52 protein-coding genes and 1 pseudogene (2 of these 53 only partly in view) are annotated in these 57,671 nt (G+C 70.3%); 19 read left to right on the forward strand and 34 right to left on the reverse strand.

All coding sequences use genetic code 11. The features are described from left to right. The 5 genes from H4281_RS09235 to H4281_RS09255 all read left to right on the forward strand — a co-directional run. On the forward strand, positions 1–364 hold the final stretch of the coding sequence (locus H4281_RS09235; RefSeq protein WP_182890458.1) for a GntR family transcriptional regulator. The gene continues 434 nt to the left of window position 1, outside the view; only the last 364 of its 798 coding nucleotides appear in the window; its start codon lies off the left edge, out of view; the stop codon is at positions 362–364. Continuing rightward, complete coding sequence (locus H4281_RS09240; protein WP_182890459.1) at positions 361–1,599, forward strand: PTS transporter subunit EIIC; 1,239 nt, start codon at positions 361–363, stop codon at positions 1,597–1,599. The genes H4281_RS09235 and H4281_RS09240 overlap by 4 nt, the downstream gene beginning before the upstream one ends. Positions 1,600–1,627: 28 nt before the next feature. After that, positions 1,628–1,897 (forward strand): HPr family phosphocarrier protein, encoded by a 270-nt coding sequence (locus H4281_RS09245; RefSeq protein ID WP_033291653.1) that lies wholly within the window; start codon positions 1,628–1,630, stop codon positions 1,895–1,897. 125 nt (positions 1,898–2,022) lie between these two features. After that, on the forward strand, positions 2,023–2,838 hold the full coding sequence (locus H4281_RS09250; protein ID WP_182890460.1) for a serine hydrolase domain-containing protein: 816 nt from the start codon (positions 2,023–2,025) through the stop codon (positions 2,836–2,838). Continuing rightward, on the forward strand, positions 2,835–4,331 hold the full coding sequence (locus H4281_RS09255) for an alpha/beta fold hydrolase (protein WP_182890461.1): 1,497 nt from the start codon (positions 2,835–2,837) through the stop codon (positions 4,329–4,331). Before H4281_RS09250 ends, H4281_RS09255 begins: the two co-directional genes overlap by 4 nt. On the opposite strand, the gene H4281_RS09260 is transcribed toward H4281_RS09255, so the two are convergent. The 8 genes and pseudogenes from H4281_RS09260 to H4281_RS09295 all read right to left on the reverse strand — a co-directional run bounded on the left by H4281_RS09260 (position 4,328) and on the right by H4281_RS09295 (position 13,086). Then, on the reverse strand, positions 4,328–5,269 hold the full coding sequence (locus tag H4281_RS09260; RefSeq protein WP_182890462.1) for a D-2-hydroxyacid dehydrogenase family protein: 942 nt from the start codon (positions 5,267–5,269) through the stop codon (positions 4,328–4,330). The two genes, H4281_RS09255 and H4281_RS09260, sit on opposite strands and share 4 nt — an antisense overlap. Before the next feature lie 25 nt (positions 5,270–5,294). After that, positions 5,295–5,858, reverse strand: a pseudogene (locus H4281_RS09265) (GrpB family protein); the annotation flags it as partial. Between the two features lie 44 nt (positions 5,859–5,902). Continuing rightward, positions 5,903–6,769, reverse strand: a complete 867-nt coding sequence (locus tag H4281_RS09270) for a shikimate dehydrogenase (protein WP_182890464.1) — start codon at positions 6,767–6,769, stop codon at positions 5,903–5,905. After that, entirely contained in the window at positions 6,753–9,152 is a 2,400-nt protein-coding gene (gene mltG / locus H4281_RS09275; RefSeq protein WP_246411619.1) for an endolytic transglycosylase MltG, read from the reverse strand. Before mltG ends, H4281_RS09270 begins: the two co-directional genes overlap by 17 nt. Next, positions 9,149–9,649: a Holliday junction resolvase RuvX gene (gene ruvX, locus H4281_RS09280; RefSeq protein WP_182890465.1), complete on the reverse strand. Its 501-nt coding sequence runs from the start codon at positions 9,647–9,649 to the stop codon at positions 9,149–9,151. The genes mltG and ruvX overlap by 4 nt, the downstream gene beginning before the upstream one ends. Then, positions 9,639–12,302 (reverse strand): alanine--tRNA ligase, encoded by a 2,664-nt coding sequence (gene alaS / locus H4281_RS09285; protein ID WP_182890466.1) that lies wholly within the window; start codon positions 12,300–12,302, stop codon positions 9,639–9,641. The genes ruvX and alaS overlap by 11 nt, the downstream gene beginning before the upstream one ends. A gap of 80 nt (positions 12,303–12,382) precedes the next feature. Beyond that, positions 12,383–12,685: a hypothetical protein gene (locus H4281_RS09290; protein WP_182890467.1), complete on the reverse strand. Its 303-nt coding sequence runs from the start codon at positions 12,683–12,685 to the stop codon at positions 12,383–12,385. Then, a complete protein-coding gene (locus H4281_RS09295) occupies positions 12,682–13,086 on the reverse strand; it encodes a DUF948 domain-containing protein (RefSeq protein WP_067579318.1) in 405 nt (134 codons plus the stop codon). The genes H4281_RS09290 and H4281_RS09295 overlap by 4 nt, the downstream gene beginning before the upstream one ends. A 154-nt stretch (positions 13,087–13,240) precedes the next feature. On the opposite strand from H4281_RS09295, the gene H4281_RS09300 reads away from it, so the two are divergent. Then, the gene (locus H4281_RS09300) at positions 13,241–14,146 is read left to right on the forward strand and encodes a hypothetical protein (RefSeq protein ID WP_182890468.1); all 906 of its coding nucleotides are present in this window, start codon (positions 13,241–13,243) and stop codon (positions 14,144–14,146) included. On the opposite strand, the gene H4281_RS09305 is transcribed toward H4281_RS09300, so the two are convergent. The 3 genes from H4281_RS09305 to H4281_RS09315 form a co-directional block, all read right to left on the reverse strand. Then, complete coding sequence (locus H4281_RS09305; RefSeq protein WP_182890469.1) at positions 14,136–14,987, reverse strand: NAD(P)-dependent oxidoreductase; 852 nt, start codon at positions 14,985–14,987, stop codon at positions 14,136–14,138. The two genes, H4281_RS09300 and H4281_RS09305, sit on opposite strands and share 11 nt — an antisense overlap. Positions 14,988–15,094: 107 nt before the next feature. Continuing rightward, complete coding sequence (locus H4281_RS09310; RefSeq protein ID WP_182890470.1) at positions 15,095–15,625, reverse strand: cupin; 531 nt, start codon at positions 15,623–15,625, stop codon at positions 15,095–15,097. Between the two features lie 104 nt (positions 15,626–15,729). After that, positions 15,730–17,112, reverse strand: coding sequence for a replication-associated recombination protein A (locus H4281_RS09315; protein ID WP_182890471.1), 1,383 nt, complete (start codon positions 17,110–17,112; stop codon positions 15,730–15,732). Between the two features lie 78 nt (positions 17,113–17,190). Here H4281_RS09315 and H4281_RS09320 point away from each other — a divergent pair, with 78 nt between their 5' ends. After that, a complete protein-coding gene (locus tag H4281_RS09320; protein ID WP_182890472.1) occupies positions 17,191–17,946 on the forward strand; it encodes a metallophosphoesterase family protein in 756 nt (251 codons plus the stop codon). On the opposite strand, the gene H4281_RS09325 is transcribed toward H4281_RS09320, so the two are convergent. The 12 genes from H4281_RS09325 to H4281_RS09380 form a co-directional block, all read right to left on the reverse strand. Further along, positions 17,912–18,763 (reverse strand): SGNH/GDSL hydrolase family protein, encoded by an 852-nt coding sequence (locus H4281_RS09325; protein ID WP_182890473.1) that lies wholly within the window; start codon positions 18,761–18,763, stop codon positions 17,912–17,914. The genes H4281_RS09320 and H4281_RS09325 overlap by 35 nt on opposite strands. 456 nt (positions 18,764–19,219) lie before the next feature. Further along, positions 19,220–20,407: a phosphotransferase gene (locus H4281_RS09330; protein ID WP_182890474.1), complete on the reverse strand. Its 1,188-nt coding sequence runs from the start codon at positions 20,405–20,407 to the stop codon at positions 19,220–19,222. A 69-nt stretch (positions 20,408–20,476) separates the two neighbouring features. Continuing rightward, on the reverse strand, positions 20,477–21,418 hold the full coding sequence (locus H4281_RS09335) for a DUF389 domain-containing protein (protein WP_182890475.1): 942 nt from the start codon (positions 21,416–21,418) through the stop codon (positions 20,477–20,479). A 42-nt stretch (positions 21,419–21,460) separates the two neighbouring features. Then, complete coding sequence (aspS, locus tag H4281_RS09340) at positions 21,461–23,257, reverse strand: aspartate--tRNA ligase (protein WP_182890476.1); 1,797 nt, start codon at positions 23,255–23,257, stop codon at positions 21,461–21,463. A gap of 1,013 nt (positions 23,258–24,270) precedes the next feature. Beyond that, positions 24,271–26,205, reverse strand: a complete 1,935-nt coding sequence (locus H4281_RS09345; protein ID WP_182890477.1) for an intein-containing Rv2578c family radical SAM protein — start codon at positions 26,203–26,205, stop codon at positions 24,271–24,273. A 75-nt stretch (positions 26,206–26,280) separates the two neighbouring features. After that, on the reverse strand, positions 26,281–27,711 hold the full coding sequence (gene sthA, locus H4281_RS09350; protein ID WP_182890478.1) for a Si-specific NAD(P)(+) transhydrogenase: 1,431 nt from the start codon (positions 27,709–27,711) through the stop codon (positions 26,281–26,283). 22 nt (positions 27,712–27,733) lie between these two features. Beyond that, positions 27,734–29,038, reverse strand: coding sequence for a type I glutamate--ammonia ligase (locus H4281_RS09355; RefSeq protein ID WP_182890479.1), 1,305 nt, complete (start codon positions 29,036–29,038; stop codon positions 27,734–27,736). Next, the gene (locus H4281_RS09360; protein ID WP_182890480.1) at positions 29,035–30,828 is read right to left on the reverse strand and encodes an IucA/IucC family protein; all 1,794 of its coding nucleotides are present in this window, start codon (positions 30,826–30,828) and stop codon (positions 29,035–29,037) included. Before H4281_RS09360 ends, H4281_RS09355 begins: the two co-directional genes overlap by 4 nt. Further along, entirely contained in the window at positions 30,825–32,117 is a 1,293-nt protein-coding gene (locus H4281_RS09365) for a lysine N(6)-hydroxylase/L-ornithine N(5)-oxygenase family protein (protein WP_182890481.1), read from the reverse strand. Before H4281_RS09365 ends, H4281_RS09360 begins: the two co-directional genes overlap by 4 nt. Beyond that, a complete protein-coding gene (locus H4281_RS09370) occupies positions 32,114–33,607 on the reverse strand; it encodes a pyridoxal phosphate-dependent decarboxylase family protein (protein ID WP_182890482.1) in 1,494 nt (497 codons plus the stop codon). Before H4281_RS09370 ends, H4281_RS09365 begins: the two co-directional genes overlap by 4 nt. Before the next feature lie 288 nt (positions 33,608–33,895). Beyond that, entirely contained in the window at positions 33,896–35,998 is a 2,103-nt protein-coding gene (locus H4281_RS09375) for a S9 family peptidase (RefSeq protein WP_182890483.1), read from the reverse strand. 21 nt (positions 35,999–36,019) lie between these two features. Further along, a complete protein-coding gene (locus H4281_RS09380) occupies positions 36,020–36,874 on the reverse strand; it encodes a PPK2 family polyphosphate kinase (protein ID WP_182890484.1) in 855 nt (284 codons plus the stop codon). Positions 36,875–37,058: 184 nt separating this feature from the next. Between H4281_RS09380 and rocD the strand changes: the two genes are divergently transcribed. Further along, on the forward strand, positions 37,059–38,297 hold the full coding sequence (rocD, locus tag H4281_RS09385) for an ornithine--oxo-acid transaminase (RefSeq protein WP_220506952.1): 1,239 nt from the start codon (positions 37,059–37,061) through the stop codon (positions 38,295–38,297). A gap of 33 nt (positions 38,298–38,330) precedes the next feature. Here rocD and H4281_RS09390 read toward each other — a convergent pair whose 3' ends face one another. The 3 genes from H4281_RS09390 to H4281_RS09400 form a co-directional block, all read right to left on the reverse strand. After that, complete coding sequence (locus tag H4281_RS09390) at positions 38,331–39,809, reverse strand: hypothetical protein (RefSeq protein WP_182890485.1); 1,479 nt, start codon at positions 39,807–39,809, stop codon at positions 38,331–38,333. Between the two features lie 62 nt (positions 39,810–39,871). Continuing rightward, complete coding sequence (locus H4281_RS09395) at positions 39,872–40,222, reverse strand: hypothetical protein (RefSeq protein WP_182890486.1); 351 nt, start codon at positions 40,220–40,222, stop codon at positions 39,872–39,874. Between the two features lie 35 nt (positions 40,223–40,257). Beyond that, entirely contained in the window at positions 40,258–41,391 is a 1,134-nt protein-coding gene (locus H4281_RS09400; RefSeq protein WP_182890487.1) for a serine hydrolase domain-containing protein, read from the reverse strand. A 77-nt stretch (positions 41,392–41,468) separates the two neighbouring features. Here H4281_RS09400 and H4281_RS09405 point away from each other — a divergent pair, with 77 nt between their 5' ends. After that, the gene (locus H4281_RS09405) at positions 41,469–42,050 is read left to right on the forward strand and encodes a phosphatase PAP2 family protein (protein ID WP_312872084.1); all 582 of its coding nucleotides are present in this window, start codon (positions 41,469–41,471) and stop codon (positions 42,048–42,050) included. On the opposite strand, the gene zapE is transcribed toward H4281_RS09405, so the two are convergent. Then, positions 41,992–43,035 carry a cell division protein ZapE gene (gene zapE / locus H4281_RS09410; protein ID WP_182890488.1) on the reverse strand — a complete coding sequence of 348 codons (1,044 nt, stop codon included), beginning with the start codon at positions 43,033–43,035 and terminating at the stop codon, positions 41,992–41,994. The genes H4281_RS09405 and zapE overlap by 59 nt on opposite strands. A gap of 670 nt (positions 43,036–43,705) precedes the next feature. Here zapE and H4281_RS09415 point away from each other — a divergent pair. The 7 genes from H4281_RS09415 to H4281_RS09445 all read left to right on the forward strand — a co-directional run bounded on the left by H4281_RS09415 (position 43,706) and on the right by H4281_RS09445 (position 48,854). Further along, positions 43,706–44,161 (forward strand): Asp23/Gls24 family envelope stress response protein, encoded by a 456-nt coding sequence (locus tag H4281_RS09415; RefSeq protein WP_182890489.1) that lies wholly within the window; start codon positions 43,706–43,708, stop codon positions 44,159–44,161. Positions 44,162–44,400: 239 nt separating this feature from the next. Next, complete coding sequence (locus H4281_RS09420; protein WP_009075692.1) at positions 44,401–44,577, forward strand: hypothetical protein; 177 nt, start codon at positions 44,401–44,403, stop codon at positions 44,575–44,577. After that, positions 44,574–44,960, forward strand: coding sequence for an Asp23/Gls24 family envelope stress response protein (locus H4281_RS09425; protein ID WP_182890490.1), 387 nt, complete (start codon positions 44,574–44,576; stop codon positions 44,958–44,960). The genes H4281_RS09420 and H4281_RS09425 overlap by 4 nt, the downstream gene beginning before the upstream one ends. After that, positions 44,960–45,493, forward strand: coding sequence for a DUF6286 domain-containing protein (locus tag H4281_RS09430; protein WP_182890491.1), 534 nt, complete (start codon positions 44,960–44,962; stop codon positions 45,491–45,493). The genes H4281_RS09425 and H4281_RS09430 overlap by 1 nt, the downstream gene beginning before the upstream one ends. Beyond that, positions 45,493–46,092, forward strand: a complete 600-nt coding sequence (locus H4281_RS09435; protein WP_182890492.1) for an Asp23/Gls24 family envelope stress response protein — start codon at positions 45,493–45,495, stop codon at positions 46,090–46,092. Before H4281_RS09430 ends, H4281_RS09435 begins: the two co-directional genes overlap by 1 nt. A gap of 26 nt (positions 46,093–46,118) precedes the next feature. Continuing rightward, positions 46,119–47,192 (forward strand): ATP-dependent DNA ligase, encoded by a 1,074-nt coding sequence (locus H4281_RS09440; protein WP_182890493.1) that lies wholly within the window; start codon positions 46,119–46,121, stop codon positions 47,190–47,192. A 93-nt stretch (positions 47,193–47,285) separates the two neighbouring features. Further along, positions 47,286–48,854, forward strand: a complete 1,569-nt coding sequence (locus H4281_RS09445; protein WP_182890494.1) for an alpha/beta fold hydrolase — start codon at positions 47,286–47,288, stop codon at positions 48,852–48,854. Between the two features lie 353 nt (positions 48,855–49,207). Here the strand turns inward: H4281_RS09445 and H4281_RS09450 are convergent, their stop codons facing one another. Both H4281_RS09450 and H4281_RS09455 read right to left on the reverse strand, forming a co-directional pair. After that, positions 49,208–49,795: a TetR/AcrR family transcriptional regulator gene (locus H4281_RS09450; protein WP_182890495.1), complete on the reverse strand. Its 588-nt coding sequence runs from the start codon at positions 49,793–49,795 to the stop codon at positions 49,208–49,210. Positions 49,796–49,869: 74 nt separating this feature from the next. Beyond that, positions 49,870–50,109, reverse strand: coding sequence for a DUF2630 family protein (locus tag H4281_RS09455; protein WP_182890496.1), 240 nt, complete (start codon positions 50,107–50,109; stop codon positions 49,870–49,872). 87 nt (positions 50,110–50,196) lie between these two features. On the opposite strand from H4281_RS09455, the gene trxA reads away from it, so the two are divergent. Then, a complete protein-coding gene (trxA, locus tag H4281_RS09460) occupies positions 50,197–50,568 on the forward strand; it encodes a thioredoxin (RefSeq protein ID WP_134666387.1) in 372 nt (123 codons plus the stop codon). Positions 50,569–50,643: 75 nt separating this feature from the next. Here the strand turns inward: trxA and H4281_RS09465 are convergent, their stop codons facing one another. Together H4281_RS09465 and pruA are read right to left on the reverse strand one after the other, a co-directional pair. Next, positions 50,644–51,573 carry a proline dehydrogenase family protein gene (locus H4281_RS09465; RefSeq protein WP_182890497.1) on the reverse strand — a complete coding sequence of 310 codons (930 nt, stop codon included), beginning with the start codon at positions 51,571–51,573 and terminating at the stop codon, positions 50,644–50,646. Positions 51,574–51,588: 15 nt separating this feature from the next. Then, positions 51,589–53,217 carry an L-glutamate gamma-semialdehyde dehydrogenase gene (pruA, locus tag H4281_RS09470; protein WP_182890498.1) on the reverse strand — a complete coding sequence of 543 codons (1,629 nt, stop codon included), beginning with the start codon at positions 53,215–53,217 and terminating at the stop codon, positions 51,589–51,591. Between the two features lie 117 nt (positions 53,218–53,334). Between pruA and H4281_RS09475 the strand changes: the two genes are divergently transcribed. Together H4281_RS09475 and H4281_RS09480 are read left to right on the forward strand one after the other, a co-directional pair. Continuing rightward, positions 53,335–54,927, forward strand: coding sequence for a PucR family transcriptional regulator (locus tag H4281_RS09475; RefSeq protein WP_182890499.1), 1,593 nt, complete (start codon positions 53,335–53,337; stop codon positions 54,925–54,927). Positions 54,928–54,967: 40 nt separating this feature from the next. Beyond that, positions 54,968–55,624, forward strand: a complete 657-nt coding sequence (locus H4281_RS09480; protein ID WP_182890500.1) for a maleylpyruvate isomerase N-terminal domain-containing protein — start codon at positions 54,968–54,970, stop codon at positions 55,622–55,624. Here the strand turns inward: H4281_RS09480 and H4281_RS09485 are convergent. From H4281_RS09485 to H4281_RS09495, 3 genes are all read right to left on the reverse strand, one after another. Further along, positions 55,621–56,616 carry an LLM class flavin-dependent oxidoreductase gene (locus tag H4281_RS09485; protein ID WP_182890501.1) on the reverse strand — a complete coding sequence of 332 codons (996 nt, stop codon included), beginning with the start codon at positions 56,614–56,616 and terminating at the stop codon, positions 55,621–55,623. The genes H4281_RS09480 and H4281_RS09485 overlap by 4 nt on opposite strands. Positions 56,617–56,730: 114 nt before the next feature. Beyond that, a complete protein-coding gene (locus H4281_RS09490; RefSeq protein ID WP_037713305.1) occupies positions 56,731–57,123 on the reverse strand; it encodes a DUF6221 family protein in 393 nt (130 codons plus the stop codon). 192 nt (positions 57,124–57,315) lie between these two features. After that, positions 57,316–57,671 carry the final stretch of a DNA polymerase domain-containing protein gene (locus H4281_RS09495; protein ID WP_182890502.1) on the reverse strand. 667 nt of this gene lie beyond the right edge of the window, so only the last 356 of its 1,023 coding nucleotides appear in the window; its start codon lies off the right edge, out of view; it ends in the stop codon at positions 57,316–57,318.

Below are 57,671 nucleotides of genomic sequence, written 5' to 3' on the forward strand. Positions count from 1 at the left end.
GCGCGCCGACGGCGTTCCGCTGGCCGTGGAACGCGGCTGGTACCACGCGGGCCGGACCCCCGGCCTGCTCGACCTCGACCTGACCCGTTCGCTCTACGCCCAGCTGGCCGAAGCGTTTTCGCGCCGGCCGGACCAGGCGTACCAGACGGTCTGGGCCGAATCCGCGGACCGCGAGACGGCGCGCCTGCTCGGCATGCGCACCGGCAGTCCGCTCCTGGTGTTCCGCCGGGTCTCCAGCTCCGGCGGCGAACCGGTCGAGGACATGACGTCCTGGTACCGGGGCGACCACTACCAGGTGACCATGCAGCTGGACCGGAACTCCCCGGGTTCCGGCGACCAACCCCACAATGGAGGTATCCGATGAGCGCCACCACCGCGGCTGGGGCCGGCGGGAAGAAGAAGGGCGGCGGCCTCGCCGGGCTGCAGCGCTTCGGCCGCAGCCTCATGCTGCCGATCGCGACCCTGCCCGCGGCCGGTCTGCTGAACCGGCTCGGCCAGGACGACGTCCTCGGCAAGGACGGGCTGAACTGGGGCAAAGCGGCCGACGTGATCGGCGCGGCAGGCGGCGGCATCTTCGACTGGCTGCCGCTGATCTTCGCGATCGGCATCGCGGTCGGCTTCGCCCGCAAGGGCGACGGCTCGACCGCGGTCGCGGCCGTCATCGGCTGGGTCGTGTTCAACAAGGTGATCCAGGCGATCGCCCCGATCAAGAGCCAGCAGGGCTACAAGCCTGGCTGGGACCTCGCGCCGATCCACTGGCCCTACAGCGTGCTGACCGGCATCGTGTCCGGCATCGTGGCGGCTCTGCTGTGGCAGCGCTACCACCGGATCAAGCTGCCGTCCTGGCTCGCCTTCTTCGGCGGCCGCCGGTTCGTGCCGATCATCACCGCGCTGGCGATGATCGTGCTCGGCGTGATCTTCGGCCTGCTGTTCAAGTACGTCGACGAGGGAATCACCGCGGCGGGCAAGGCGGTCGTCGGTTCGCCGGTCCTCGGCGGCGGGATCTACGGCCTGCTCAACCGCCTGCTCATCCCGGTCGGCCTGCACCAGCTGCTGAACGTGCCGGTGTGGTTCATCTTCGGCGGCGGCGACCTCACCAACTTCTTCAACCACGTGCAGGGTTCCGGCTCGTTCATGACCGGGTTCTTCCCGATCATGATGTTCGCCCTCCCGGCCGCGGCGTTCGCGATCGTGCACACCGCGCGTCCCGGCCAGCGCAAGCTCGTCGGCAGCATCATGATCTCGGCCGCGCTCACCGCCTTCGTCACCGGCGTCACCGAGCCGATCGAGTTCGCGTTCATGTTCGTCGCGTGGCCGCTGTACATCTTCCACGCGGTGATGACCGGCATCTCGCTCGCGGTCTGCAACGCACTCGGCATCCACCTCGGCTTCTCGTTCTCCGGCGGCGCGATCGACTTCGCGCTGAACTCGTCGCTGGACACCGCGCAGAAAGCGTGGCTGCTGATCCCGATCGGGCTCGTGTTCGCCGTGATCTACTACGTGGTGTTCCGCGTCGTGATCACCAAGTTCAACCTGCGCACGCCGGGCCGCGAGGACGACTCGATCGAGGGCGACCTCGAGCGCACGGCCGCGAAGTAACACCCGAAAACAGCAAGAGAGGTACACCATGCCGGAGAAACGCGTCACCGTGGCCAGCAAGGTGGGGCTGCACGCCCGCCCGGCCGCACTGGTCGCCAAGGCGGCCGCGGCCCAGCCCGTGGCGGTGCAGATCGCCAAGGACGGCGGCGAACCGGTGGCCGCCGGCAGCGTCCTCAACCTGATGACCCTCGCCGCCGCGTACGGCGACGAGGTCGTCATCAGCGCCGAAGGAGACGGTGCCGAGGCGGCGGTCGAGGCCGTCGCCGAGCTGGTCGCCACCGATCTCGACGCTCAGTAGCGATACCGCTCCACGGGGAAAACACGAACCGTGCGGGGCTCCCGGACTTCCGGGGCCCCGCACGGTTCGTTCGCGTCCGGGCACTGCGGAACGGCGCCGGGGCGGGCCCTATTACGCTGGCGGGCATGGAGAGTCTGCGCCTGATCGACGAATGGCCAGTGGACAACGCCGCGGCCGGGGCGGTCTCCGCTTCCGGCGAGGTGCGCGGACGCCACGGCGACCCGGCCCGCCCGTTCCGGCTCGCGTCGGTCACCAAACTGCTCACCGCCTACGCCGCGCACATCGCGATCGAAGAGGGCGTCGTCGAACTGGACACGCCTGCCGGGCCGAAAGGCTCCACCGTCGCGCACCTGCTCGCGCACACCTCCGGGCTCGCCTTCGACGCGCACAAGGCGATGGCCGAGCCGGGCACGCGCAGGCTGTACTCCAACGCCGGGTTCGAGGAACTCGCCGACGCGCTGGCCGAGCATTCCGGCATCGCGTTCGCCGAGTACCAGCGGGAGGCGCTTTTCGAACCGCTGGGCATGACGTCGACCCGGCTGGAGGGCTCCCCCGCCGCGGGCGCGGTGTCCACATTGGACGACCTGCTCCGGTTCGCCGCGGAACTGCAGGCTCCCAAGCTGCTCGCGCCGGAAACCCTCAGCGCGGCCACGGAAATCGCGTTCCCGGGGCTGAACGGCGTGCTGCCCGGCTTCGGGCACCAGAAGCCGAACGACTGGGGCCTCGGCTTCGAACTGCGCGACCACAAGAGCCCGCACTGGACGGGCGCGAACAGCTCGCCGCGCACGTTCGGCCACTTCGGGCAGTCCGGTACTTTCCTGTGGGTGGACCCGGAAGCGGGACACGCCTGCGTCGCGCTCGCCGACCGTTCGTTCGGACCGTGGGCGGCGCAAGTCTGGCCGCCGTTCACCGACGCCGTGCTGGCGGAACTCTCCGCGTGAGACGCTGGTGGGCGCTGGCCGCTCTGCTGCTCGTGGCGAGTTGTTCCGCCCCGGCCGCGCAAACCCAAGCACCGCAACCGTTGCCCGCGCCGGACGCTCCGCTTCCGTTGGGCACCAACGGTGCCGCGGCGCCCAAACTCGACTGGGCGCCGTGCCACGGCGGTTTCCAATGCGCGACCGCGCCGGTTCCGCTGAGCTACCGCGAACCCGGCGGCGCGAAGCTGAATCTTTCGGTGATCCGCATGCCGGCCACCGATCCCGCGCACCGCGTCGGGTCGCTGATGATCAATTTCGGCGGTCCGGGCACCGACGGCGTCGGCGAGCTGATGCGGTTCGGCCCGCGGTATCCGGACGAGCTGCGGGCCAAATTCGACCTGGTGAGCTTCGATCCACGTGGCATCGGCGGCAGTGCCCCGGTGCAATGCCCAGGAACGCCGCCCGCCGCCGGTTCGCCGTTGCGGGACAGCGCGGCGTTCTGGGCCGCCAGCGCGGCCGTCGGCAAGGCGTGCGCGGCTGGCACCGGCGCCGAGCTGTCGCATCTGTCGACCGCGAATGTCGCGCGGGACATGGATGTGCTCCGACAGGCGCTGGGCGAGCAGCAGCTGAACTTCTACGGCTATTCCTACGGCACCTATCTCGGCGGCACCTACGCGAACCTGTTCCCCGGCAAGCTGCGCGCGATGGTCCTCGACGGGACGCTCGACCTCGTGGCGAACTCGACCGGACAGCCGGGTCAGCAGCACAAACCGGTCGACGTGCGCGCCGATGTCGCGACGGCCCAGCAGCAGGAACTCGAAGCGTTCTTCGCTGCCTGCGCCGCGGCTGGACCGGGCAAATGCGCGTTCGCCGGCGGTGACTTGAAACAGAAATTCGCCGCGGTGTTCGCCCGGCTGACGCACGGTCCGGTCGGCGGCATGACGGTGGCGTCGCTGATGGAAACGATCGATCGGGCGCTGTATCAATCATCCCGGTGGCCGCGGCTGGCGAAGACGCTCGCCGGGCTCGTGCCGTCGTCGCCGGTGTCCCCCGCGCCGGTGCTGGATCCGCGCGTGCCGACGCATTCGCCCGGGTTCCTGGCGGTGCAGTGCCTGGACAGCGAACTCCCCCAGGACACCGCCAAGTACGCCGAACTCGCTGCCGCTGAAGAAAAACGCCAGCCGTATTTCGGGATCGCACCGGTGTTTTCGATGGCGCAGTGCGTCGGCTGGCCCGCCCGGGACGAGGACCGGTACCTCGGACCGTGGAACCGGCCGCGGCAGCATCCGATCCTGATCCTGGCCAACCGGAACGATCCGGTCACCCCGCTCGCCAACGCCCAGGCCACCGCACGGGAACTCGGCGACGGCCACGTAATCGTGGTCGACGGTGCCGGACACACGACGCTCGACGTGCCCAGCACAGCCGCTTCCGGGGCGACGGCACGGTATTTCGTTGATCTGACCGTGCCGCCGGAAGGAACGGTTTACCCGCCGGAGGTCCGGCCGTTCCCCTAGTTCAGCACGTTGATCGGCTCGCCCGCCCGGAAGGCGGCGATGTCCTCCACCGCGCCGCCATAGAAAATCTCGTACGTTTCCCGGCTCACGTAGCCGATGTGCGGCGTCAGGATCGCGTTGTCCAACGTCCGCAGCGGGTGATCCGCGGGCAGCGGCTCCACGTCGTAGACATCCAGCGCGGCCGCCGCGATCTTCTTGCCGCGCAACGCGTCCACGAGTGCCGATTCGTCGACGATCGGCCCGCGCGAAGTGTTCACCAGCAACGCGGCCGGCTTCATCGCGGCGAGTTCGGCAGCACCGACCAACCCGCGAGTGCGCTCGGACAGGACCAAGTGGACCGACAACACATCGGACCGCGCGAACAAGTCCTCTTTGGACACTGCTGTGACGCCATGCTCGGCCGCCCGCTCCGGCGTGAGATTCTGGCTCCACGCAATCGGTTTCATCCCGAACGCCTGGCCGATCCGCGCGACCTCGGCCCCCAGCCTGCCGAGCCCGAGCAGGCCCAGTGTCTTGTCCCGCAACGCCATCCCGAGACCGACCTGCCAGCCGCCCTCGCGCATCGAACGGAACTCGAGCGGCAGATTGCGCGCACCGGCCAGGATGAGCGCCCACGCGTGTTCGACCGTCGGCGCGGCGAGAGCCCCGGTCGCGGACACCACGACGCCACAGCGCTTCGCCGCGTCCAGATCGATCGCCGCGTTCCGCCTGCCGGTGCTGACCAGCAGTTTCAGCTCCGGCAGCCGGTCGAACACCGCGGCCGGGAACGGCGTGCGCTCGCGCATCGCGACCACGACGTCGAACCCGGCCAGCCGCGTCACTGTCTCGTCCGGCCCGGCGAACGGCTCGTCGAACACCTCGATCTCCGCGCCGAGCGAGCCCCAGTCCGCACACTGGAGAGCCACGTTCTGGTAGTCGTCGAGGATCGCGATCTTCATGCCGCCCACCGTAACCCGCGGGTCAGGCCTTGCGCGCCCGCTCGATGATCTCGTCGATCACATCGTTCTTCGCGTCGGCGTAGTTCTGCACGTATTCCCAGACCTGCGCGGCGAGTTCGCGTTTCTTCGCCAGGTACAGCGCCAGTTCCTCCGGATGGCTGCGCAGCCGGTCGCGGAACAGCCGGTACCGCTCGGTCTGGCCGTTGCCGGGCGAATGGACGTGCAGGTTGATGTTCGTGTCCGGCCCCTTGAACAGACGGTGTTTCTCCCAGTCCGGCTCGCGGATCACCAGCCGGTAGCCCGCCGCTTCGAGATCGGGGACATATGCCGCTTCGTCGTCCGAATCGGGCACTTCGAGCAGAATGTCGACGACCGGTTTGGCGGCGAGCCCCGGCACCGAGGTGGACCCGACGTGTTCGAGCAGCAGCACGCGATCCCCGAGCACGCCGCGAATCCGCGCCGCCTCGCGTTCGTAGAGCCGCGGCCATTCCGGGTCGTACTCGGCGAGGGTGATGGTGGTGCGGTGTTTCGGAGCCTCGCCGACCCACGCCGCTTGGATTTCTTCCTCGCCGAACTGTTGCCTGGTCACAGTGATTCCCCCTGTTGCTGGCTGAAAAGCAGCCCGCCAGGATATCAGGAAATCGGCAGCGGCAGGATGTTTCCGCTCGCCTCGCGCAGCGCCGCCCGCATTTCCTCGCGCGGCGCCGGTCGCCCGGTGAAGTGCTCCGCTTGCCCGAATGCCTGGTGCAGCAACATGTCGAGCCCGGTCGCGAGCCGTCCGCCGCGCCGCTCGACCGCCTCGGCCAGCGGCGTCGGCCACGGGTGGTAGATCACGTCGAGCACACTGCCGATGCGGGACAGCTCCGCGAGGTGCGGCACGACCGCGTCCGGCGGCACTGTGTTGACCAGCACCGCTGTGGCGTCCGGCAGCTCCGCGAAGTCCGCTTCGGACCAGCGCAGCACGTCCACGTCCAGGCCCGCGCGCTTGGCCGCGTCCACGGTTTCCGAAGCTCGCGCCGGTTCTCGCACCACCAGACGCACCGTCGTGACGCCCAGCTCGGCCAACCCGACGACTGCGGCGGCAGCGGTGCCGCCCGCGCCGAGCACCACGGCCTGGTCGCCCGCGGAAGGCGAGTAACCGCCGGCGCACCGCAGGGCTCCGGTCACTCCCTCGACATCGGTGCAGTCGGCGAGCCAGCCGTCCGGACGGCGCACGAGCGTGTTCGCCGCGCCGACCGCGGCCGCGCGCGGGGCGACCTCGGCGGCGTAGTCGAGTGCGGCGCGTTTGCCGGGCATGGTGACCGAGAGCCCGACCCACTCCGGGCCGAGACCGTCGACGAAACCAGGCAGCTCGGCGGCGTCCGTTTCGACGCGGTCGTAAGTCCAGCCGTCCAGGCCCAGCGCCGCGAACGCCGCGCGGTGCAGCACCGGCGACAGCGAATGCGCCACCGGCTTGCCCAGCACCGCCGCGCGGCGCGGCCGGTCACTTGATGACGCCACGCTGCTCCGCCAGAGCCCTGTTCGCGTTGTGCTGGTCGTTCGTGACCGCGAAGCAGGAATGCCCGTCCATCTCGCATTTCACGAAGTACACCCAGTCGCCGGGAGTCGGGCTGACCGCTGCCTTGATCGCGTCCATGCTGGGCACCGCGATCGGCGTCGGCGGGAGACCGTAGTTGGCGTAGGTGTTGTACGGACCCGCTTTCGCCCGGTCCTCGGGTTTCGTGAGCAGCGTCGGGCGGTCCAGCACGTAGTTGACCGTGGAGTCCAGCTGCAACCGGATGCGCTGCGCGAGCCGGTTGTAGATCACCCGCGAGATCTTGCCGAAGTCCGGCTTGATCGCCTCGCGCTCGATGAGCGACGCGATGATCAGCGTCTGGTACGGCGACATGCCCGGCCCGGTGTTCTGCGCGGTGAGCCCGGCCGCCTGGATCGAATCGGCCGACTGCTTCACCAGGTCGGTGATCAGCTCGGTCGCGCTCCAGCCGGGTTTCACGTCGTAGACGCCGGGCGCGATCAGGCCTTCCAGGCGTTTGTCCTTGCTCAGCGCCTTGCCCGCGTCGGCCAGCGCCCATTCGGGCGCGCCGAGCGCCTTGAGGTCGGCGTCGGCGACGGTCTTGCGCAGCTGATCGACCGGAATGCAGGTGCTCTTGCCGCCCAAGGTCGCACACGACGCCTTCGACATCAGGCTGTACACGCCCGGCGTGACCTTGCCGTTGGGCTGGGTGATGTCGTCGAACTGCGTGTACGGCCGGATTTCCAGCCGTCCGACGCGCGCGGTCGGCGACGTGATGAGGTCGACCGCTTCTTCGCCGGACATGTGCTGGCGCATCAGGTAGTAGCCCTGCTGGATCTTGCTGAGCGCGGTGTTCTCCGCGCCCGCCTTCACGAACGCCCGGGAACTCGCGACCACGCCCGCGTCGGTGAGCTTCGCGCCGATCGCGGACGTCGTGTCGCCCTGTTCGACCTGCACGAGCGCGTCGCCTTCGCCGGAACCGTCGAAGTCCGCGTAGCCGAAGATCTTCTGGTACCCGAAATAGGCGCCGCCGCTGAGCAGGACGAGCACGAGCACCGCGGCGATCCAGCCGATCGCGCGCTTGCGCTTCTTCTTGCGCGGCTTCTTCGCGGGCGGCTCCTCGACCGGCGGCTCGGCCGCGTCTTCGGGGTAGCCGTCCTCGTCGTAGCCGTCGTACTCGTCGTCGTAGTCCTCGTACTCGCCGTAGTCGTCGTACTCGTCCTCGAAGAGGCCGTCGATCGGCTGCTCGTCCGGGTGCTCCGGTTCGTGCGCCGCGGCGGGCACGGCGGGGATCACTTCGGTGGGCTGCTCGACCGGCTGCCGTCGCGGCGGCTGGTTGCGCGGATCGCGCGGCATCGAAGCGTCCGCGAAACGCGGATCGCGCGGCATGGAAGCGTCGGCGAACCGGGGATCCGGCGGCATCGACGCCTCGGCGAACCGGGGATCGCGCGGCATCGAAGCGTCGGCGAAGCGCGGGTCCGGCGGCATCGACGCGTCCGCGAACCGGGGATCGCGCGGCATCGAGGCCTCGGCGAACCGGGGATCCGGCGGCATGGAGCCGTCCGGCGGCGGAGCGGGAGCGCGCCGGGCCGGAGGAGGCGGCGGCATCTCCGGCGCCCGGCGACGGCCAGGTGCGGCGGCTTCCACCGGCACGTCGGCATCGTCCCGGCGACGGCGGCCGGACGGCGGCTCGACGTCGACGGGCGGCGGAACGTCCTCGCGCCGACGGCGACGGCCGGCTGGCGGCTCGGCAGGCGACGGCGCGTCCTCGAACCGGCGACGGCCTGCCAGAGGTTCAGCCTCGACCGGCGGCGGAACGTCCTCGCGCCGACGGCGTCGACCGGCTGGCGGCTCGGCCTCCGCGGACGGAATGTCGTTCCCGGCCACCGGTGCTTCGCCCGGAGTTATGCGGCGCGGCCGCGCTCGGGGAAGGTCGTCGGCCGCGTGCGGCGGCAAGTCCCAGTTCTCCGTCGACCGCTTCGGCCGGTCCTGCGGCGCGACCGGACGGCGGCGCCGGGCCGGCGGAGCCTCAGCGGCCGGGCGGCGCGGCGGTTCGGCCGGAGGCATCGCGTCCGGTGCGACGCGGCGGGTCGGTTCGCCGGCCGGGCGAGGGGTTCCCTCGGGCGCGCGTCGGCGGCCTTCCGCTGCCGGAAGCCGCTGAGGCACGTCACCTCGCGGACGTCGTCGTTCGCCAGGCGGCGTGCCTTCCGGCGCCGCGCGGCGGGGAGGGGGTTCGTCTTCGGGCTCGCGTCGCCTGCGCCGTCCGCCCGGGGCGCCGGAACCCGCCGCGGGGTCCGGCACGTCCGGGTTGTCGGGGTTGCGCAGCCGACGGCGGCCACCCGGGTCGCCGGGGCCGCGGGGGTCGGTCATGAGTCGCCTTTCCGGGCGCGGTGCGCGGCGGCGGCGTCGAGCCAGGCTTGCAGGATCTCGACTGCCGCTGCCTGGTCCACCACGGCGCGCTGCTTGCGTCCCTTGACCCCCCGCTGGGACAGCATTCGCGACGCGGTGACCGTCGTCAACCGCTCGTCTGCCAGCCGCACGGGCACGTCCCCCACGCGCCCGGCGAGCTTCTCCGCATACGCGAGCGCGATGTCCGCGGCCGCGCCCTGCCGGTTCGCCAGCGTCCTCGGCAAGCCCACGATCACCTCGACCACCTCGTGTTCGGTGACGAGATCGGCAAGCCGGTCCAGATCGCTGTCGTCCTTCGCATCACGGGAGAGGGTAACGAGCGGGCTCGCGAGCACGGGGGCGGGATCGCTCAGCGCGACCCCCACCCGGACAGACCCGACATCGACCGCGAGCCGCCTGCCCCGTCCCGGATCGGACTCGCCGGGCCGATCCGGGCCTCTCCTGCGGTTAGCGGCCAAGGTCCGCGACCGCCGCGCGCAGCGCCGTCACGGCCTGCTCCGCGCCCGCCGGGTTGCTGCCGCCGCCTTGGGCCATGTCCGGCTTGCCGCCGCCGCGTCCGCCGATCGCCCCGGCGAACGACGGCACGAGCTTGCCCGCCGCGATTCCCTTGTCGCGCGCCGCCGAGGTCGTGGCGACCACGAAGGCCACCTTCTCCCCCGAGGGCGCGAACAGCGCGACCACACCGGCGCGGTCGCCCAGGCGGCCGCGGATGTCGGACGCGAGCGCGCGCAGGCCGTTGCCGTCGACGTCCGGCACGACCTCGGCGACCACCGAGACGCCGGAGACGTCCTGCGCCTTGTCCAGCAGCGCGCCCGCCGAGCCGAGCACCTGCTGCGTGCGCAGCTGCTCGATCTCCTTCTCCGCGTTCTTCAGCCGGGACAGGACGTCCTCGATCCGGCCGGGCAGTTCCTCGGACGGCACCTTGAACGTGTTCGCCAGCTGCGACACGAGCAGCTGCTCCTTGCGGACGTGCTTCAGCGCGTCCGGTCCGACCAGCGCCTCGACGCGGTGCACGCCGGAACCGACCGACGCGTCCGACACCAGCTTGACCAGGCCCAGCTGGCCGATCCGGCCGACGTGCGTGCCGCCACACAGCTCGCGCGAGTACTCGCCCATGTCGACGACGCGGACGTCGTTGCCGTACTTCTCGCCGAACAGCGCGACCGCGCCCAGCTCGAGCGCCTTGTCCTTGGTCGTGGTGTAGCTCTGCACCTCGACGTCGGTCTGCAGGTAGTCGTTCACTTCCTGCTCGACCTCGGTGAGGATGTCGGCCGACACCGCACCCGGCGTGGTGAAGTCGAACCGCATCCGGCCCGGCGCGTTGAGCGAACCGGCCTGCGCCGCGCGCTTGCCGTACGCGCCGCGGACGGCCGCGTGCACGAGGTGCGTCGCCGAGTGCGAGCGCTCGATCGAGAGCCTGCGGTTCGCGTCCACCGATCCGGTGAGCCGGGTGTCGATCCCGACCTCGCCCTGGGTGACCTCGACGCGGTGCACGAACAGGCCCGGCACGATCTTCTGCACGTCGAGCACCTTCAGCTCGACGCCGTCGCCGACCAGGACGCCGGTGTCGGCGATCTGCCCGCCGCTCTCGGCGTAGAACGGAGTGCGGTCGAGCACCAGCTCGGCCTTGCGGCCCGCGGCGACGCTGCGCACCGGCAGGCCGTCCTCGAGCAGGCCGACGACCTTCGCGTCCGCCTGCAGTTCGGTGTAGCCGAGGAACTCGGTTTCGCCGTGCTGCTCCAGCACCTTGCGGTACTCGGACAGGTCGCCGTGGCCGCTCTTGCGCGACGCCGCGTCCGCCTTCGCGCGCTTGCGCTGCTCCTCCATGAGCGTGCGGAACCCGGCCTCGTCGACGGTCAGGCCCTGTTCGGCCGCCATCTCCAGCGTCAGGTCGATCGGGAAGCCGTAGGTGTCGTGCAGCTGGAAGGCCTTGTCGCCGGCGAGCACGTCGCCGCCGCCCTTCTTCGTCTCGGCCGCGGCCAGGTCGAAGATGCGCGAACCGCTGGTGAGGGTGGCGAGGAACGCCTCCTCCTCGACGCGCACGACCTCGGAGATCCGGTCGAAGCCGCTGACCAGCTCGGGGTAGGTCGGGCCCATGGTCTGGCTGACGACCTTCGCGAACTCCTGCAGCACCGGCTCCTGCACGCCCAGCAGACGCGTGGAGCGCACGATGCGGCGCAGCAGGCGGCGCAGCACGTAGCCGCGGCCGTCGTTGCCGGGGGTGACGCCGTCGCCGATCAGCAGCACGCCGGTGCGCGCGTGGTCGGCGATGACGCGGAAGCGAACGTCGTCGGCGTGGTTGGCACCGTAGCGGCGGCCGGAGAACTCCTCGGCGCGGCCGATCACCGGGCGCACCAGGTCGGTCTCGTACACGTTCTCGACGCCCTGCAAGATCGTCGCGACGCGCTCGACGCCCATGCCGGTGTCGATGTTCTTCTTCGGCAGCTCGCCGATCGGCGGGTGGCCCAGCTTCGGGCTCAGGTCGCCGCGGACGTCCTGCATGAAGACGAGGTTCCAGATCTCGATGTAGCGGTCTTCGTCGGCGACCGGGCCGCCCTCGCGGCCGTACGCGGGGCCCCGGTCGTAGTAGATCTCCGAGCACGGGCCGCCGGGACCGGGCACGCCCATGTCCCAGTAGTTGTCCTTGCCGTCGCGGACCTGGATCCGCTCGCTGGGCAGGCCGGTGAGCTTGCGCCACAGCCCGGCCGCCTCGCTGTCCTTCTCGTAGACCGTCGCCCAGATCCGGTCCGGGTCGAGGCCGAAGCCGCCGTCGTCCTGGGACTTGGTGATCAGCTCCCAGGCGTTCTCGATCGCGCCTTCCTTGAAGTAGTCGCCGAACGAGAAGTTGCCCGCCATCTGGAAGAACGTGTTGTGCCGGGTGGTCTTGCCGACCTCGTCGATGTCCGGCGTGCGCACGCACTTCTGCACCGAGGTCGCGCGCGGGTAGGGCGGCGGGGCCTCGCCGAGGAAGTACGGCTTGAACTGGACCATGCCCGCGTTGACGAACAGCAGGTTCGGGTCGTCGAGGATCAGCGGGGCGCTCGGCACGCGCGTGTGGCCCCGGCTCTCGAAATGGCGCAGGAAACGGTCGGTGATCTCGTGTGTGTCCACGGGTACGTCCTTGTGCTGAAGACCCGGCTTCGGCCGGGGAAAGGAAACGGGGGTCGGAGGCGGCGGAAGGCGCGCGGAGATCAGCCCTCCGCCCGGCGAGCTCGCCGGGCGGGGCGACGTGCGGCGTGCCTGCCCGCGCCCGAAGGCGGCGCGAGCACGGCGGTCCGCTCCTCGACCATGTCGTGCAGCTCCTGTTCCCGTTCGTTCATCCCGGCGCGCACCTCGGCGCCGAACGAACCGACGGCGCCCGCGAGTTCCCGCACGGCGTCGCCCAAGTTCGATGCTAACCCGGCGGGCGTGGCCTGACGAGCGGTTTCGCTCGCCTTGCGGCTCAGCGCGACTCCGGCGACGACCCCGACCCCGAGCCAGAACAGCCGCTTCACTTCTTCCCCCGGCGGGCCGGGCGCTGCGCCTTGGCGGCCTTCGCTTCCTGCTTCTTGCGGCGCGCGCGGATGGCTTTGCTGATCCCGTACGACAGCGCGGCCGTCTTCACCAGCGGACCGCCGAGCGTCGCGGTGAACACCGACGAGAGCGCGGACACGTTGCCGCTCACCGCCTGCGCGTTCGAGGTGATCCCGTCGACCCGCTCGAGCTGCGTGTTGACGTGCGTGATCGTCTCGTTGGCCCCGATCAGGATCGGGTCGCTGTTCTCGTGCGCCTTGCGGATCGCGATCGTCGCCTCGTCCAGCGTGCGGCCGAGCTTGAGCAGCGGGATCGCCAGCAGCAAGACCAGCAGTACGAAAGCTCCTGCGGCGATCAGCGCGGCGATCTGCCCTGCCGACACGGGCCCTCCTCGGGTGGTGCGGGGTCTTAGGTGGTGTGAGGTTACCGCCTGCGGCGCTTCTCGGCGGGGACCCCCCGCCGCAGTGGTCACCCAGCGCAGTCGCCGTCACGGAAAACAGTTCGCGCAGACGCGCTCCGGCTGGTCTGCTCGCCTCATGGACTCCTCGAACGGACGCGGCCCGCTCCCCCGCGTGCTGGCCGGGCCGGGCGGTCCCGCCGCCGACGTGCTCGCCGGCCTTCCCGGCGCGGACCTGACCACGCTGCAACTGGAAGTAGCCCGCCGCCGAGCCGCGAAACTGCGCGGACCGGACGTCCTGCGCCGCTACCGCGAGGACCGCTTCACCACGCCCGCGCCCTTGCCGTTCGAGGTTCTGCGGCGGGTCGAAGATTCCCTGCTTTCCGCCGCGCCACCGGAATTCGAACGAGTGACGCTCTCCCCGGTCGTCCCGCTCGGCGCGCATTCCGCAGTGGCCGGACTGGCCCAGCACCGGGTCGTCCCCACTGGGCGCGGCACGGAAGTCGCCGCGGACCCGACGAACGGCCTCGCGCTGGAAGCCGCAGTCCGCCGCACCGGTGCCGCGCCGGTGCGCCTCGCCACCGTGCAACGCATCGTCCGAGCCCAGCTTCCGGCCCCCGGGTTCTTCGCCCACTTCTCGCTGTTCGCCGCCGTTACCGCCGGTCGCGACCGAGGCAGCCGGTCCTTCGAACGCGAACACCTGATTGAGCACGCGCGACTGCTCACCACCGCCGTGCGTGCGGCCGGCGCCCGCGCCGCAGGCTTCCAAGTGACCACTTTGGACACTCGCTTCGCCGATTTCGCCGCCTCAGTGCAGGAATCGTTGCCCGGCGTAACCGTCTCCGAGGCCCCGGACCGCGCAGCAGGCCGCGATTACTACTCCGGCCTTTGCTTCACCGTCACCGCGGACTTCGGCACCGGACTAGCCCCCGTCGGCGACGGGGGATTCACCCCATGGACCGCGCGGCTGCTCGGCAACGCGAAGGAACGCCTGCTCGTCTCCGGCATCGGCGTCGACCGCGTCGCGTCACTGCTCAACGCTTGACGATCCCCTCGTACACCGCCGCCATGTCGTCCTCGCCATGCCCCGCCTCGACCGCGGTTTCCAGATGCGCCAACGCAGCCGCCGCCCCACCGACGTCGATCGCGTCCCCCGCGGCCTCGACGACAAGCCGCGCGTCCTTCGCCGCGAGCGACGCCGGGAAACTGGTCGGGTACTCGCCGGAGAGCATCATGGGTCCTTTCGCTCGCGCGTAAGGCACGTCGAACCCGGTGCCGCTCATCACGTCGAAGAACAACTGCGGATCCACCCCGAGCACTTTCGCGAGGGCGAGGCTTTCCCCGGCGCCGTTGGTGAGCGCGAGAATCCAGGCGTTCATCACGAGCTTGAGCCGTGTCGCCGTCCCAGGTTCGGTGCCGAGCCAGCGAGTCCGGGAACCAATCGCGTCGAACACTTCCGCCGCCCCGTCGTGCACGTTGTCCGGCCCGGCCGCGAGCACCTGAAGCTGCCCCTGTTCGGCAGGACCCTTCGTCCCCATCACCGGACAATCAACGAACGGCACTCCCGCCGCGACGGACGCCTCCGCAAGCCGATCAGCCCACTCGATCCCGACGGTGCTGGTCTGCAGCCAAATAGTCCCCGGTTCGAGCGAAAGCCCCCGAAACACCTCAGCAACCGCCGGCCCGTCCGAGAGCATGGTGACCAGGAAGTCGGCCCCCTTCACCGCTTCACCAGGCGACTCGACGACGGTGACGCCCTCCGCGGCAAGCGGCTCAGCTTTGGCCCGAGTCCGGTTCCAAGCTCGCACGGTCACCCCAGCGCGAGCAAGATTGGCGGCCATCGGACGTCCCATGATCCCGGTACCGAGAAACGCGACTGTGGTCATCCGGCCATCGTGCCGCCAGACACGCAGATCGGCAGGATCAGCGGCGCGACAGCCCGGAACATGCCGCGATCAATACTGCGCAGTCCGGGAGGGGAACCCTGAACCCATCACCCACGCAACGCAGGCGACCCACCGGCCCGCTCCGCAACCAGTTCCTGAATCCCAGGGAACTCCCCCGGCGACACAACTCGCCCCGCCCCGCCAGAAGTCCCAGCACCAGCACGCCGAACCCGAACAGTCACATAGCCTGCCCGCCCGTCGTGCCAATGCCGAACCCCAGCCGGAACCGTCAGCACATCCCCCGGCTCGCACAACACCGCATGCACCTCCCGCCCGGCGTGCAAGTACCACACCGCGGCCCCGCGCACGAAAAACCGGTCCTCGACCTGGCCCAAACTGCGCTCCACCAGCGAAGGCTCCCCGGCGACCACATCCGCCGAGCAATCCCCGCCGCCCAGAGCCTCGATCAACCCCCGGTACCGGTCCAGCAAACCCTCATCGGAGCCGCTCTCGGCCACGGGCCACCGGGCAAACCCAGCCCCCACCCGTCCCAGCTCGGCGACGATCGCCCCCGTGTCCTCAGTCCGCAGCAGCACATGCCCGGGCTGATCATCAGGCCAGACGGTCAACAACGTCATCGCCGCCCCCTCTCCTTGCAGAGGAGCAACCGACGACACCGCCGGATGTTCCCGGCCCACCCCGAAGAGTGGCGACCTTCACTAGCCCCCGCTGACCGGCACACTCACCCCTGTCGCTCCCCTCGAATCGTCCGCCGCAACCGAGGCACCCGCTCGGCCAGCGTCCGCTCCCCGCCACGCTGCGTAGGCTCGTAGTAGTCCCGCCCCACCAGCTCATCCGGCGGATACTGCTGAGCCAGCACGCCCTCCGGCACGTTGTGCGGATACCGATATCCCTGGGCATTGCCCAGCTGCTTCGCCCCCGCGTAGTGCCCGTCACGCAGATGCGGCGGCACGGTCCCGATCGCCCCGGACCGAACGTCGCTCAACGCCGTATCGATCGCCGTGACCACAGCGTTCGACTTAGGCGCGGTAGCCAGATGGATCGTCGCCTGCGCCAACGCGAGCCGCCCCTCCGGCATCCCGATGAACTGCACCGCGTGCGCCGCCGCGACCGCCGCCTGCAACGCCGTCGGATCCGCCAGCCCGACGTCCTCGCTCGCGTGCACCACCAACCGCCGCGCGAGGAACCGCGGATCCTCCCCCGCCTCGATCATCCGAGCCAGATAGTGCAACGCCGCGTCGACATCCGACCCGCGGATCGACTTGATGAACGCGCTGATCACGTCGTAGTGCTGATCGCCGTCACGGTCATAGCGCACCGCCGCCTTGTCCACAGTGGACTCGACAACGGCGAGATCGATCGTCTTGTTCTCCGTGGCGGACGCGGCATCCGCGGCCGCCTCCAATGCCGTGAGCGCCCGACGCGCATCACCGCCGGCAAGCCGCACGAGGTGTGCCCGCGCGTCGTCAGTCAGCGTGAGCTCGCCGCCAAGCCCGCGCTCGTCGGCGAGCGCGCGCTCCAGCACCGCGACGATGTCGTCGTCGGTGAGCGGCCGCAGCTGCAGCACCAAGGACCGCGACAACAGCGGCGACACGACCGAGAACGACGGGTTCTCCGTGGTCGCCGCCACCAGCAGCACCGTGCGGTCCTCGACCGCGCCGAGCAGCGCGTCCTGCTGGGTCTTGGAGAACCGGTGCACCTCGTCGATGAACAGGACCGTGTTCTCGGTGTTGTACTGCCTGCGCCGCCGCGCCTCCTCGATGACGCCGCGCACCTCCTTGACGCCCGCCGACAGCGCGGACATCGCGACGAACCGGCGTCCGGTGGCGATCGACACCAGGTTCGCCAGCGTGGTCTTGCCGGTGCCGGGCGGGCCGTAGAGCAGCACGGACGCCGGGGCGGCCCCCTCGACCAGCCGGCGCAGCGGAGCCCCTTCGCGCAGCAGGTGCTGCTGCCCGACCACCTCGTCGAGCGTGCGCGGCCGCATCCGGACCGCGAGCGGCGACGTCGCCGGGTCGGCCTGCGGTTCGGCCTGGTTCGCTCCGGAGGGTTCCGGCGGCGGCCCCACGTCGGGGTTCACCGTGAAGAGTTCGTCCTGTGCCACGCCGACGACGGTATCCGACCACCCCGACAATCCCGCTCGCCCGGCCCCGCAGCGCCGCCGGAGGGGCAGACTGGGGCGATGGTCTCCTCGGTCGCGGTGTTGTCCGATATCCACGGCGTGCTGCCCGCGCTCGACGCGGTCCTCGCCGAACCCGACGTCCACGCCGCCGACCTGGTGGTCCTGTGCGGCGACCTCGCGGCCGGACCGCTGCCCCGGCAGACGCTCGACCGGCTGGTCTCGCTCGGCGACCGCGCGGTGTGGGTGCGCGGCAACGCCGATCGCGAACTGGTCACGCTCGCGGGCGGCGGCCCCGCCAAGATCCCCGATCCGATCGGCCCGTGGGCGGCGACGCAGCTGCGGCCGGATCAGGTCGCGCTGCTCGCCGGCTTGCCGCTGACGGTCACGCTCGAAATCGACGGGCTAGGCGAAGTGCTGTTCTGCCACGCCACTCCGCGCGACGACGAAGAAGTCGCGCTCGTGGACAGCCCATTGTCGCGCTGGGCGGAGGTCTTGGACGGCGTCACGGCGGAGACGGTGGTGTGCGGGCATACCCACATGCCGTTCCTGCGACTGGCCGACCGGTGCCGGATCGTGAACCCGGGCAGCGTCGGAATGCCTTATGGCACAACGGGAGCACATTGGGCGCGGCTCGGTCCCGGCGTCGAACTGCGGCGCACTGCTTACGACGCGGAGACCGTGTGCCGGGAGTTGGCGGAGACGTCGGAATATCCCGGAATTCAGGACTGGAACGACTATTTCGTACGGAATCCGGCGTCGGACGCGGAGGCGTTGCGGGTTTTCAGCCCACGCGCTCGCGGAACGAGCGCCACATGATGACCGCGGCGTAGGGCAGGAACTCGCGGCCACGCCGCCAAAGCCACGGCACGCCCTTGGCTACGAGCCAGCCGAAGTGCGCGGCAGCGCTTGGTTCGACGCCGCCGGAGCAGGTGAGGCTCACTGGCTGCGGCACCTCGAAACCGGCTGCTGCGGCCAGGTTCGCGAACCCTTCGGCGAGCATGCGGTGGCCCAGTTCGGAAGGGTGCAGGCGGTCGACGCTCCAGACGGTGAGGTCGTAGGCGCCGGGGAGGGTGTCCAGGTTCAGGCAGGCGATGCCTTCTGTTTCCACCACTCGGTCGATCGCCTCGTTCAGTTCCGTGACGCGGGCGCTGAGGGCTCGCTTCAGGGACGGCGGGAGGCGAAAGACCTTGCTGTGGTCGTGGAAACGCACCGGGAAGACGGTGGTGCCGATCGCGGTGAGTTCTCGGACGATCGCGGTGAGGTCCGCGGCGATGGCGTCCGCGTCGAAGTCGGGCCGGAGGGTGTCGTTCATGCCGACTACGACCAGCGCGATGTCTGGGCGGTGCGCGATCGTTTGCGGCAGTTGGCCGGTGCGGACGCAGGACATGCGGGCACCGGTGAAGGACGGGTTCAGGTAGCCGTCTTCGGCGATGCCCAGTGCTTCCGCGACCAACGGGCCCACGCCACGCCAGCCGCCGCGGTTGGGGAGGGGGTCGCCTAGGCCTACTGCCGTCGAGTCGCCTAGGACTGCCAGGCGGGTTGCTCGCCGGGGCTGGGTTTGCGGTCGGGGGGCGGGGGCCGGCTGTGCGGGTGGGGTGACTCCGACGCTGATCACGGTCACGACCAAGACCATCCGGTATCGAGGCTCACCGCTGGTGATGGGGAGGTAACGCGGTATGGACGGAGGTGGGAACTTCCGGTACTGGGGGTCTGGTTTGGGGTGGTTCGGCTCGTCGCCTGGCGGCGACATCGGCCGTCTTGGGTTCCGTGGGGCACCCCGAAGGGGCTGGGTGCCTCGCTCGTTGGGTGCAGCGGCTGCGGTGTCGTAGGTGGTGGGGGCTAGCGCCCCAATGTGGCATTGGGTGCGTCAGACGCACCCAATGTGGCGTTCGGTGCGTGGGATGCACCCAACGCCACATTGGGGCGCATCCGGCAGGCGGGCGCGACGGTCTGTGAAGGGCTCCTTGAGGGAATCCACGTCCGTGAAGGAGCCCTTCACGGACCAGCGGCAGGTCGTAAGGGGAACCCTGAGCGAAGCAGAGTCAATGAGGGTGGCCCTCACGGACAGCGGCGGCGGGTGTGCTGCGGGTCAGCGGAAGGCTGGGTAGAAGGCCAGGTCGGCGTGCGGGCCCAGGCGGGCGGCCAGGGCGGCGGCGACTCTGGTGGAGTGTTCGGCGACCTCGGTCAGGCGCGAGTAACCGGCGTGCCGGGCCAGTTCGCGCCACCACGTGACCAGGGCGGCCTCGCGGCTGACGGGGGTGGCGTGCCTGCTCAGGTTCAGGTGCGGGAGCAGTTCGCGGGTGATTTGCCAGACTTGCAGCATTTCGCTGATCGTGAGTTGCCTCGCCAGCTCGACGTCGTCGGCGAAGGAAGGCCATACGTCGACGATTTCGGCTCGCCAGGCGGCGATCATCGCCTCGCTCATGCCTGCGGGGAGCGCCATCGCGCGCGGGTCCGACACGAACGGCAGCCGCAGGCAGGAGGCGTCGACCAGGGCTGTCCGGACCCGGCCGCGTTCGAAGTCCAGGAAGCGCACTCCGGAGCCGGTGACCAGGTTGTTTTCCGGGGCCAGTTCTACGGGGCTGAACGCGCGGAAGGCGGCCGACCGGGCTTGGGCGACGGCTTCGGCGATGCGTTCGCGCACTGCCTCGGGGACGGGCACGTCCAGCAGCTCGGAGAGAAGTTCTTCGACGTCGTCGGCCAGGCCGGCCAAGCCGTCGTTGTCGGTGCGCACTGGGCCGCCAAGACGGCGCAGCAGGGCGTTGAAATCGGCTTCGCGGCTGGCGGTGCTCGCGTGCAGGCGGCCCAGCGAGCGCGCCCAGGACAGGAGTGCGCGCTCCGCTGCCCGGGAGTCGCGGGCGGCCAATTTGTCCTGCAGCGTCGGTGCGCGGCCCAAATCCTCGATCACCAGCACGCGGTCGCCGCCGTCGTGGGCCAGGAGTTCCGGGCACATTCGCTCGTCCGGGGCCAGTGCGGTGAACAGCTGGTAGCTCACGGCTTCCTGGGCGAACGGATCGACCCGGCCGGGTTCCGGCGGGTCCGGATAGTGCTTGACCACCAGGGTGCGCGGCAGTGCGAAGGAGGAAGACACGACCCGTGCCCGGACGACGATCGCCGGGCCGCTTCCGGAGAGGTGTTCGGGCGAGACCAGCGTGATCGCGCTCCCGAACCGGCGCGTGAGCACCGCCTCGCCCGCCGCGACGGCCGCGGCGACTGCGAGTTCCCCGGCTTCCGCCCGGACTCCAGCGTCGCCGGCGGAGGAGGTGTCGACTGTCATTGTCACCGACCCTACTCGTGACTGAGCAACCATGACCACAACGTTCCGGGCGCCGGGACACGCCCGGAATCACCCACGGGAAAGCGGACGCAGCAACGCGGCGGAACGTTGCTTGCGTCGGCGAACTATCAGCACAATGGCCGCAGCAAGAACGATTCCGAAGAGGTTGACCAGCAGCTGCAGCACCGAAAAACCGGCCCGGTCCCAGCGTCCGGCGACGGCCGCGACCATCGCGTAACCGGCCGCGGGCACCGTCGTCACCGAAATGAACACGCCGACGAGCGCGGCCGATTTCGCCGACGTCATCGCGAGCATTCCGGCCGCCCCGGCGAGCAATGCCACCACGAACGACGCGGGTCCGACCTGGTACACGAAATCGACCTGATGGTTATTGACTATCGCGTGCGGATCGAACAGATCGGCCGAACTGCCGAGCAGCACGCCGAGCAGCGTGATCGCCATCGAGACCGGGAACCCGACGGCCAGCGCGACCCCGGCCCGGCGCACCAGGTCCCAGCGGCGCAGCACCATGCCGACCGCGATCGCGGCGAGCGGGCCGAACTCCGGACCGACCACCATCGCGCCGACGATCGTCACCGACGAGTCGGTCAGCACGCCGACCGCGGCGAGCAGGCACGCGATGGCGAGGAATGCCTGGAACGTCGCGTTCCACCGCGATTCCTCGCCGGTGCGGCCGAGCAGCTCCTGCCACACGACCGCGTCCGCGCCTTCGCCGGGAGCGGCTTCCTCGGCCGCGTCGGCGGCATCGGAAAGCGCTGTGTCCAGCGATTCCATGGTGATGCCGCCGCTGCGGTCGAGACCGAGCGTGCACAACGCGTCGACGATGTCGTCGGCCGCCTCCCGCGCGATGTCCGCCTCGATGAGGTCGCCCTCAGGCGAGACGGACGCCCCGCGGTGCACGATCAGGTGCGCCGCGCCCGGATGGGTGCGCAGCAGCTCCAGCGTCTCGCCAGTGCGCTCCGGCGGGCAGATAGCCCTGAGGTGCAGCACTAGACCGCCCCGCCCCTCCAGCCGTTCTCGACGGACACGCCGCTACTTCTCCGGTGCGGCAGCCGGTTTGCTCTGCGGGACCGCCGGTTTCGCGTCGATGCCGGCTTCCTTGCGCTGCTGCGCGGTGATCGGCGCGGGCGCGGCGGTGAGCGGGTCGTAGCCGCCGCCGGTCTTCGGGAACGCGATCACGTCGCGCAGCGAATCGGCCTTGGCCAGCAGCATCACGATGCGGTCCCAGCCGAACGCGATCCCGCCGTGCGGGGGCGCGCCGAACTGGAACGCCTCGAGCAGGAAGCCGAACTTCTCCTGCGCTTCCTCCTCGCCGAGGCCCATCAGCGCGAACACGCGCTTCTGGACGTCCTCGCGGTGGATACGGATCGAGCCGCCGCCGATCTCGTTGCCGTTGCAGACGAGGTCGTAGGCGTAGGCGAGCGCGTTGCCCGGGTCCTGCTCGAACTTGTCGATCCACTCCGGGGTCGGCGAGGTGAACGCGTGGTGCACGGCGGTCCACTTGCCGGAGCCGACCGCGACGTCGTCGCCGATGTCCTCGACCGGCGCGAACAGCGGCGCGTCCACGACCCACACGAACGACCAGGCGTCCTCGTCGATCAGGCCGAGCTTGCGGCCGATCTCGTCGCGCGCGGCGCCGAGCAGCGGCTGAGCGGCGGAAACCTTGCCCGCGGCGAAGAAAATGCAGTCGCCGGGCTTCGCGCCCGCGGCTTCCGCGACGTTCGCGCGCTCGGTCTCGGACAGGTTCTTGGCGACCGGGCCGCCGAGCGTGCCGTCCTCGTTGACCAGGACGTACGCCAGGCCCTTCGCGCCGCGCTGCTTCGCCCACTCCTGCCAGGCGTCGAGCTGACGACGCGGCTGCGAGGCGCCGCCCGCCATGACGACCGAGCCGACGTACGGGGCCTGGAACACGCGGAACGGCGTGTCCGAGAAGAAGTCGGTGAGCTCGGTGATCTCGAGGTCGAAGCGCAGGTCCGGCTTGTCGGAGCCGTACTTCGCCATCGACTCGCGGTAGGTGATCCGCGGGATCGGGGTGGCGATCTCGTGGCCGATCAGCTTCCACAGCGCCTTGACGATCGCTTCGCCGACCGCGATGACGTCGTCCTGCTCGACGAAGCTCATCTCGATGTCGAGCTGCGTGAACTCGGGCTGGCGGTCCGCGCGGAAGTCCTCGTCGCGGTAGCAGCGGGCGATCTGGAAGTAGCGTTCCATGCCGCCGACCATCAGCAGCTGCTTGAACAGCTGCGGCGACTGCGGGAGCGCGTACCAGGAGCCGGGCTTGAGCCGCGCGGGCACCAGGAAGTCGCGGGCGCCTTCCGGGGTGGAGCGGGTCATCGTCGGCGTCTCGATCTCGACGAAGTCCTGCGCGTGCAGCACCTCGCGCGCCGTGCGGCTGACCTCGCTGCGCAGCCGGATCGCGGCCGCCGGACCGCTGCGGCGCAGGTCGAGGTAGCGGTACTTGAGCCGGACCTCCTCGCCCACGTCGACCCGGTCGTCGATCGGGAAGGGCAGCGGAGCGGCCTCGGACAGCACTTCCAGCTCGGTGGCCAGCACCTCGATCTCGCCGGTGGCGATGTCCGGGTTCGCGTTGCCCTCGGGCCGCTTCGACACCTCGCCGACGACCTTCACGCAGAACTCCGACCGCAGCGCGTGCGCGCGCTCGGCCATCTCGCCCTCGCGGAACACGACCTGCGCGACGCCGCTGGCGTCCCGGAGATCGATGAAGATGACTCCGCCGTGATCGCGCCGCCGCGCCACCCAGCCGGTGAGGGTGACGGTCTGACCGGCCTGCCCGGCACGCAGAGTGCCGGCTTGATGAGTGCGGAGCACTGCGACTGCTCTCCCTAGGTCCACGAGATTTCGGGTGCGGCGGGTGTACGGGGTTGAGCCGAACACGCATTTCGCCGGATACAGAGGCTAACGAACTCGGTGTCCGGGGGTGCGGGCAGGTTTGGGTCGGGCCGGTGGGGCGGATGACGGGGGCGGGGTTCGGGGCGGTCGGGCCGGTGGGTGAGCTGGGTCGGCGGGTGGGGTTGGAGTGGTGCGGGTCTGGCTAGCGGGGCCCGGGCGAGGGTGCGATCCCGTGGGGTCAATGCCCGCTTGGCGGGGATGGCACCGGTTCGGTGGGACGGTCAGCGCTCCGGGCATGCGCCGGGCCAGAGGAGAGACTCCGCGAGACCGGTGAACTCTTGGCGGCGACGGCCCGGGTTCGCGGACGCAGGACTGTGGTGCTGCGGACCGCGAGCCGGGCGGACAGGGCCCAGCGCCAGAGGCAAAACTCCCCCGAGCCAGCGCCCGTATGGCGGGGACGCTTCGCGGGACAGTGGAGTTGGCTCGGTGCGGGGTTGACGGGCAGGCGCGCTCGCCTGGTCGTTGGCGCGCGAAGCACAGTTCGCCCGGCGAGGCACGGATCGCGCGCTGTGCCGCAATCTTCGCCCCGGCAGGAGGAGCCCGCGGTTCACCGCAGTCAGTGCCGCAGGCGAGACCGAACCGTGCCGCTCACCTCACTCGGTGCCGCGGCACGACCGGAGCAGGCCGCCCACCTCAATCAGCACCACCACACGACCACAGCAGGCCACTCACCTCAATCAGCACCACCACACGACCACAGCAAGCCGCCCACCTCAGTCAGCGGGCGGGCGGCCCCCGGGTCCGCCCGCCCGCGCGAAGCGAGGGGTCAGTCCTTCTGCACGCTCCGCACGCGAGACTCCGTCCCGGATCGCGGTGCGAGTCCCGTTCGTCCGCGTCGTGGGATTCCGGCTAGTGCGCGGCGCGGTCGGCACTCCGAGATCGCCTGGCCGCCGACTCAGCGTGGCCCGCGACGATCGTCGAGCCCGGGCGTGTCACAGCAACCGCAACTGTTCTGCCTCCCCCGCTCGCTGTTCCGGCACCTCGGCGCCCGCCTCCCCCGGCGGGTCCGGTTCTGTCCGGGTCTCCGAGTGCGCCCTGGGCGCCCGCGGGTCCAGACCGTGCCGCCGAAGCAACGGGCCGACCACCGTGGCAAGTCGTTCCCGGTAGCCGCGGTCGACGTAGCTTCCTCGGGCGTACAGGCGGCGGTAGCGCGGTGCCAGCGCGGGATACTCGCGCTTCAGCCAAGCGGCGAACCACTCCCGTGCGCCCGGCCGGAGGTGCAGTGGCAGGACCGTCACCCTGGTCGCCCCGGCGTCGGCTAGTTGAGCGAAGAGCGGGTCCAGTGCCTCTGGCGAATCTGTCAGGTACGGCAGCACCGGCGCGACCATCACGGAGCACGGCAGACCCGCGGCAGCGGCTTTGCGGATCAGGTCCAGGCGGGCTCGCGGGGTCGGGGTGCCGGGTTCGAGGCGGCGTTGCAGGTCGCCGTCCAGCAGGGCGAGTGATACCGCCAGGTGGACTGGGACATCCTTGCCCGCTGACTCCAGCAGGGGCAGGTCTCGGCTCAGCATGGTGCCCTTGGTGAGGATCGACAACGGGGTGCCGGAGCCGGCCAGGGCGCGAATGATCCCGGGCATCAATCGGTAGCGGCCTTCGACGCGTTGATACGGGTCGGTGTTCGTGCCCATGGCGACCGGTTCTCGTTGCCAGCTCGGTCGTTTCAGTTGTGCGGCCAGTACTTCCGGCGCGTTGACCTTGACCACGACCTGGGTGTCGAAGTCCCGGCCTGCGTCGAAATCCAGGTATGTGTGGGTGTTCCGGGCGAAACAGTTGTGCGACACCATCCCGTCCGCGATGAAATCGCCGGTGCCCGTCGTGATGTCGAACAGCGGCAGCTCCAGGCCCATCGGCGCGACGCTCGTGACTGTGCGCCGGATGCCGCCGATCACGGTGCCGTCGAGGGAGCGTTTCCATTCGACGGCCGGGTCGACCAGGTGCAGGAACCGCAGTACCTCGCCGGTGCCGCCGGTGAGCCTCGCTTGTCGGCGGCCGGGGTGCTGGCGGTGGCCGACGGTGTCGTAGCCGAACGAGAACCGGTCCAGTGCGGCGAACAGCATGTCCACCACTTCGTTCTCGTCGTGCGCGATGGAGAGCGTGCCGCGCCGGTAGCCGCCCGCGAGGTCGAACAGTCCGGCCAGGAAACCGCGTGCCCAGTGGGCATCCGGTTCTCGCGGGATCCGCATGAAGCCTACTGACGAACCGAAATCCGGCAGGTACGCCAGTGCCCGTGCGGCGGCGTCCGATTCCGCGGCGAAACCGCCGGAGCGCAGCATTCCGCACAGGTACCCGGCGCGGTAGCCGAGTGTGTCGTCCGGCGTGCGCGTGAAGCGGCCGCCGCCGACCAGCTCGGTGCCGGACTCCAGGTGCGGCCGTTGCGCGGTGCCGAGTTTGCTGCCGGTGACGTACTTCCAGCCGCGCGAGCTGAGGAACCGATGGTCTGGACCGGCGACGATCCGGGTGCCGTCGTCCAGCGTGACGCGGTACGCCGGGCGCACCGTGGTCCAGTGCGCGAGCACCTCGGTGGGCACGAGCCTGCGCGCGACGCCGTGTCCGCGCGTGCCCATGATCCGGTCGCCCACGCGCAGCTCGGCGATCGGCTTCGCGCGACCGTCCGCCATCAGCACCGGCGTGTCGCCTTCGAGGCAGTACGTGCACGCGTGCGAACACCCGCGATAGGGGTTGACCGACCACCGGAACGGCACCGCGGACGACTCGGGCACCCGGTTCAGCACGGACCGGGCGCGCACCTCGTGGAAGGTGACGCCGCCGAACTCCGGCGCGCGCACCGAGCGCACCACATCCCCGAAGGCACCGAGACCGGGGAGTGCCGGCTCCTCCTTCCCCGCTCGCAACTGTTCCCAACGCACCCCTACAGTCGAACACATGTTCTAAAGCACTGTCAAACACATGTTCGAACACCCCTCGAACGAGCGAGGCGGAGCTCAGCCGGCGAACCGTTCCAAGGCGCGGATCTTGTTCGTCGCGTCGAGGGCCGCGACCTTGTACGCCTCGGACAGCGTCGGGTAGTTGAAGACCGCGTCCACCAGGTAATCCACCGTCCCGCCGCAGCCCATCACCGCCTGGCCGATGTGGACGAGATCGGTCGCGCCGGTGCCGAAGACGTGCACTCCCAGCAACTTCCGGTCCGCCGTCGAAACCAGGAGCTTCAACATCCCATAGCTGTCCCCGGAAATCTGGCCGCGCGCGAGTTCCCGATACCGCGCGATGCCGACCTCGTACGGCACCGAAGACGACGTCAGCTGCGCCTCGGTCGCGCCGACGTACGAGATCTCCGGGATCGTGTAGATCCCGATCGGCTGCAACGCGCCGATGTCGTTCGCCGGTTCGCCGAACGCGTGGTACGCGGCGAGCCTGCCCTGGTCCATCGACGTCGCCGCGAGCGCCGGGAACCCGATCACGTCGCCGACCGCGTACACGTGCTCGACCGACGTCCGGTAGTGCTCGTCGACCTCCAGCCTGCCGCGCTTGTCCGCGTTGAGGCCCGCGTTTTCCAGCGCCAGCGCGCCGGTCATGCCCTGCCGCCCGGCCGAGTACATCACCGCGTCGGCCGGGATCCGCTTGCCGCTGACCAGGGTCGTCACGGTGGCGTCGGCGGAGACCGCGACGTTCGCGACCTTCTCCCCGAACCGGAACGTGACGCCGAGGTCGCGCAGCTGGAACTTCAGCGATTCCACGATCTCCGGATCGCAGAAGTCCAGCATCTGGTCGCGCTGCTCGACCACGGTCACCCGCGAACCGAGCGCGGCGAACATCGACGCGTACTCGATGCCGATCACTCCCGCGCCGACCACGACCAGCGAGGACGGGATCGTCTCCATCGCCAGGATCTCGTCCGAATCGAGCACGCGCGCGGCGTCGAAGTCGACGTGGTCCGGGCGCGCCGGACGGGTGCCGGTCGCGATCACGACGTAATCGCCGGTGATGGTGCGCCGGTCGCCGCGGTGTTTGCCGTCGACCAGGACGGTGTGCGGGTCGGCGAACGAGCCGACGCCGCCGATCAGATCGACGTGGTTGCGCAGCAGCTGCGCGCGCACCACCTGCACCTCGCGCCCGATGACGTGCTGCGTGCGCGCCATCAGGTCCGCGATGGTGATGTCCTGTTTCACCCGGTAGCTCGCGCCGTACAGCTCGCGCTGGTTCATCCCGGTCAGGTACAGCACGGCTTCGCGCAGCGTCTTGGACGGAATGGTGCCCGTGTTGACGCACACGCCGCCGACCATGTCGTGGCGGTCGACGACGGCGACCTTCTTCCCCAGTTTCGCCGCCGCGATGGCGGCTTTCTGCCCTCCCGGGCCCGAGCCGATGACGATGAGGTCGTACTCGTATTCGCTCACGGCCCCGAGCCTGCGCATCAGCGCCGGTCAGCGCAAGTCCTCACGCGCGCAAGGCGCCCCGGCGGCGGTGCACTTCGGTCACCGATCCGAGCGCGGCGTCGAGTTCCTCGCGCAGCAACGCGGCCTGTTGCGCGGCGACGTCCTCCCCCAGCAATTCCGCGACCCGCCCCCGCTCCAGCAGCGTCAGCGCCTCCCACGGCGACGACGCGAGCTGTCCGCTCGGGACACCCGCGTCAGGCGGCGACAGCTGTTCGGCCAGGCCAGCGGTACCGGCGGCGAGCAGCGCGGCGACGACGAGGTGCGGCTGGGCGTCCGCGCCGGCGAAGCGGAACTCCAGCCGCGACGTCCCGCACAGCCGGATCGACGACGTCCGGTCATCCGGTCCCCACCGCAGTTCACGCGGCGAGAACGGCGCGGTGCGCAGCCGGACGTAGCTGTTGCACGTCGGAGCCCACACCGCGGACAACGATCGCGCGTCCCGCAGCACCCCGGCCATAAAAGCGCCCAGCGCGAACGGAAACCCGACGGGTCCGTCCGAAGCGGACAGTGACAGGTGAACGTGGCATGAATTCCCCTGACCGGGTTCTGGCGCCGCGAGATAGTCGGCTTGCGCACCGTGCTGGGCGGCCACCCGCCGGGTCGCCATCTGCAGCAGCAACGCATCGTCGCAGGCCGCGAGCGCGTCGCGGTGCCGCAGGACGACCTCGTACTGCCCCGGATGACACTCCGCCCGCGCCGATTCCACGCCGAGACCGGCCGTGGCGGCCCGCAGATCCGCCAGCAGCGGCGCGAGGCGTTCGGTGCCGCCGAGGGCGTAGTCGACGCCGTGCCCGGTGAGCGGTTCCCCGGCCAAATTGCGGAAAACCACTTCGTGCTCGATCCCGATCGACGGGACCAGGCCGTGTTCTTCCAGGCGCGTCAACTGCGTCCGCAACACCGTCCGCGGCGCGAGCCCAGCCGGCTCGCCGGACGGAAACTCCGCGTCCCCCACTACTGCCCACGTCCGGTCGCCGAGCGGAAACGCCGTCGCCGCGTCGAGTCGCAGGCGCAGGTCTCCGAACCCGGCGAGATACGGCTTCAGCGGGCCGATCTCCGGCAGCGGCTCACGCTCCGGCGTCCAGGCGAAGACGTAGCTGCACATGCCGTATCCGCTGTCCACGACTTCGGCGGCGAACGGCGCGGCAAGCTCGACCGCCGCGAACCGCGCGTGCGGATCAGGCACCAAAAGCACCAGCCGAGCGCCGTCCTCGGCCAGCACTCGACGCAGGACCTCAGCCGCCGCTGTACCCGCTTCGGCGCGCACAGCCAGCGACCGCGGCCCGACCGGACGATCGAACGGGCTCACCAGGCGCCGTCCGGGTCGGGTGCGTGCAGCGGGTTGGGCACGCGGCCCCAGCGGACGTCGAACTCGTCGTCGCGTTCGACCTTGTCGAAGCCTTGCCCGGCGAGATGCTCGCGGTTGAGCGTGACTCGCTCGACGTCCGGCGCGAACAACCGGCAGGCATCGAATCGCTCGGCCACCTCGGGGTTTTCGTCGCGGTAGCGGCCGACGACCTCGCGTACCAGTGCCCAGAAGCCGCCGCGCGCCAGGCCGAGATCGTCGAGCAGCAGTTCCGCCCAGAACCGCAGCTGGCCGGAGAACACCGAGCTGAACAGCGATTGCGCGAGCAGATGCGCTGGCCAGCGCAGCATGTCGGCGGCGGCGTCCGGCGGAAGGTCCGCGTAACAGGGCAGTTCCTCGTCCAGCAGGTCGACGCCCTGCGCGAAATCCTTGATCGCGATGCGCAGCGGGCGGCCGTCGGCGTCCACCACGAGCACGAGATTCTGGCCGTGCGGACAGAATCCGACGCCGTACTGGAGCAGCCAGTGCAGCAACGGTGTGAGCAGCAGGTCGAACAGTCGCGACAGCCACGCCTCCGCACCGTCGCCGGATTGCGCGATCAGCCTGGTCAGCACGGTTTCGCCAGCGGCATCGCGGTACGGCAGCGCCGCGAACGAGATCGCCTGCTCCCCTTCCGCGAGCCGGGCGACGAGCGGCTCGCGCCACAGCGCACCGAGAGTTTCGTGGAACCGGTACGGCAATTCCTCCAGCGAGCCGAACAGCGGATGCCGGACCGAAACGCTCGCGACCTCGCCGAGCAGCTCGAAGCGGTACTTCTCGGACAGCAGCAGGTCGGCCGCGTCGATCCCGCGCAGCCATTCGGTGACCGACGGCCCAGCGAGCGTCGCGGCGGAGTTCAGGCCGCGGTAGACGAGCGTGTTTCGCACGGAGACGGCGGTTTTCACATCGCGGCGGTCCGGCCGGGAGCGGTTGGCCAGCGTCCGGACTGTCTGATGTGGACGGTAGACGTCGCTGCTCTCCCCCAGTTCGGCCATCCGGCCGGTCGCCAGTTCGGCGGCGTACAGCGTCTCGATGATTTCGTCGGCCTGCCAAGGGTGCACCGGGACCCAGACGTAGTCGGCGGGAGCGCCGAGCTGTGCCGTGCGGGCGGTGAACTCTGCGCGGGTCTCGTCGTCCAATTCCTCGCGCAGCAGGGTTTCCGCGTTGATCCCGGCCACGCTGCGGAACTGCGCGAGATCGCGGTGCACGGCGTACCAGCGCAGCCGGATGTCGGAACCGGATTCGGGCGCGTAACGGGCACGGTCGCGGGCGGAGAACCCGACACGGCCTTTGTTGAGCACCAGGCGAGGGTGGCCGGTGAGGTGGCCGTCGGCAAGGTTGTAGTCCATCGTGGACAGTTCCGCGGCGGTCGGTGCGCGGCACAACCGGGTTGCCTCGTTGGCGACCGTCGAAGTCAACTCAGCGAGGACGTCTGCCAATCGCAGGCCAGTGAGACCGAGGCCCTCGCGCGCGTCGACGATCAACGCGCGCGGGTCGTCTGCCGGAGCTTCCACGCCTTCGGCGATCCGGATTGCGCTGCCGGGCAACACTGTCCACGACTCGAACGCACCTCGGCGTGCTTCGAAGCGGTACGAAACATCGCCGTGGAGGTCGAGCCGCCAGCTGCGGTGTCCGGCCCGCGTCGGTTCGCCAGGCTCCGGCGCCAGCATCGCTTCGTAGGACAACTCGCCAAGCATCTTGTGCGTGACGAGCGAGCCCGCCGCCCGCCACGCAGCGTCGTCGGTCAGGGTCACAGGTCCTCCGTCTGGTCGAGGCCGAACGTGGTGAACGCCGTCCGCCCGGGCAGGTCGTACACCGGTTTTCCGCATACCGCGTTGAGAATCTCCGCCGCCCGCCACGCGCCGAGGCCGAGATCCGGCGCGCCGGGGCCGTGCGTGTGCCGTTCCGCGTTCTGCACGAACAACGGCCCCGGCACGTCGAGTTCGACGCGATAGCCGGCACCGATCACGAGCCGCCCCTTGGCATCGCGGCGGACCGCTTCGCCGAGCCCCTCCAGCAAAGGTCCGGTCGGCGTTTCCGCGTAGCCGGTGGCAGCAACCACGGCGGCCGTCCGGTGCGTCGCGGTCGTTCCTTGCTGGACATGCCGCAGCCCCAGGTCGATCCCGTCGCCGACGGTCGCGGACACCACCTCGACGCCCGGCGTCAGCACCGCGCCCGGCCAGTCGCCGCCGATGCTCCGGCGGTACAGCTCGTCGTGGATCTCCGCCATCGTCTCCGCGTCGATCCCTTGGTACAGCTGCCATTGCATCGGGAGAAGCTTGTCCCGGACCGCCTCGGGCAGGCCGTGGAAGTACGCCGTGTAGTCCGGGGTTAACTGCTCCAAGCCCAGCTTCGAGTACTCCATCGGCGCGAACGCCGGTGTCCGCGCAAGCCAGCGCAGTCCGTCCACAGTGGATCTCGAACGCACGAGATCGAGAAACACCTCGGCGCCCGACTGCCCTGAGCCGACCACCGTCACCGAATCCGCAGCGATCAGCTCCGGCCGATGCGTGAGGTAGTCCGCCGAATGCAGAGCAAGCACGCCGGGTGCGGAAACCAAGGGCTGCAACGGTTCCGGCACGCTCGGCTGCGTGCCGACACCGAGCACGACCGCCGCCGCCAGTACCGGTTCCGCACCATCGACGGTCAACTCGAACGCGTCTTCGCGGTCGATCCAGCGCAAACCGGTGACCTCGTGTCCGAACCGGCACGACGGCAGCCGGGACGCTGCCCAGCGGCCGTAGTCGTCGTACTCGGCGCGCGGCAGATGGAACCGCTCGGCGAAGTAGAACGGCAGCAACCGGCCGCGTTCGCGCAGGTAGTTGAGGAACGAATGACGGTTGGTCGGGTCCACGAGCGTCACCAGGTCGGCGAGGAACGGCACCTGCAGCGTCGCGCCGTCCAGCAGGAGCCCGGGGTGCCAGCGGAACTCGGGGCGCGCATCGAACAGCACGACCTCCAACTGGTCGAGCGGATCCGCCAGCGCGGCCAGCGACAGGTTGAACGGCCCGATCCCGACCCCGGCGACGTCGTAACGCCTCACGACGCGACCGGGCTTTCCCGCGTGACGCTCGTGCGCAGGTCAGCCGCGACCGTGGCCACCGCGTCGAGCAGCGCGCGGTAGTCGGCGGGTTGGGCGTGCGGGTGCAGGAGGGTGAGTTTGAGCCACAGCTGCGCCTCGCCGTCCGGTCCGGTCGGCAGCGCGCCGCGACCGATCACCGCGGTGCCGTCCTCAAGGAGCGTGCGACGCACCTGCGCGACCAGGTCGTCTCCGGCGGTTCCCGGCAGCTCGTCCGCCGTCATCGGACGGAAGACCACTGTGGACAGTTCGGGCGCGCCCCACGAGCGCAGCGCCGGATGGTCATCGACCATCGTGTGCACGCCGGAAGCGTTGGCACAGCAGCGTTCCACGAGCGCACCGATCCCGGAAGTGCCGAGCGCGCGCAGCGTGACCGCCATCCGGAACGCGTCGGGACGCCGCGACGTACGCAGCGAACGGCCGAGCAAATCGGGCAGTCCGGCTTCAGTGTCGTCGTCGGCGTTGAGGTACTCGGCGCGGACGGTGAGCGCTTGCAGGTCCGTCTCCTCGCGCGCGGCGAAGACGCCGGCGGCTACCGGTTGCCAGCCGAATTTGTGCAGGTCAAGCGCGACGGAGTCGGCTAGCTCCAGACCAGCGACGCGGGAGCGGAGGGTTTCGCTGCAGAGCGCGAGACCGCCGTACGCCGCGTCGACGTGCAGCCGCGCTCCGGTCCGGCGGCAGATTTCGGCGATCTCCGGCAACGGGTCGATCCGGCCGGTGTTGGTGGTCCCGGCGGTCGCGACGACCACGGCCTGCGCGCCGAGCGGCGCCAACGCCTCGGCCAGCGCGGACGGGACCATCCGGTCGTCCACGCAGGGCACCACGACCGGCGCGGGCAGTCCGAGCAGCCACGCCGCACGGGCGACGCTGTGGTGCGAATTAGCTCCGCACACCGGTCGCGTGACCGCGGATTCCCGCGCGAGCAGGAGGCCGAGAAGGTTGGATTCGGTGCCGCCAGAGGTGATGACGGCGTCCGGGCGAGCGGCGTCCGGATAGCAGAGCCGGGCGATGCCGGTCGTGAACTCGCGCTCGATCTCGCTCGCGACCGGAGCCTGGTCCCAGGAGTCCATGGACGGGTTCAGCGCGGAGGCGACGGCGTCGGCGGCGACGGAAACGGCCAGCGGCGGGCAGTGCAGATGCGCGGCGCACGCCGGGTCGGCCGGATCGGCGGATCCGGCGGCGAGCAGGGCGGAAAGCTCTTCCAAGGCTTGTTCGGCGCCCACTCCGTGCCGAGGGAGCCCGGCCGCGGACTGAACGAGGGCCGCCGCCACCGCGGCCGGGCCGCCCGCCGGAACCGGGCCGCCGCGTTCGGCCGTGCCCGCCGCCATCCCGCGCAGCGCCGCGGGGAGCAACCGGGCCAGCCGGTCCGCACCGCCAGAGCCGCCTGCCAGCCACTCCGCCGAAGCCACGCCGCCGGGTGGGGAGATCACCCGCGCTGAGGGCGCATCCGCCATGGAACCGCCTTTCTTAGGGAAAGCTTGCCTTACTTTACCGTGCGCAACAATACGGATACCCACCGGCAGTCCGTGAGCGGGGCGGCACCGCACAAGAAACGGCCGGTGCTCCGCAGAGGGAGCACCGGCCGTTCAGGGAAAGGGTCCGCGCGGCGGAGCCGGATCGGCCGCCCGGAACTCGGCGAGGGAGAACATCTCGTATTCCTCGGTCACTTTCTCCCCCGCCGAAGCCGAACGCAGCGTGTCGCGCGAGCGCTGGCGCGAGTCAAAGGCGGTTCCGGCTGGACGTCAGCTCGGCTTCCCGAGCGCGGCCAGTTCCCGGTGGATCCATTCGACCTGGGTGCGCATGAGGTTCTCCGCGACCTCCTCGGCCTGCGGCGTCATGTGCGTCGCGCCCGCGAGCGGCAGGAAACCGTGCGCCCGGCCCTTCGCCAGCAGCGCCGAGGAAAGCCGCAACGCGTGCGCCGGGAAGACGTTGTCGTCGGCGAGACCGTGCACGATCAGCAGCGCCCGTTCGAGCGAACCGGCGCTCGCGATGAGCGAGTTGTGCTCGTAGCTTTCCGGTTCGTCGTCCGGCTTGCCGAGGTAGCGCTCGGTGTAGTGGGTGTCGTAAAGCGACCAGTCGGTGACCGGCGCTCCCGCGACCGCCGCGTGGAACACGTCCGGCCGCCGCAGCACGGCGAGCGCGGACAGGTAGCCGCCGTAGGACCAGCCGCGGATCGCGACCCGATCGAGGTCCAGCTCGGGATACGCCGCGGCGGCCGCGTGCAGGGCGTCGACCTGGTCGGCCAGCGTGACGTCGGCCAGCTTGCCCGCGATCTCCTTCTCCCACGCCGGACCGCGACCAGGCGACCCGCGGCCGTCGACGACCAGCACGGCGAAGCCCTGGTCGGCAAGCCACTGCGGGGTGAGGAAAGCGTTGCGGCTCTGGAGAACGCGCTGCGCGTGCGGGCCGCCGTACGGGTCGAGAAGGACGGGCAGCTTGCCCTCCTCGGGCTCGTATCCGCGCGGCAGCACCAAAGCCGCGCGAAGCCGGCGCTCGCCGAGGGTGAGCCAGGTCAGGTTCGGCACGATCTCCGGGTCCACAGTGGACGATTCGATCTCGCTCACCTCGGTGCCGTCCCGCAGCACGGTCACCTTCGGACCGCTGTGGTCAAGGCTCCACGAGGAAAGCACCGTGAGAGCCGCGCTGCCCGAACCGACGTGCACGCCGTCCGTTGCGGACAGTCGGCGCACCGTGCCGGCTTCGGTGCGGTACAGGTGGATCTGCGTCGGGTCGTCTTCCGAAGCGGTGAAAAGGATTTCGTCGCCGACGTGCAGCACCATCCGCAGGTGCATGCCCGGGGGCGTGACCGGCTTGCCGTCCACCACGAGCCGGTGATCGCCGTCCGCCGCGCTTTCCACCACCAGCTTGCCGTCCGCGGTCCACGCGGGCACGCCCTGGAAGATCTCGACCCAGTGCTCGTCGGTCTCGGTGTGCACCTCGGCGACCGAACCGTCCGACGGGTCCAGCGCGAGCACGGTCAGCCGCTTCTGGTCCCGCGGCTGCACGGCCAGCAGCGGCTGCCCGCCCGCCGACCAGTGCACGGTGACCAGGTACTCCCAATCGCCTTGTGCCACGTCGACGCGGCTGCCGTCCAGGCTCAGCACAGCGAGCGACACCTCGGCGTTCGGCGAGCCCGCCGACGGGTACGCCACGACGTTCGCCGGCTGCTGCGGGTTCGCCGGGTCGCCGATCGTCCAGCGCGGCACCGGGCCGCGGTCCGCGCGCTCCGCGATCACGCTGCGCCCGTCCGGCGCCCACCAGTAGCCGCGCGTGCGGTCCATCTCCTCGCCCGCGATGAACTCCGCGAGCCCCCAGGTGACGTCCTCGTCGTCCTCGCCGACGAGCACGCGGTCCTCGCCGGTCGCCAGTTCGATCACGTGCAGCCGGCGCTCGCGCACGTACGCGACGTGCGTGCCGGTCGGGTTCGGCCGCGGGTCGATCACGGAGCCGTCGACCAGGATGCGCGTCTCGCCGCTCGCGAGGTCGAGCGTGTACAGCTTGCCCGACAGCGTGAACGTGACGACGGTGAACGCGTCGTCGACGCCGAAGGCCACCACGCCACCGCCGGTCTCCCGGGCCCGCTCGCGGCGCGCCCGCTCCTCCGGCGGCAGGTCCTCGTCGCCGGACACCAGCTCGGCGGCGTCGATCAGCTTCGTCTCCTCGCCGGTCGCGAGGTCGAACGACCACAGGCTGTGCCGCGGATCGGTGCCGGTGGCGCTGCGCAGGAACAGCACCCGCGATCCGTCCGGGGCGACCCGGAACTGCTTGGGCGCGCCGAGAGTGAACCGCTGGGTGCGGGCCTGCTGGCGGAGGAACGGAACATCGTCGAGTGCGAAATCGGTCACGACCAGCACTCTTTCAGATGATCAGCCGGACACGCCAACACCCTGCAGCGCGGCTCGCTGCTCTTCGACGTCGAAGGCCGGCTCCGGGAACTGCGGGTCCATGTCGGTCAATGTCTCGACGAGCAGTTCGGCGACGGCCCAGTTCCGGTACCACTTGCGGTCGGCGGGCACCACGTACCACGGCGCGTGCGCGGTCGACGTGCGCTTCAACACGTCGGCGTACGCCTTCTGGTAGGCAGGCCACTGTCGACGCGCCTCGATGTCCGACGGATCGAACTTCCACCGCTTCTCCGGCCGGTCCAGCCGCGCGGTGAGCCGGCGAAGCTGCTCCTCCGGCGAGATGTGCAGAAACACCTTCACCACGGCAGTGCCGTTGTCGGTCAGCTCCTTCTCGAACGCGTTGATCTGCGTGTAGCGCTTCCGTCGCTCGGCCGCGGGAAGCTGGCCGAGCACGCGCGGCACGAGCACGTCCTCGTAATGCGAGCGGTCGAACACGCCGAGGTGGCCCGGCGACGGGAGCTTCTTGCGGATGCGCCACAGGAAGTCGTGCTTGAGTTCGGCGGCCGTCGGCTTCTTGAACCCGGCGTACTGCACGCCCATCGGGTTCACCAAGCCGAGCACATGGCCGACGGTGCCGCCCTTGCCGGAGGTGTCCATGCCTTGCAACACCAACAGCACGCTGCGGGCGCCGCCGCCGATGCCCTCCGCGTACAGCGCCTCCTGCAACTCGGCGAGCTGTTCCCCGGCGGACTCGAGCTTCTTGCCGCCTTTCGCCTTCTTTTCCGGCCCCACGGGCGACGAAGCCGGGTCCGGCAGCTCGTCGCCCGCCCGGAGCGCGTCGCGGACCCGGTTTCCGTTCTGCTGCTTCTTCGCCATCCCGGGACGATAACCGGGCCGGCGGCCGATCCCGGGGACTTCTCCGCCGGTGCGGGCGGGTGTCATCCGGTCGAGCGAGCCGCGCAGCGAATCGCCGGGCAGACCCCTCGATTGCGCAACGAACGACGGGGGAAAGCAACGTTTCCCGGCTGAACTCCCCGCGAACGGCCTCTAGCCTGAACGCATGACAGCGTCCGTCCAGCCTGCCGGCACCGCGCGTCCCACCTCCTCCGACGGCTTCATCGCGCTCGACGAGCAATGGAGCACGCACAACTACCATCCGCTGCCGGTCGTGATCGCCGAAGCCGAGGGCGCTTCGGTGACCGACGTGGCCGGCAAGTCCTATCTGGACTTCCTGGCCGGCTACTCCGCGCTCAACTTCGGCCACCGCAACCCCGAGCTGATCGCCGCCGCGACCGAGCAGCTGGGCCGCGTCACGCTCACCTCGCGCGCGTTCCACCACGACCAGCTGGGCCTGTTCTGCCGCGAGCTCGCCGAGCTGACCGGGACCGAAATGGTGCTGCCGATGAACTCCGGGGCCGAGGCCGTGGAGTCCGCGGTGAAGGTCGCGCGGAAGTGGGCGTACCAGGTCAAGGGCGTTCCGGCGGGCACGGCGGAAATCGTGGTCGCGGCGTCGAACTTCCACGGCCGCACCACCACCATCGTCTCGTTCTCCGACGACGAAACCGCGCGCGCCGACTACGGCCCCTTCACGCCCGGCTTCGTCCAGGTGCCTTACGGCGACGCCGAAGCGTTGAAGGCAGCCATCACGCCGCGCACCGCGGCAGTGCTGATGGAGCCGATCCAGGGCGAGGCAGGCGTCATTGTGCCGCCCGAAGGGTTCTTCGCCGCAGTGCGACGGCTGTGCGACGAGAACAACGTGCTGATGATCGCCGACGAGATCCAGTCCGGTCTCGCGCGCACCGGCACCGTGCTCGCACTGGAGCACGAAGGCGTCCGCGCTGACCTGTACACGCTGGGCAAGGCCCTCGGCGGCGGCATCGTCCCGGTGTCCGCGGTGGTCGGCAGCCGCGACGTGCTGGGCGTGCTGAAGCCGGGCGAACACGGTTCGACCTTCGGCGGCAACCCGCTGGCGTGCGCGGTCGGCCGCGCTGTGGTGCGGATGCTGCAAACCGGCGAGTACCAGAAGCGGTCCGCCGAACTCGGCGCACACCTGCACGAGCGGCTGGCCAAGCTGGTCGGCGACGGCGTCTCGGAGGTCCGCGGACGCGGTCTGTGGGCAGGCGTCGACATCGCGCCGGGCGGCCCGACCGGACGGGCGGCGTCCGAGGCGCTGGCCGGATTGGGCGTGCTGTGCAAGGAAACGCACGACCGCACGTTGCGCGTCGCGCCGCCGCTGGTGATCACCGAAGCCGAACTGGACCGCGGCGTCGACGCGATCGCCCAGGTCGTGCGCGGCTGACCTGCCCGGTGACCGCCGTTTTCCGGGCGGCGGTCACCGGGTGGGCATCACCGCGACCGTCGACCCGTCCGGCGAAGCGGTCACCTCGATGCCGCGGCCGTACTCATCCTGGACGGACGTAGTCAGGCTCCACGTTCCGTCGTTCTGCCGGAGCGCCAACGAAACCTTGTCGCGCGGGAAGCCGGGCATGCGCTCGTTCACCTTCGCGAGAATCGCGGGCAGCGCTTTCGGCGACAGTTCCGACAACGCGAACAGCGGCGCGCCCGGATCCGGCTGGATCGGCGAAGGCCGGTGTTCGACCAGACGTCCGCGATACCAGTCGTAGTCGTCCGAAGTGCCCGGACCTGGGCCAGGCACCTGGAATTCGACGTGGTCGGCCCGGATGATCGCCTCGTACGCTTCCGGACGGCCGCTCAGCTTGGTCAGCGACTCGGCGACCTGCCGGAAACCGTTCTCCGTGAACGCATCCGCGGTCAGCGCCGGTACGCCCTGCGCGTCCGCGACCAGCTGCCGGTTGCCGTCGTTGGCCGACCGGACGGTCATCGTGATTCCGACGTCCTCGCGCCGGACGCTCACGCGAGCGTCCGCCGGGTCTCCGCCGAAACTCGCGACAAGGCCGGGTATCGCGGCGAAATTGACTTCGTTCGCGGCGAATTGCTTGTCCGGCTTGCCAGCGCCGGACGAGTCGCGTTTGACCGTGCCGCCGCGATAGCTGAGGTACGCGCCGGGAATCGTGGCTCGCAACTGGTCCGGCTCCACCGTCAGGTCTTCGAAACGCTCGCTCTCGGCGGACAATTTCGCTATGCCGGCACGCAGATCCTCCGCGCTGAACAGGTCCGGCGGAGAGATCAGCTGACCGAGGACGTCGTCGCGGATCGGCACCAGCAGAGCCACCGCGACGACGACCGTGCTCACCACCGTCATCGCCAGCCGTCCGACCGCATTCCCTAGCCGCGCTTCAGGTTCCGGTGTGCGCTCCTCGCCGATGATCCCGGCCTGCCACGGCCGCTGAGTCCATTCCCGCGGCGGATCAGCGTCCACCGCGACCACGCCGGGATACCGCGGACTGTGCCTGACGACAACGACCGTCCCCGGCTGATACGCCGCGGACCGCACCGGATGAATCAACTCCCGGGCCGTCGCCCGGTACGCAGTCTCGTCCGGCGGCGCGACGACCAGCTTCAACTCGGTCACGTACGCGTCGTTGACCTGCGCTCCGGTGTTCTTCAAGCGTTCGATCTTGGCGAGCGCGCGGTCGCCGTGCTGCTGGACGAACCGCATGCTCTGCGGAGACGCGTTCCCGCGCATCGATCGCGCGACGCTGCCGAGCGTCAGCGCCATGATCGCGAGGCTGAAGCCGACCGATCCGGCCGCGATGTACCAGCCGTAATCGAGGACGAACCCGCCGACGACGCCCGCGATCGCGAGCCCGAGCGGCACCGCGTACACCAGCCGCAGGAACCGGATCAGCCGGAGCGCCGACGCCCGCCGCGGTTCTGGTGAATTGAGCACAATGGGTGTTTACTGCACTCCGCGTGAAGACACCAGAGGCGGTGCTCACACAGCGTGCCCGCTCAGGCCGAAGTCACCTCGACGCCGCTCAGCGCGTTGTTGGCCTGCTGCTGCCCGTCGCCGCCCGGCACGGTCGGGATGTCATCGGTGCTGAGGCCGGACAGGTACAGCCCGGCCTCGGCACCGGCCTCCGCGGACTGCCGTTTGCGGCGCGCCGTTTCGATCCTCGTCACCACGACCTGGCGCGCGCCGCCGGGCAGCTGCACCACAGCGTTCGCGCCCACCTGGACGGTGCCGTCGGTGACCGTGCCGGTGACCACGATTCCGCGCGTCGGGATCTGGTAGATCTCGGAAATCCGGAAACGGAACGGGCCGGACGGGGTTTCGGCCGGACGGCGCGAGAACAGCGACATGGGACAAGCATCGCATTGCGGCGGTCACCCGGCTCTCACCGGCTGGCCGCCGCGTGCACTGCCGCGGCCAGGCGGTCGTGCTCCGGATAGGACCAGGTCGCGGAGAACTGCCGCCGCGTGTACCCGAACGCGACGCCGCTACGCGGGTCCACGAAGGACTCCGACCCGGCGGATCCGTTGTGCCCGAACGCATTCGCGCCGAGGAACGGATACCGCAGCCCTTTCGCCTGGAACCCGAGCGCGTACTGGCCCGCTTCCCCGGTCACCAGATCACGGCCGGTGGAGTGGAGCATCGCGAACTCGCCGAGCGTGCCAGGTTCGAGCAGCCGACGCCGTCCGTCCAAACCGGACACCGCAGCCGCGTACAGCCCAGCCAGCCCCCGCGCGCTCCCTACGCCACCAGCGGAAACCTGCCCGAGCGCCCGCACCCGCCGGGTGTTCACGAACGCCACCTGATCGAGCGGCGGCGTCGAATCGAGCCCGTAGCCGATGCCGCCCAGGCTGTACGGACTCGGAACGTGCGCCTGGAACGCCGCGAGCTCCTCCGCGCCCGCCTCCCCCGCCAGCACCTCGCGGTACCGGTGCTCCTCCTGCTCGGGCAGCCCGAGATACAGGTCCAGGCCGTACGGTTTCCTGATCCGCGTCTCGAAGTGCTCCCGCACCGACCGCCCGGTGCCCCGCCGGACCACCTCCGCGACGACCGAGAACCCGGCGAATCCGCTGTAGCCGTAAGCAGATCCCGGTCGCCAGAACGGCCGCTGCCCGGCCAGCCGCTGCGCGATCACCCGATCGTCCGCGAGTTCCTCGGCGGACAGCCCGCCGTCCGCCCCGAGCACGCCGGAACGATGAGTCAGCACGTCGCGCACCGTGATTCCGCCCTTGCCCGCGGCGGCGAACTCAGGCCAGTGGCGCGCGACCGGCTCGTCCAGGTCCAGCGCGCCGTCCTGCACGAGCAACGCCACCACCAGCGCGGTCGCCCCCTTGGTCGAGGAATACACGCCAGTCAACGTCTCGCCCGTGACGTCGCCCGCCCAGAGATCAACCACCAGCCGCCCCTGCACGCGGACCGCCAACTGCACGCCAGCACTCGCCTCAGCCGCTGTCGCGAACTCGTCGCGGACCGCCTCGAAACCGTCCGCGACGGTCCCGTGGATCTCAGTGTCCCCCATTGGTTCTTGTCCCTCCGTTCGTCAGTGTCGAAAGGAGGACCCGCGCGCCGCCGTGAATGTGACTAGGCTTCGTTCCCGTGACCGCCAGGCGAACCCTCGCCCTATTCGCCGCGCTCTGCGCGCTCGCCACAGTCGCGTTGGGACTGCTAGTCGCGCCCTACGCTCCCGGCACAGTGGACCAATGGGCCGAGAGGTCTGCCTCGAAGCTGAACTCGGGCCTGCTCGGCACACTCGTGCTGCCCACCGAGCCGTACGTACTCATCCCGGCCGTCGTCGTCATCGCCGGAATCTGCCTCTACCGCCGCAACCGCCTCGACGCACTACTCGCCGTGGCAGGTCCCTTCGTCGCCATCGCGCTGAACAGCTGGGCGCTGAAACCAGCCTTCGACCGCTGGAAAGGCGGCACGCTCGTCTACCCGAGCGGCCACACCGTCAGCCTGGTAGCCGTGCTCACCGCCGTAGTACTGCTGGTCAGATTCAAGGCAGCCGCCGTTGCGGCAGGCACAGTGCTCGTCTGCTGCGCAGCCGTAGGCATGATCGGCCTCGGCTACCACTACCTGACCGACATCGCCGGCGGCGTCTGCTTCGCCCCCGCCGTGGTCACCGCGATGCGGGCGGCGCTGTCACCGCGTCGCGCGCGAGAGCCGTCAACCGGCTGATCGCCCGCAGGTACTTCTTGCGGTAACCGCCGTTCAGCATCTCCTCGCCGAACAGTTCGGGCAGCGGCACGCCGGACACGACCACCGGAATGGCCCGGTCGTACAGCCGGTCCGCCAACGCGACCAGCCGAAGCCCGACCATCTGGTCCGGCACTGGCGTCACGTGCTTGAGGTGGACCCGCCGGATCCCGTCGAGCAGCTTCCCGTACCGCGAGGGATGCAGCCGCTCGAGATGCGCCATCAACGCGCTGAATTCGTCCACAGTGGACCCTTCATGCGCGGCCGCCGAGGCGTCGATCTCGTCGTCGCCGACCGGCGGCGGCGCATCCGGCAGCCCGCGGTGCCGGTAGTCCGGCCCGTCGACGCGCACGACGCCGAACCGCCGCGACAACGCCTGGATCTCGCGCAGGAAGTCCTCCGCCGCGAACCGCCCCTCGCCGAGCTTGTCCGGCAGGGTGTTGGAGGTCGCCGCGACGTAGACGCCCGCGTCGGTGAGTTCCTGCAGCAACCGGCTGACCAACGTGGTGTCGCCGGGATCGTCGAGCTCGAACTCGTCGATCGCCAGCAGCCGGTGTTGCGAAAGCCGCGCGACCGCGTTGGCGAACCCCAGCGCGCCGACGAGGTGGGTCAGCTCGACGAACGTGCCGTACGCCTTGGGCCCCGGAGTCTCGTGCCAAGTCGACGCGAGCAGGTGGGTTTTGCCGACCCCGAACCCGCCGTCGAGGTAAAGCCCCATCGGCCCGTCCGGAATCGCCGCCCCGCCGCCGAAGAGCGACCGCAAGCGGGACTTCTTGGCCTTAGCCGCCCCGATCCGCGAAGCGAACGCCGAACACGCCTCGACCGCGGCCGCCTGGCTGGGCTCGTCCGGATTGGGCAGGTAAGTGGAAAACCGAGCCTCGCCGAACCGCGGCGGCGGCACGAGGGACGCGATCAGCTCGTCGGCCCCAAGCTCGGGAAACCGGTCGGTCAGCGCAGCTGCGGGCATGGTCGGAGAGCCTATCCGGACGGTGCCGGCCCCTTCGGCGCGCCTCAGCCGGGCCGCGAACGGCAAATCCCCCGGTCGGAGCCGCTTTCGGCTGCGGACGGGGAGGGTGCGGCGGGATGCGTGTGGTAACTGTCACCGGGCTGCCGCGCTGGTCAGGCGCCCCGCTGCGCTGGCTCGGTCGGGCGCTGCGGCGCTGGGCCGAGCCGCGTGGCCAGAACCGGCGCAGTGGCTCGGCACCACGGAACAGGGGCCGAAATGCTCGGCCAGACCGCTGCGAACAGCGAGGTCGCCCTGCACCGCGTCGCTGGGTCGAGGCGTGTCACCGACCCAGCGCGAGCAGGGGCCTAGCCCCGCGCCGCTGTCCTGGTTCGAGCTGCATGGCTGGCCTGGCGCGAACGGCGGATCGCGGCGGCGGAGTCGATCACCGGCGTGCGGGCAGCGGCACGGCCGCCGAGGCAGCCATCGCACGGGGCTCGGGTCCGTCGGCCGCCGGTCAAGTCCGGCATGGCTCGGCACGGGCTTTTCACGTGCTGCCGACTCACCCATTCGAGGGATGCCGCGTGAGTTTTCGCCCGGTCGGGAGGTCCTTCCGGCGAGCACGTCTCCGGCGCCGCGGGCCGCTCGCGGCGACACTGGACGCGCCATGTCCGCATACAGGGAGCGAGGAACCATGCCGAGCACGAACCGGCCCGATGTGCCTACCGCTGTTCCGTCTTCCGCGCTGGCGGCGGTCGACCAGACGGACACCGCGGGACGCACCACGATCTCGTCGCTGGTCGTGCAGAAGATCGCGGCGCTGTCGACGCGCGAGGTCGCCGGGGTGCACGCGCTCGGCGGCGGGGTGTCGCGGGCGATCGGGGCCATCCGGGACCGGATCCCGGGTTCGGGCGCGACCTCCACCGCGGGCGTCTCGGTCGAGGTCGGCGAGAAGCAGGCCGCGATCGACCTCGACGTCGTCGTCGAGTACGGCGCGCGTATCGCGGAAGTCGCCCGCGACGTGCGGCGCAACGTCATCACCTCCGTCGAGCAGATCACCGGGCTCGAGGTGATCGAGGTCAACATCGCGGTCAACGACATCCACCTGCCCGGCGAGGAGGACGAGCCCGAGTCGAGCCGGGTCGAATGACCTGGTGACCGACCGGTGTCTCGGCCACGGCAGCTCAAGCGCGGCGCTTCGACCGCGCCGGGGCGCCGCCGTCAGCCGGGCCGGGCCGGTTCGGGCCCAGTGACGGCGTTCCGCTCCGGCGAACCCGGAGCACCGAGCGAGCCGCAGCCGCGAAGACGCTCGCCAAACCGAACACCGCAGCACCTCAGACCAGCCATCACCGCAACCGCCGCAGCACGCACATCCCAGGAGGGCGCACGTTGAACGCTACGCAGACCGGGATCCTCGCCGGGCTGATTCTCGGCCTGGCCGCCACGCAAGGGTTCACCGCTTTCCTGGTGACCTTCGCGGTCGGCATCATCGGGCTCGTGGTCGGCCGGGTCCTCGACGGCGAACTCGACCTCGGCGACCTGTTCGGGAAGGGCCGAGACAAGTGACCGGGGCGGTCGAGGCAGGGCCGTCCCGCAGCGACCTTCCGGAGGCCGCCGAGCGCGGTTCGCTGACCATCGCGCACGCCGTGGTGCGCAAGGTCGCGCAGCACGCCGCCGACCAGGTGCCGGGAACGATGCGCACCGAGCGCCGCGTCGCGGGGGTCAGCACCGGGATGACCGGCACGTCCGCGAAAGTTGGCGGCTCGGACAACGACGTCGAGCTGTCGCTCGATCTCGCGTTGCGTTATCCGGCACCGGTGCGGGAAGTGACCGGGCAGGTGCGCGCGAAAGTCGTCGAAGAGGTCGAACGCATCACCTCCTATCACGTGCGTTCAGTCGCGGTGACGGTCACCGCGCTGCTGCCGGACGTGCCGCCGAGGGTGCGATGATGCGCATCCTCGTCCGTCTTCTGTCCACACTGCTCGGCCTGGCCGTCGCGGCCGGCGGCGCGTTGCTGGCACTCGAGGTCGGGTGGGCCTGGTGGCAGCCCGGCAAGGAACCGCTGCTCGTGCCGTGGCATCGGTGGAAAACCGCGATCGCCGAGCTGGACTGGACCAGCACGCCGGTGCGGATCACCGCGGGAATCGCCGTGCTCGCCGGGCTTGTGCTCCTGTTGCTGGCACTCGGTGCGGGCGACCGCGCGGTACGGATGACCGATCCCGCTGACGGCATCACGGTGAACACCTCGCCGCGCGCGCTCGCGCGGCTGGTCGGGCTGGCGGTGCGCGCGGAGGACAACGTGCGCGGCGCGTCCGTGACGGCCAGTTCCCGTCGGGTCCGCGTGCGCGCGACAAGCCGGCTGGAAAACGAGGAACAATTGCGGCCGCGGCTGCTGGAAACTGTCGCGGGGGTGCTGGACGACCTCCCGCTGCAGCGTCGTCCGAAGGTGTCCGTGGTCGTCGACTCCCCGAAGGACCGGTGATGAGCGCTTCCGCGGCGCGTCGCGCGCAAGGCCGTTCGTACGGTGCCGAGCGCACGCTGACCTCCTTGGTCGGCGTGCTCGGGGTGCTGGCTGGTGCCGGTGCGCTGGTGGTCGGCATGGGGTGGCTCGGGCAGTTCCGCGGGCACCGGCCGGTGCTCGACCCGATCGCGGTCGGCTGGCTCGGCGACCACGCGCTGTACGCGCGGATCGGTGCGGTGGTGCTCGGGGTGCTGCTGCTCGTGTTCGGACTGTGGTGGTTTTTCCGTTCGCTGCGCCCGGAACGCCGTCCGGACCTGAAGCTCGACGAGACGATCGGCGCGGAGCTGACCGTCACGGCCGGAGCACTGGCCGGAGCCGTGCAAACGGACGCGGAGAGCGTCGACGGGGTTACCCGGGCTCGCGTCCGGTCGGTGGGCACCGTGGCCGATCCGGCGTTGCGGATCACGCTCTGGCTGGCCGAGGGCACGGAAGTCCGGCGGGTGTGGGAAGACCTCGACGCGTACGTGCTGACCCGGGCCAGGGAGTCGCTCGGCGTCGAGACCCTGCCGACCGCGGTGCGGCTCGAACTCGACACGACCGGCCCGGCACGCGTGCGCTGATCCCGCGTTTCGCCCAGAATGCCCGCATGGCCCTCCCTGTGCAGGCACCGATCAAGCCCATGCTGGCGAAGCCGGCGAAAGCCATTCCCGATTCCGGCGGGCTGCTGTTCGAGCCGAAGTGGGACGGGTTCCGCTGCCTGGTTTTCCGGGACGGCGACGAGATCACCCTGCAGTCGCGCGCGGAGAAGCCGCTGAACCGGTATTTCCCGGAAGTCCTCGCCGCGCTGCGGGAATCCTTGCCGGAGCGCGTCGTGCTCGACGGCGAGCTGGTGGTGGCTCGCGACGGCAAGCTCGATTTCGACGCGCTGACCGAGCGCATCCACCCGGCGGACAGCCGCGTCCGACTGCTCGCCGAGCAGTCGCCCGCGCAGTTCGTGGCTTTCGACGTGCTCGCGCTGGGCGACGAGTCGTTCGCGGACGAGCCGACGTCGGCGCGCCGCGAACGGCTCGAATCCCTGCCGGGCATCGCGCTGACGCCGGCGACGACCGATCCGGAGACCGCGCGGCACTGGTTCGAGCTGTTCGAAGGAGCCGGACTGGACGGCGTGATCGGCAAGCCGCTGGACGAGCCGTATTCGCCGGGCAAGCGGGTTTTGTTCAAGTACAAGCATTCCCGCACCGCGGACTGCGTGCTGGCGGGCCTGCGCTGGCACGTGGACGGCGAACCGGGCGAGGCCGTCGGCTCGTTCCTGCTCGGCCTGTACGACGAGAACGGGCTGCTGCACCACGTCGGCGTGGTCGGTTCGTTCCCGGTCGCACGCCGCCGCGAGCTGGCGCAGGAGCTGGCCCCGTTGATCACGGACGGCGAAGGGCATCCGTGGCTGGGCGACGCGGTCCGCGAGGGCCAGCGGATCCCGGGCGGCATCACGCGTTGGCGGTCGAAGGAACAGCCGTGGGTGCCGCTGCGGCTGGAGCGCGTGGTGGAGGTCTCGTACGAGCACACGGAGGGCGGCTATCCGTCGCGCTTCCGCCACACCGCCCAGTTCGCGCGCTGGCGGCCGGACCGGGAGCCCTCGTCGTGCGGCTACTCGCAACTGGACGAGCCGGCCCGGTACGACCTGTCGGCGGTGTTCCGGGGCGAAGTCGTGCGCACCCGCTGACCGGACACGCCGCAGGACCCGCTCACTGGCTTCCCACACCAGGCGTGCCAAGCTCGTCCGAGAGTTCCGCCGAGCAGACGTGAGGACCAGCCCGTGCACCGCCGTTCCCCCAGCCGTTTCCGTACGCGCGCCCGGCTGGTGGCGGCGACGCTGGGAGTGCTCCTGCTGGCCGGCTGCACCAGCGGACCCTCCGTACGCCCGGCGGTGATCGACAACGACGGGCGCGCCACGACCGCACCGCCCCCGAGCACCGCCGCGGTGCCGTTGCCGCCGCTGGCCGAGCCCAAGAAGTCCGCCCTGCGCTGGGCCAACTGCGACGCGGACACCCGGCAGCGGATGGCCGCTCCGGCGCTGCCCGACTCGCTGCACGTCAGCTGTGCGCGCATGACGTCGCCGCTCGACGCGCCCGAGGACTCGCAGCATCTGCTCGCCCGCATCCTCGTGCTCAAGGCAGGCGACGGACCGATCCCCCTCGTGGTGGTCAACGACGTCGGCGGCGAGCCGGGCTCGCTGTACGCCGCGCGCTTGGCGACCCGGCTTCCGCCGGAGTTCCTCAAGAAGTTCTCGCTGATCGGCGTGGACCGGCGCGGCACCGGGCTGTCCGGCGGCGTGCAGTGCGTGCCGCTGGAAGTGCGTTCGGACCTGCTGGGCGCGGACCCGGCGGAGGGCGGCCTCGGCGAGGTGCTCGACGCGGCTCGCCGGGCCGGTCAGCAGTGCGCGCTCGATCTCGACACCGCGCAGACCGCGCTGGACAGCTGGCGCACCGCCGGCGACCTCGACCAGCTGCGCAAGCAACTCGGCCTTGACCGGCTCAATGCGCTGGGCCGCGGTGACGGCTCGAAGGTGCTTTCGGAGTACGCGGTGCGCTACCCGGCGCAGGTCGGCCGCATGGTGCTGGACGGCATTCCGGACCCGGGCGCCGACCGTGCGGCAGTGCTCGACGCGGTGGCCGCTGGCGCACAGGCGACGTTCGACGCCTTCTCTGCCGACTGCGCCGCTCGCAACTGTCCGATGGGCGACGCGAAGGTCGCGCTGAAGACGGTGACCGACCGGCTCCGTACGTCCCCTGTGGACACTGACGACGGCGTGACGATGAGCCCTGGCGTAGCGACCTACGCGGTGTACCAAGGGCTCGCCGACCGCTCGAACTGGCCCGCTCTCGCCGACGCGCTGAACGCCGCGAAGAACGGCGACGTCACCGCGCTGGCCGCATTCGCGAATCCGATCGTCGCGGACGTCCGCGGCCGCACGTCGCGCATCGGCGGCACCATCGCGACCCGGTGCAACGACTCGACCACCCGGCTGCCCGCCGACCAACTGGACCGCGCCGCGGCCGGAATGCGCGCGAAGTACCCGCAGTTCGGCGCAGCAGTCGCCCAGGAGCTCGCCTGGTGCGGTGCTTGGCCCGTCCGCCGCGAGGCGCTGCCTCCCGGCGGTGCGCCCGGCGCCCCGCCCATTCTGGTGGCCGCGACCGCCACCGACCCGGTCACGCCGCAGCTCGGCACCACCCGGGCCGCGGACCAGATGCCCAGCGCCGTGACTGTCACGTGGCAGGGCGTCGCGCACGGCGCGGTCGGACAGTCCTCCTGCGTCACTGCCGCCGCGCAGTCCTTCCTGATCGACGGCAAGATCCCGGACAACGGCACCCTCTGCCCGGCCTAGGGATCGGCCAGGCAGGCGAGCACGGAGCCGCTCGCGCCGTGCGGTTCGCGCAGCGCGTCTGTCAAAGGGCTCCATCTCGCCGAGACAGCGCCGCCAGCCACGCACCAGCCCGCTGATCCGGCCGAACAATCCCCGCTGAGGTCTGAGGTGGCGGAACCGGGGCTGCCCCGCCGAAGTCGTCTCGAACACCCACCCAGTATCTCGAACACCTGTTCGAGAGCGCATCACTCGGCCCAGCGGGATCCGCTCACCCACATGAGACCGGGAAGTTCACCAGGAGTGCCGAAAACCCCGCCAGCGCACCGAATCCCGCCACTCGCGGCCAGGAGCCGAGCAATGCGAGGCCGACCGTCCTAACGCGACACAGCAGGACTGGCAGCCGCCCAGGCCGCCTCGATCATCCGGAAAACCTCGTCCACGGCGGCCTCGGGATCAGCGGCCTCGCGAGCCACCGAATACGCGTCGACGACGAACCGCGCGATTGCCCGGCACGCCGTCGGAGTCCGCCCGAGACTGGGATCAGCCGCCATCGCCGCCGCGAGCGACTCCGCGTGCCGCAGCCGCATCGATTCCTCGTACTCCCGCAGCGCGGGCGACCCGTCGATCATCCGCCAGACCGGCGCGACGCTGTCCGCGGTGCAATGCCGCACCAGCGCCTGGATCTCGCCCCGCAACTCCGGGATCAACGATTCCGCCGACGCCCGCCGCTCGACCGCGCCGCGCAAGCTTTCCTCGAAGTTCGAATCCTGCTCGAAGACCAGGGCTTCCTTCGAGGCGAAATGCGAAAAGACCGTGGTCACGGCGACGTCGGCCTCGGCCGCGATGTCCCGGATGCCCACCTCGTCGTACCCGCGCTCGAGGAAAAGCCGGAGCGCGGTGTCGGCGATCTTCTGACGGGTCGCAGCCTTCTTGCGCTCGCGCCGCCCGGACGGCTCAGTCATCCGGGGATGCTATCAGCCACAAAGTCTGGCCGGTTACCAAAAGCTAACAGTTAGCTTTTGGGCGCGCCGAGGGACTACTGCCGGTATCCCTCGACCTCGCCCACCGACCGGACCGAAGCCTCGTCCGGATCGTCGTCGAACTCGACCCTGGCCCGGCGCTGCCGCAGCAGGTCCCAGCACTGGTCGAGCTCTTCTTCGGCCCGGCGCAACCGCTCCCGGTCGTCCGAGGACAGCCCGACCCCGATCGCCCGGTCGCGCAGTTCCTTCTCCTCCGCGATCAGCTCGTCGATCCGTCCCAAGATCCCGTCAGCCACATCAACCTCCAAGGAAGCATCGGACACTCACCAGGACGCTACCCCGCCGCGGGGAATTCCCCACCCGGTTCGTTCGTTGGACCGCCTATGAGCACAGTGGAACTGACCGCGGACAACTTCGACCAGACCGTAACCGACAACGAGTTCGTGCTGATCGACTTCTGGGCAAGCTGGTGCGGCCCGTGCCGCCAGTTCGCACCGGTGTTCGAGAAGGCGTCGGAAAAGCACAGCGACATCACCTTCACGAAGGTGGACACCGAGGCCGAACAGCAGCTCGCCGCGGCGTTCAACATCCGCTCGATCCCGACGCTCGCCGTGATCCGCGACAAGACCCTCATCTACGCCCAGCCCGGCGCCCTTCCGGAAGCCGCGCTGGAGGACCTCATCCGCCAGGCCCGCGAGGTCGACATGGACGAGGTGCGCAAGGCCGCCGCCGCGCAAGAAGCCGAGCAGGCCTGAACCGGCCACCACAGGCGCAATCCGGGGTAATGCGAAGGCCCGGCACCCACCAGGGTGCCGGGCCTTCGCAGCTGTTCAGGACCGGGTGACGAGCCCGCGCAGGAAGAACGCGAGGTTCGCCGGCCGCTCGGCCAGCCGTCGCATGAAGTAGCCGTACCATTCGTCGCCGCAGGGCACGTACACACGCATCGTCTCGCCTTCGCCGGCGAGCCGCTTCTGCTCCTCGGGCCGGATGCCGTACAGCATCTGGTACTCGTGGTCGCCGGACCTGCGGCCGGCGTCGGCGGCGAGCTTGCCCGCGATCGCGATCATCCGCGGGTCGTGCGAGGCCACCATCGGGTAGCCCTTGCCCGCCATCAGCACGCGCAGGCAGCGCACGTACGACTTGTCCACCTCGGACTTGTCCTGGAACGCCACCGATTCCGGCTCGGCGTAAGCGCCCTTGCACAGCCGCACGCGCGACCCGGGACCGGACAGCTCGCGGCAGTCCTGCTCGGTGCGGTGCAGGTATGCCTGCAGCACCGCGCCCACCCACGGGTACTCGGCGCGCAGCTCGCGGAGGATGCCGAGCGTCGAGTCCGTGGTGGTGTGGTCCTCCATGTCGAGCGTCACCGTCGCGCCGACCGCGTCGGCCGCCGCGCAGATCTTCCGCGCGTTCTCGAGCGCGACGCCTTCGCCGTCGCCCGGCAGGAACTGCCCGACCGCGGACAGCTTCACCGAGACGTCCGCGCCCTTGGCGAGGCCCTGTTCGGACAGCGCCGTCAGCAACTCCTCGTACGCCTGCACGGTGGCGGTGGCCTGTGCGGCGTCGGTGGTGTCTTCGCCGAGGTGGTCGATGGTGATCTTCCGGCCGTCGGCGGCCAGTTCCCGTGCGGCGCGCACGGCGTCGGCGGTAGCCGAGCCGGACACGAACCGGCGCACTACGGACCGGGTGACCGGTACCGCTTCGACGAGCGCACGCATCCGCTGCGAACGAGCGGCGGCGAGCAACGGGGCACGCAGCATGGCGGTGTCTCCTTCTCAGCCCTGGTGCGGGTAGCGCACGGAGGTCGGCGGCACGAACGTCTCCTTGATCGAGCGGGGGCTCGTCCAGCGGAGCAGGTTGAAGACCGAACCGGCCTTGTCGTTCGTGCCGGAGGCGCGCGCCCCGCCGAACGGCTGCTGGCCTACGACAGCGCCGGTCGGCTTGTCGTTGACGTAGAAGTTGCCCGCAGCGAACCGCAGCGCCTGAGACGCCTTCGCGACAGCCGTGCGGTCGTTCGCGATCACGGCGCCGGTCAGGGCGTACGAAGCGGTCTCGTCGACCAGCTTCAGCACGGAGTCGAAGTCAGCGTCTTCGTACACGTAGACCGACAGGATCGGGCCGAAGTACTCGGTGCTGAAGATCTCGTGCTTCGGGTTCGTCGACACGAGAACGGTCGGCTGCACGAAGTAGCCGACGCTGTCGTCCGCAGTGCCGCCGACGAGGATTTCGACCTCGCTGTCGTTCTTAACGCGCTCGAAGAGCGAGGCGTGCTTGTCGAAGGCGCGACGGTCGATCACTGCGCCGCCGAAGTGCGACAGGTCAGTGACGTCGCCGTAGCTGAGCGCGGCGGTCTCGGACGCAAGTCCGTCCTTCATCTGCTCCCAGACGCTGCGCGGCACGTACGCACGCGAAGCGGCGGAGCACTTCTGGCCCTGGTACTCGAAGGCACCACGGACGAGCGCGGTGCGAAGCACGTCGATGTCGGCCGACGGGTGCGCGAGCACGAAGTCCTTGCCGCCGGTCTCGCCGACGAGGCGCGGGTAGCTGCGGTAGCCGGCGATGTTCGCGCCGACAGTGCCCCACAGGTGCTGGAACGTCGCAGTGGAGCCGGTGAAGTGGATGCCCGCCAGGTCGCGGTGCGTCAGCGCGACCTCCGAGACGGCCTTGCCGTCGCCCGGCAGCAGGTTGATCACGCCCGGCGGCATGCCGGCCTCTTCGAGCAGGCGCATGGTCAGGTGCGCGGCGAAGCTCTGCGTCGGCGACGGCTTCCACAGCACGGTGTTGCCCATCAGCGCGGGCGCGGTGGGCAGGTTGCCGGCGATGGCGGTGAAGTTGAAGGGTGTGATCGCGTACACGAAGCCCTCGAGCGGACGGTGCTCCATCCGGTTCCACACACCCGGCGAGCTGACCGGCTGCTGGTCGAGGATGCTGCGGCCGAAGGCGACGTTGAAGCGCCAGAAGTCGGCGAGCTCGCACGCGGAGTCGATCTCGGCCTGCGTCGCGGTCTTCGACTGACCGAGCATGGTGGCCGCGTTCAGCGTCGCGCGCCACGGGCCGCTCAGCAGGTCAGCGGCGCGCAGCAGGATCGCCGCACGGTCGTCGTAGGACAGCGCGCGCCACTCCGGAGCGGCCTTCGCGGCGGCCGCGATCGCGTCGGTCGCGTCCTGCTTCGTGGCGCTCTGGATGGTGCCGAGGACGTGGCCGTGGTTGTGCGGCTGGACAACGTCGATCTTCTCGCCGCCGCCGGCGCGCTGCTCGCCGCCGACGGTGACCGTCAGGTCGACGGGACCGGCCTGACCCAGTTTCTTCAGCGCACCCTCCAGCTCGGCGCGCTCGGCGCTGCCCGGCGCGTACGTCAGCACCGGCTCGTTCTTCGGGGCGGGGGTCTGGGTCACGGCGTCCACGGCGGCTCCCTCGTTGGCTTACTCGTCGGTTGCCCGAAAGATAACGCTGCGCAGCGTTCAGGGGTTTGTTCAAGCGGCTAGAATCGCCCATATGGTTTTGTCCGATCGGCCTACGCGATGACGGCCGCTGAACCGTTCGCGGGCGCCTCGCTGCGGCACGTGCTCGCGACGCTCGGCGAACCCCTCGTACGGGTGCTCGTCGCGCCGCGCGGACTGGGCGTTCCGGTGCAGGACGTGGTGATCCTCGACCCCGAGGACCCGCCCGAAACGCACGCCGGCGACCTGGTCCTGGTGATCGGCGCACGGGGTCGTTCGGCGGCGGCGGCGATCCGGGCGGCCGGACGCGCCGGAGCAGCTGCGGTGGCAGTGAAGGGCGAAGGCGGCGCGGACGTCGCGGCGGACGCTGGCGTCGCGCTGCTCACCGTCGGCGCGGAGGCGCGATGGGAGCAGGTCGAGGCGCTGGCGCGAGGGGTCGTCGACGCGGCCCGAGCGGGCGGCGAAGCGGAAACCGGCGAGGTGCTCGGCGACCTGTTCGCACTGGCCCAGACGGTCGCGACGCTCACCGGCGGCCTGGTCAGCATCGAGGACACCGCGAGCCGCGTCCTGGCGTATTCAAGGGCCGGCGACGAGGTCGACGAGCTGCGGCGATTGTCGATCCTGGGTCGCGAAGGGCCGGAACGATACCTCGCGATCCTCCGCGAATGGGGCGTCTACCAGCGATTGCGGGCGGGCGAAGGAATCGTGCGCGTGGACGAACGCCCGGAGCTGGGAATCCGCCGCCGCATCGCCGCCGGGATCCACGCCGGATCGCAACCGCTTGGCACGATCTGGGTGCAGGAAGGCGCGCAGCCGCTGACCGAGCAGGCCGAGGCGGCACTGCTCGGCGCGAGCAGAACCCTTGCCCCGCAACTGATCCGCGCACGCACCCTGCCCGATCCGCAACTTCGGCTGCGCGAGGACTTGCTGGCCGGATTGCTGGAAGGACGCGTCGACGCCGAGTCGGTCGCAGACGACATCGGCGCCGATCCAGCGCGTCCAGCCCAGGTTTTGGCGTTCACGCTCTCGCGGCAGCAGTCGACCGCCGCTTCGGACCGGTTGCTGCGCAGGGCCGAATTGGTGCACCTGATCGCCGTGCACACCGCGGCCTACCGGCGAACCGCGCTCGTGAGCGTGCTCGGCGGCCGGGTTTACGCGTTGCTCCCGGATCTGCCGGAACACTCGGCTGCGCCAGTGCTGGCGTTGGCGAAGGAAATCGTTGGTGCGGCAAGGAAACACCTCGACGCACCGGTACGTGCCGCGCTCGGCGGAATTGTGCCGAGGCTGTCGGACGCAGCGTTGTCGCGTGGCGATGCCGACCGGGTGCTGATGGCGATGACGCGCGGTCATTGGCCGTCCGACGTCGCGTCGCTGGCGGACGTCCGGGCCGACGTGTTGTTGTCGGAAGTGTTGGCCTACCTGGAAGATCAGCCGCGGCTGCGCGATCCGCGGCTCGCGCAGCTGCGCGCCCACGACGCCGATCACGGCGACATCCTGATCCCCGCGGTGCTGGCGTACCTGAACGCTTTCGGCGACGTCCGCACGGCCGCGCGCTCCCTGAACATCCACCCGAACACCGTGCGCTATCGGGTGCGGCGGGCGTCGGAGGTGTCCGGGATCGACCTGGCTGATCCAGCTCAGCGGCTGCTCACCGAACTGTTGTTGCGACTGTAAATCGGATGCCGCGGGGGTTCGTGATCGCTAAGGTGCCGTCGTGGACCTCTTCTTCCGCTCCTGGAACGCCCTGCAGAACGCCGTCAAATCGCTTGAAGGCGGGCAGTGGCTCGCCCTGTCGGGCTGCACCGGCTGGCTGGTGCAGGATCTGGTGTTCCATCTGGTCATCGACGCGCAGGACATCCTGATCACGCTCGCGACCCCTGCCGAAGGCGAGCCGACGCGCACCGCCGCCGAATACTGGGAACTCGGCACCGACCTGCCGACCGGCATGGAGGCAGAAGGGCTGTTCACCCGCCGCGCGGCGGTCAGCTACGGCTCCGCCGCCGGGCTGGCGCACCACTTCGACGACCTCGCCCAGGCGGCCGGGCGTGCCGCCGCGCTCGCAGACCCGGCATCGAAGATCGAAACCCGCGACTACGTGCTGACAGTCGCGGACTATTTCGAGACCTACGTCGTCGAGGCGACGTTGCACCACCTGGACCTCGTGATGCATCTGTCCGGAGTGGACGGTCCGGACGCAGATTGCCTGGCAGCGACCCGGCGAACCGTGGAAACCGCTCTGGGTTGGCCGCTTCCGTCGTCGCTGGACGACGAAAGCGCACTTCTGGTGGCGACCGGCCGCCGTGCCGCGACTGACGAGGAGAAGGCGGCGCTGGGTTCGCTGGCGGAGAAGCTGCCGATCGTCCTGGGCTAAACCGAAAGCCGTTCCGCCGCAGCCAACTCGGCAAGCGCGGCGAACGATTCGACGCGCGCGACCGGGTCGTAAGTGCTGGTGCTGACGAGCAGCTCGTCCGCTCCCGTCGAGGCGACCAGGTCCGCGAGACGTGCGCCGACCTCGTCCGGAGTGCCGCTGATCTGCCCGGCCAACGTGTCGTCGAGACGACGGCGTTCGCGATCGGTCATCGGCAGCGCCAAAATCTCGTCCGCGGGCGAAAGCGGCGGGAACACGCCGTGGCTGCGCGAGTACACAGTGGACCAAGCCTCGGGCACCAGCAGCCGTCTGGCCTCCTCCGCGGTGTCCGCCACCGCGACCGCTGTCGACACGACGACACAGGGGTCGTCCACATCGGACCGGAAAGTGTCGCGGTACCGCGAAATCGCCTCGACCATCGCACGCTGACCATGCGCGGGAGCGATCACGAGCGGCAAGCCCAGCCGAGCGGCGAGATCCGCACCCGCACCAGTCGCGAGCAAGAACACCGGCACCGGCAGGCCTTCGGCCGGAATCGCGTGCACACCGTCGTGCTCGCCGCGGAAGAACGCGAGAAGCTCGCGAACCTGCTCGTCGAAGCCGTCGGCCGCGTCCTTGCCCTGCCCGAGCGCCCGCCGCACCGGCTCGATGAACCCGACCGAACGCCCGATCCCGAGATCGATCCGCCCGGGGAACAACGACTCCAGGATCCCGAACTGCTCAGCCACCACGAGCGGACGGTGATTGGGCAGCATCACGCCGCCGGACCCGACCCGGATGCGCGATGTCGCGGAGGCAACGGCTGACGCGAGAACCGCAGGCGACGACCCGGCGACCCCAGGCACGCCGTGGTGTTCGGAAACCCAGAACCGGTGGTAGCCGAGCGCTTCGATGTCACGCGCGAACGCGACAGTGTCCCGGATCGCCTGCGCGGTCCCCCGCCCTCGCCGCACGGGCGACCGGTCCAGCACGGAAATCGGAACGTCCACGCTCACGCCAACGCCGGCCGCGCAGTGCGAATTCCCCGCCCCAGCGACCGTCCGCGAGGGCCGCCCTCGCGGATCCTGATTCCCTCACGGCACTGAAACCGCAGCCAGCGCACCCGACGATCAGGGCCTCCACCGCTCGCTGTAATCCGGATGATCCGCGTACGGCAACGCCAGCAACCGCAACGTCAAGCACCAATTCGATCCGGCCTCGTCCGCGGGCACATGACAGGTCTCACACCAATACTCGCTGCCGTACAGCGGGAACCCAGGCACCTTCTCCGACACCGTAGTCCGATGCGCGAGCATGATCCGCCGCGTCGCCTCGATCTCGTTGATCATCTGGTTGACCACGTCGAGTTCGAGGTCGCCGAGGGAGCGGACCCGCTCCTCGAGCCCGACCTTGGCCTCGCCGCGAGTGAGCGGCTCGCCGGCCTTGCCTTTCTGCACCGCCTGCATGATCAGCGCCTGCCGCTGTCCGACGCGCGCGGCCAGGAACGCGATCAGGTCGTCCACGACGTCTCCCTCCTCCGGTCCCGGCTCCCCTCCGGCCCCGGCAATAGTCGCACCTCGACCCCGGCGCGTTACCGCCCAGCGGCACGCCCCATCGTAATCGACCTCGGAAAAATCAGTGCGACCTGCGGAAACATTCGTGAAATTCGCCGCGATGTTGATCACCGAGAGTGAACACGCCCGGCGATCGGACGATCACGCCTGGTCGGATCGGGCCTTGCTCGGCTGCACCCGCTTCGGTTCGCCGGGCATTTTCGGATAGTCCGGCGGGTACGGCAGTTCCGCGCCGCCGAGGTCGCGGTCGTCGCGCTCGTACCACTCCAGCAGCGTCTCCAGGCCGAACGCCTTCTCGTCCATCGGCGCGTGCAGGTCGCCGTGCTCGGCGAGGAAGCCGGGGACGGTCAGGACGTCGAAGTCGTCCGGGTCGACGTCGGCGAGCAAGTCCCAGGTCAACGGGGTCGACACGGTCGCGCGCGGGGTGCCGCGCACCGACCACGAGGAGGCGACCGTCCGGTCCCGGGCCGCCTGGTTGTAGTCGAGGAAGACGCGGC

The organism is Amycolatopsis dendrobii (genome assembly GCF_014145675.1).
In the GTDB taxonomy this organism is placed as follows: domain Bacteria; phylum Actinomycetota; class Actinomycetes; order Mycobacteriales; family Pseudonocardiaceae; genus Amycolatopsis; species Amycolatopsis dendrobii.

Coding starts and splice junctions, on each gene's coding strand:
- H4281_RS09240 (WP_182890459.1), top strand. CDS start 361: ATGAGCGCCACCACCGCGGCTGGGGCCGGCGGGAAGAAGAAGGGCGGC.
- H4281_RS09245 (WP_033291653.1), top strand. CDS start 1,628: ATGCCGGAGAAACGCGTCACCGTGGCCAGCAAGGTGGGGCTGCACGCC.
- H4281_RS09250 (WP_182890460.1), top strand. CDS start 2,023: ATGGAGAGTCTGCGCCTGATCGACGAATGGCCAGTGGACAACGCCGCG.
- H4281_RS09260 (WP_182890462.1), bottom strand. CDS start 5,269: ATGAAGATCGCGATCCTCGACGACTACCAGAACGTGGCTCTCCAGTGT.
- mltG (WP_246411619.1), bottom strand. CDS start 9,152: ATGACCGACCCCCGCGGCCCCGGCGACCCGGGTGGCCGCCGTCGGCTG.
- H4281_RS09300 (WP_182890468.1), top strand. CDS start 13,241: ATGGACTCCTCGAACGGACGCGGCCCGCTCCCCCGCGTGCTGGCCGGG.
- H4281_RS09305 (WP_182890469.1), bottom strand. CDS start 14,987: ATGACCACAGTCGCGTTTCTCGGTACCGGGATCATGGGACGTCCGATG.
- H4281_RS09310 (WP_182890470.1), bottom strand. CDS start 15,625: ATGACGTTGTTGACCGTCTGGCCTGATGATCAGCCCGGGCATGTGCTG.
- H4281_RS09320 (WP_182890472.1), top strand. CDS start 17,191: ATGGTCTCCTCGGTCGCGGTGTTGTCCGATATCCACGGCGTGCTGCCC.
- H4281_RS09325 (WP_182890473.1), bottom strand. CDS start 18,763: ATGGTCTTGGTCGTGACCGTGATCAGCGTCGGAGTCACCCCACCCGCA.
- H4281_RS09330 (WP_182890474.1), bottom strand. CDS start 20,407: ATGACAGTCGACACCTCCTCCGCCGGCGACGCTGGAGTCCGGGCGGAA.
- sthA (WP_182890478.1), bottom strand. CDS start 27,711: ATGCGCAGGCTCGGGGCCGTGAGCGAATACGAGTACGACCTCATCGTC.
- H4281_RS09370 (WP_182890482.1), bottom strand. CDS start 33,607: ATGGCGGATGCGCCCTCAGCGCGGGTGATCTCCCCACCCGGCGGCGTG.
- H4281_RS09380 (WP_182890484.1), bottom strand. CDS start 36,874: ATGGCGAAGAAGCAGCAGAACGGAAACCGGGTCCGCGACGCGCTCCGG.
- rocD (WP_220506952.1), top strand. CDS start 37,059: ATGACAGCGTCCGTCCAGCCTGCCGGCACCGCGCGTCCCACCTCCTCC.
- H4281_RS09395 (WP_182890486.1), bottom strand. CDS start 40,222: ATGTCGCTGTTCTCGCGCCGTCCGGCCGAAACCCCGTCCGGCCCGTTC.
- H4281_RS09400 (WP_182890487.1), bottom strand. CDS start 41,391: ATGGGGGACACTGAGATCCACGGGACCGTCGCGGACGGTTTCGAGGCG.
- zapE (WP_182890488.1), bottom strand. CDS start 43,035: ATGCCCGCAGCTGCGCTGACCGACCGGTTTCCCGAGCTTGGGGCCGAC.
- H4281_RS09415 (WP_182890489.1), top strand. CDS start 43,706: ATGCCGAGCACGAACCGGCCCGATGTGCCTACCGCTGTTCCGTCTTCC.
- H4281_RS09430 (WP_182890491.1), top strand. CDS start 44,960: ATGCGCATCCTCGTCCGTCTTCTGTCCACACTGCTCGGCCTGGCCGTC.
- H4281_RS09435 (WP_182890492.1), top strand. CDS start 45,493: ATGAGCGCTTCCGCGGCGCGTCGCGCGCAAGGCCGTTCGTACGGTGCC.
- H4281_RS09440 (WP_182890493.1), top strand. CDS start 46,119: ATGGCCCTCCCTGTGCAGGCACCGATCAAGCCCATGCTGGCGAAGCCG.
- H4281_RS09450 (WP_182890495.1), bottom strand. CDS start 49,795: ATGACTGAGCCGTCCGGGCGGCGCGAGCGCAAGAAGGCTGCGACCCGT.
- trxA (WP_134666387.1), top strand. CDS start 50,197: ATGAGCACAGTGGAACTGACCGCGGACAACTTCGACCAGACCGTAACC.
- H4281_RS09465 (WP_182890497.1), bottom strand. CDS start 51,573: ATGCTGCGTGCCCCGTTGCTCGCCGCCGCTCGTTCGCAGCGGATGCGT.
- H4281_RS09475 (WP_182890499.1), top strand. CDS start 53,335: ATGACGGCCGCTGAACCGTTCGCGGGCGCCTCGCTGCGGCACGTGCTC.